The following is a 57,671-nucleotide window of genomic DNA, read 5'->3' as shown; positions in this document are numbered from 1 at the left end:
ACTCTTTCTCGATAAACGGGCTGTCGAGCCAGCGTTGCTGGAAGTAATCTCGGATCCGTAGTGTCGGCCGCAGCAGCTGGCAATACCCCTTGTCGGTAGAGACGATGGTCACCTGCTGGCCGCGATCGGCTACTTTGAGCGCCAGCGTTGCTACCAGGTCATCGGCTTCGTCGCCGTCGGATAGCAGCGAGTCAATGCCGATTGTCATAAAGGCATCCTGGATCTCGTCCATCCCCGTCAGCAGTTCAGGCGGCATCGGCTTGCGCCCCTCTTTGTAGTGTGGCAGCAGTTCGGCCCGCCAGCCGCGATCCTCGCCGTGATGATCGAATACTGCAACGATATGCGTGGGCTTGCTACTGTCGATGATCTTGCCCAGCGCCTGGCAGCACACCCGTGCCGTATTGCTAACATCGGGGTCGCCGGGTTGGGCGGCATGGACGCGTCGGATGAGGTTCAGGGCATCAATAACAACAAGATGGATTTGCATAATGGTGGTTAACGTTGATCAAAAAAGGGCCGATACAGGCCCTTTATTGTACGCACTGGATTGTCAGAGTGTAACCGCCGAGTGCCGATTAACGGATAATTTCAGCGAGTTATTTGCCATTGCCGTTCCCGGGAGCAGTGATGATTTCGTAACATGGTACGTAGCGACTTCCCGGCAGCTTCATCCGCTGCTGCTCGACGAAGTTTTTCAGCAGTTTGTCCATCCGCTTCATCAGGGCGATGTCACCGTCGATCTGGAACGGTCCCTTGCGCTCGATCTCCCGGATCCCTTCTTCCTTGACGTTCCCGGCGACGATGCCAGAAAACGCACGGCGTAAATGGGCTGCCAGATGCTCGGGACGTTGGTTCATGTGCAGATCGAGGCTGGCCATCGACTCGTGGGTCGGCTCGAACGGCAGCTGGAACTCCGGCGGGATCTTGAGCGACCAGTTATAGCTGTAGGCATCACCGGTTGCCAGGCGCTGCTCTTTGATCAGCGGCATTGCGGCCTTCATTACCCGGGCAACTTTTGCCGGATCATCAATGATGATTTCGTAATGTTTGGTTGCGGCTTCGCCGAGGGTGTCCTTGATGAAACTATCAAGGGTGCGGAAGTACGGTTCACTCTCTTTCGGACCGGTCAATACCAGCGGCATCGGCTGGCTGGCATTTTCCGGGTGCATCAGGATCCCCAGGATATAGAGCAGCTCTTCGGCAGTACCGGCGCCGCCCGGGAAAATGACAATACCGTGGCCGGCCCGGACAAAGGCCTCCAGACGTTTTTCGATATCCGGCAGGATCACCAGTTCGTTGACAATCGGGTTCGGTGGCTCGGCGGCAATGATGGACGGCTCGGTCAGACCAATAAAGCGGCTTTGCGAATAGCGCTGCTTGGCGTGGCCGATAGCGGCGCCTTTCATTGGCCCTTCCATGGCTCCCGGGCCGCAACCGGTACAGATATTAAGCTCGCGCAGTCCCAGTTCATGGCCGACTTCACGGGTGTACTGGTACTCGACCGGGTTGATCGAGTGGCCGCCCCAGCAGACGACGATATTAGGGTCTTCACCGGAGCGGACGGTCTGGGCGTTGCGCAGTACGCTGAAGACAAAGTTGGTGATGTGCGGTGCGCTGGTCAGGTTGATGTCGTTGCGCTGTTTGACGTGCATATTGACGTAGACGATATCCCGCAGTACCGCGAACATATGTTCCTGGATACCGCGAATGATCCGACCGTCGACAAAGGCATGCTCGGGTGGATTCATTAGTTCGAGTTTGATCCCGCGCTCCCTGCGCATGACGTTGACATCAAAGCTTTTGTGCTTCTCCAGAAGCTCCTTGGAGTTGTCGGTATGGCTGCCTGAGTTGAGCACGGCCAGCGAACAGTTGCGATACAAGCGGTACAACTCACTGGATGCCGTTGCCTTCAGGCGGTCTACTTCCAGCTGTGAGAGTAGATCCATGGCACCGACAGGACTGATATGAGTAATCATGGTTACCTCCCTGGTCACGATGAAACGGCTTTACTCACGCTGTTCTGATTTTTATGGAAGAGTAAGTAAGCAGAGCCGGAGAGAGAAAATCTCAGAGGTGTTTTTAAGGCACTCACATTGTTGCGTATGTTCCTTAAAAATCAGTCTGTTAATTCACCATACACAGGGATCCGTGATTTGACCAGAAATTGATGTGACAGATGTTGGGTGGATGTGAGTTTTTAGTTATAAAGGGCTAGGAGATCCATAGCATGCGGTTACGGCCGGTACTTTTGGCACTGAACATCGCCTTGTCGGTCCGCTCGATAATGTCGGTCGGGGTGTCATTGCCGTCGAACAGGGTGGCACCGATGGAGACGCTGATAGAGACATTTTGATCCCGGAAACGGAAAGGTAGCTGGACAATGGTCTCACGGATTTTGCTGAGACACTTGTTACGCTCTTCTTCGTTGGTATCAGGGAGAATGATCATAAACTCGTCGTCACCGAAGCGGGCGATAAAGTCGGTATCTGTCAGCGTCTGGCGGATGGTCCGCGCAATAATCTTCAGGACCTTATCGCCGGCAAGGTGGCCGTAGCTGTCATTGATCTCTTTAAAGTGGTCAATGTCGATCATCGCCACACAGACCGGGTGCTGATAGCGCAGCCAGCGGCGGTACTCATGCTCGAGGCGATCGTTAAGGGCGGCGCGGTTGTAGACCCGGGTGAGGTTATCAAGGAACATCTTCCGTTCCTGATCATTGAGCCGGCGACGGAAGTCCTGAGTCTGTTCAAAGAGGTTATTGATCTTATTTTCGTTAAAGCCCAGCTGTTCAATCAGCGCTCTTTCGCGCTTCTCGAGGGCCTTGTTGCGCTCGGCCAGTACCAGCAGCTCCTTGGTAAGCTCGGTAAGTGTTGGCCGCCAGTGCTCCAGGTTCTTCTGCTCGCTGAGTCCCTGGCGAATAGAGGTCGCTAAATCGGCCAGCTCGGAGGTCATTTCGCTGCGGTGTTCGTAGATCGCCTCGCTTTGGCCGACACTCTGGTTGGTGGTTTTCTGCAACGTTGCCAAGTCGCTGTTTACACTGTCGAGAAACTGCTGGGATGAACGGCGCTCCTGGCGTGTGCCGTCAAGGACCAGGCGCAAGACTTCCAGAGACAGTTCAATCAGGTTTTGTGGTGTTGCACCGATCAGAAGCTGGTTGCGAATACTCAGCAGCTTGTCACCGGCCTCGCCGTCAAAGTCGAGCTCGGTGATCAGACGCTGTAGCTCGCTGGTCAGTTGCAGCAGCAGGTCATGATCCAGGTTATCTTTCATCACCATGGCTTCACTGGACACGGCCATGAGCTTGAGCGCGCGCTCGTACAGCTCCAAAATACGGATGACCTGCTTGTGGGTCTGGGCCAGTGTCTCAGAAGGCTGGCCAAGCAAGTTACGCAGTTCCCTTTTTAGCTGGGCCGGCAAGCCGTGCACGCGTTTCAGGGTTTCGCCGCTTTGCCCAATCTGTTGTTCGAGTCGCTGGGTTTCTGTTTCGGTAAAGTTGGCCTGACGAGTGACAAGGCGCTCAATAATCGCTAAGCGGGGGATAAGTTTGCTGACATCCTTGTGTTGCTCCAGTTCGGAACGCAACTCGGCAAGCTTGTGGTCGAGCTCGCTATCGAGCCCGCGGCAGGCAACAGACAAACGACTGATCAAACGCTTGAGTATCACTATTTCGCGACGAGACTTCAGGGAAGCATCGCGATAGGATAATTGAGCTTGGTCCAAACGTAGTCTCAATTTACTCACTTCAGAGACTACGGCGTTTATATCAGTCACGTTGTAGAAAAATTACCTTTCAGATGGGGCCCTTTCTTATCAGCACGTTAGCTTTCGGGCGACGAAATATGCTAGCAAAAAAGGTCGAACAATTCATTGTTATCGGCGAATTGGCGGATAACTGCAGCAGTCTAAATGATATTTTTGTCAGAATCGTGATCATTATTCCAGATGATGTCATAGGTTGACGAGCTCTGTACTTTGACTAACCCATTGTCAATGCCCTGCAAACAGGCCTTGCGGATATTATCACTGGCAAAACTGGCTGCCGGCGCTGCATCGATTGCACTGAGATGAACCCATTGGCTGCCGGGCTCTTTTTTGCTGATCAGGCGGGCGGCATTGGCTGCCATGAGCAGGATATCCAGCAGTTCATGGTCGTTAATCGCCGTATAGGCTCTGGGCAGGAAGGGGTATTCCGCCATGCCGATACGTACCCGGTTGTCAATTTGGCGATTGTCCAGAAAGTTATCGATTAACTGCTGGATCGATCCTGCCAGCTGGTCCGGTGCGGTATCAAGACGTGAATTCGGCTCGATATACAAGAACATGGCATCGGAGAAGTGGTACAGGCGGGCGGGCTCGCAGACCTGCTCCTTGAGGTATTCACCGAACTGGCGCTCGATTTCCAGCCCTTTCTGGTAACCATGCTCGAGATAAATGTGCTTGAGGAAGGGCACCTCGAACAGGGCAAAACGTAGCCTGTCGCTAAGCGGCTCGTTGATGATTTCACCCAGGTGCCACTGCTCAAAGTTGGCACTGCTTTGCTGCAGGGAGTTAGGCAGGCGGGCGGTGAGCATGCGCAGGTTGCGCAATCCGCTTCTCGGGTGGGTGTAAAACTCGGTCCGCAGGCGCATCAGGCGTGTTTGCAGTTGCTTGGCAACGCGGTGGCGGCGCAGCAGAACAATCAGGATAACCAGAATAAAGCTGAGCAGGAAAATGGTGACGTTTTTCTGTTTGTACAGGGCTTTCTCGCTTTCGAACCGTTGCCGTTCCATTTCTTCCAGCTGTAACGATCGCTCCAGCATACGCTGCTGTTGCTTGAACACCTCGACATTGCTTTTGACCTGATCCTCCTGTTTGCTCGAAAACAGCTGTTCATAGCGTCGCTGGCTGAGCAGGGCATTGTAATAGTCATTTTGTTGCTCAAACGCTGCCGAGAGTACGATTTCGCCCATTAACTGCAAATCCAGATCGCCAAGTCTGCTGGCGGCGATCAATCCTGACTGCAGGGTTGAAACCGCTCTTTCGGTTCGGCCTTCTGCCAGTTCCAGCTTGCCTTGCAGGATCTGCGCCTCGGCCTGGATTGCCTCGTTGTTGCTCAAGGTGGCCAACTGGCGGGTATGTTGCAGGTACTGCTCGGCTTTGGGGTAGTTGTAGAGCTGCAGGTATACCCGGGCAATATTCAGGCGCAGACGAGCCGAGCGGATATCATGCTTGAGCTGGTTTTCCTGATCCAGGGCGTTGAAGTAGTGGACAAGGGCAAGGTTGAACCGTCCCTGCTGCTCGTAGATCGAAGCGATAAGAGCCAGTGTTTTTGCCAGCGGCAGTGTCTGGTTGAAGTGCTCGAAAAACTCGCCGGCCTGGGTGGCGTGCTCAAGAGCCTTGTCAAAGACCTTGCGCTGTTCAAAGAGGTTGGCGAGTTCGAAGTTGGCTCGGGCAACCTTGGCGCTATCTTCCTGTTCGACGGCCAGCCAGTAGCCTCCCAGCAGCCGGTCGAGGGCCAGATCGAAGTGGCGGTGCTCGAGGTAATGGTGTCCGATAGTGAGCTGGTAGTTAATGACCTCGCTGCTGTCATCAAGATTCATCAGGTAGCGTTTGGCCTTGATAAATAGCTTTTCGGCCTTGTTCTCGTCGTCGAGGTGGGATTCGATGATCGCCCGCTGCAACAGCGATTGGTACTGCAGTATCTTGACCTGTTTGGTGAGTTGAAGGGCTTTGGACTGTTCAATCTCTTTATCGACCTGATCCAGCATTCTCAGTGCCGTGGCACTGTTTTTCAGGTTATCCCAGTAAATCCGGGCGTGAATAAGCCGGGTTTCGAGGGTGGTAAAAGACAGATCGTTTTCGGCCGCTAGCTTTTCTGCTTTTTTGACGGTATTGATTGCCTCTTCCGGCAGGTTGAGCAGCGAGAAGGCCCTGGCCTGAATTTGCAAGGCGTTGATGGTGTTCAAAGGGGTCCGGACGGTATGATCGGTTTCGTCATTGACATGGACACGGGACAGCTCTTTGGGATCGCTGAGGCGGCGCTGGTCGAGATAGCGGGTGGTCATCTCAAGGGATTTGTCCGGGCTGGTTTGAAGCAGCTCATTGGCATCAGCCAAAATTGGCGTGGTATAAATTTTCGCATTTGCAGTAAAGGACGTCGCGAGGATCACCAGCAGTCCTACCAGCCAACGGCTTAGACACATACTTATTCTTAAACCCAAAAAAACAGTAGGTCTTAATATTACTGGCTTGGTGAATCAAGTCCAGCAAAGTACACGTTTTTGCTGGACTTATTCTATCTAGACGGGGTTACTGTCGAGCGAGACGGAAGTTGTTGCTCGGCGTTTTGCCCTGATTGGTACGGTACGGGTTGATATCCAGACCGCCGCGGCGGGTGTAGCGGGCATAAACCGTCAGCAGCTCCGGCTGGCAGTATTTCATCAGGTCGGTGAAGATACGCTCGACACACTGCTCGTGAAATTCGTTATGGTTACGGAAAGAGATCAGGTAACGAAGTAGCTTTTCGCGATTGATCTTTTTGCCCTTGTACGAAATTCTCACGCTGCCCCAGTCCGGCTGACTGGTGATCAGGCAGTTGGACTTGAGCAGGTGGCTGTTCAGCTCTTCGCTGACAATGTCGCCCTCGGCAGCGCCTTCCAGGTAGCCAGGCTTGAACTCATAGTCGGCAATCTCGATATCCTGGTTGTCGATACACTCGCCGGTAAAGTTGACAATCGGCTGGTTGTTGAAGTCTTCCAGCGGCTGGATCGTGACATCGACGTCGGCACCGGCGCAGGCGGTAAGATCTTTTTGCAAGGTATCTGCGATGTCTTGCCAGCTGGCAAAGCGGGTTTGGTTAAAGCTATTGAGGTAGAGCTTGAATGATTTGGACTCAATCAGGTTCGTGCTGGATGCCGGAAGGCGGACTTCACCGATAGCGACTTGCGGCAAGCCTTTGCTATTGAGCCAGGAGAGCTCATACAGTGTCCAGATATCATAGCCGGTAAACGGTAGGTCATCTCCCAGCGCTAAATCGTCACGGTTTAGGCTTCGTGGTACCGGCTGAAGTAACGATGGGTCATACTGATCTTTATACTCGGTGCTCTGACCGAGTGTTAAGCCGGCTAATTCTTTAGCGTCTTTATATTTGCTCATACTGTCCTGGACACACTTGGATTAGAATATGCGAAGTGTACTTAATCTTTAATGAGGTTGCGAATGAATCATCCTGTTGCGGTCGCTTTATCTGACTTTTCGTCCCGTTTTTTGCAGGCCTGGCGTGATGCCGGTCAAGGTTTTCCCCGGAGCGAGGATTTAGTTGGGCTGGAATCGCCATGTGTTGAAACCGATTCTGGTTATGAAGTGACCTGGAAGCCTGTCGCGCGCGAGCCGATGGGGGATCTCTCCGGGGTAGAAAAAGGGATCGAGCTTCGCCTCCATGAAGATATCAGTGTTTTTTACGGCGCACAGTTCAGTGGCGATATGGCCGCCCGGTTCCGTGAGCTGGAATTTGACCTGCTGCAGGTATTTAGTGAAGACGACAGCCTGCGCCTGCAGGAGAATATTCTGGGCCATCTGGTTATGCAGCGCCGCCTGAAGCTCAAGCCGACAGTCTTTATCGGGGCGCTGGAGGCGGAGGAACAGGTGATCTCTATCTGCAACCTGACCGGACAGGTGATTTTGGAAACCCTGGGCAAGACGACTCGCGATGTATTGGCGGCAGATGTCGAAACCTTCCTGCAGCAGTTAGAACCGGTTGTAAGAGAGTGCTGATTTATGTTTGTTGTTGAGTTGCAATTCGAGTGTTTTGACAATACGACCGTCTCTGCGGTTGATATGGCGGTGAATGGCCTGCTGGATGCCCTGCGCTACAACGGTCAGGTATTGGGACGTGAATTCCCTATTGTGATGGATGAGGGCGTGTTTCGGGTACGTGTTGTCTGCCCTGAGCAAGATAGCTTGCATCCTCAGTTCCACAGCGACCATGTGAAAGCCTGTATTAAGCGTCTGAGCCAGGCCAGCTTGCTTGCGCCCAAAGTCAAAGTACTGGGACGGGATATAAACTCCGAAGCCGCCGCTGAGAATTTCTCGCCGTCCTGGCAGGTTATTTATACCACCTATGTTCATACCTGTTCGCCGCTTCGGTGCGGTGAAACGCTGATGCCTATCCCGCTGTATCGGATAGCCCCGACGCTCAACGGCGATCATAAAGCCGTGGTGAAGTGGCAGACTGAGTGGCAGGCCTGCGACGAAATTCAAATGGCCGGTGGTTGCCAGGCTGAACATGCTGCGCTGCATGAGATCCGTGATGTTGACAGTGACTTGTTCCGACGCGGGTGGGATTTGCGTGGCCGTATTGAATATATCACCAAGATCCCGACTTACTACTACCAATATCAAGTTGGCGGACTGAGCCTGAATGACGAGAAAACGCGCCCGTGTCCGCAATGTGGCGGGGAATGGCATCTTGAAGAGCCCCTGCACGGGATTTTTCATTTTAAATGCGAAGAATGCCGAATCGTCTCCAACCTTTCCTGGGACTTTCAATAAGCGCGAAGGCGTATAACAAAGTCAGGGCATTGAATGTGCCCTGACTTTAGATTGATTCTTCTTGCAATGTTGAAAGAAGTAAGGCTAGTGCTGTTCCAGTTGCTCGATTCTTGTCGTCAGAGCCGCGACCTGCTCTTCCAACTGCTTGATACGTTCCTCCTGGCTTAAAGGGGGAGCGCTTTTTTCTATCTTGGGAACTTTGGCATTTTTCTTCCAGGCTTGCAGCGCCTTGATAATGAGCGGCATGGGTAACGGCTCGGCAAGGCGGGATTTGATCAGAGCCACTGACGGTTCTTTTCCTTCGGCGATCAGTGACTCGATAGCTTGTTCCAGGGCCTGGGTAATTTCTGACGACATAACGCTTCCTGACGTTGTTGAGACTGACGCTTATTTTCGTAGCAAAGCATCCAACTGATCAATCACTTCGCACCAGTCCGCATCTTGATCCTGGGATTCTTTGATAAAACGTTTCTGAGAGGGCTGCCAGAAGCTGGCTTCTGAGAGCTGCTCGTGTTGGTCGAGGTGGTGCTCGTTTAGAAAAGATTCAATAAACTCCTTGGAACTGTTCATACCCAGTTGGCTGAAGAGGCTAGACAGGTTGTGGTTAAAGGTTTCCATCGCTCACTCCGTCGAAAATAATGTTATTGATCGTTGACGTCCACTTACTTGAGATAAGTATAGAATTATATCTGCTGTGCTTGTGCGAGATCTCTTACAAAGGCGTAGGAGATACGTGAGATATGGTGGTGGTAATATTGTAGCGTGTTTTCTTAAGTTGTTGTTTTATTTAAGTTATTTGTTTTGTGGCTGTTTTAGGGCAAAGTTCGGGCATCGATCATTTCGCTGATACGGCGTTGTTCTGCGGTGAGGAAAGCGTAATATAAACCCTGTCGGAAGGAACTGACGGAACGGAACAGGAACAAAGCCAAGGAGTTTGGCAGTCTCAGGAAGAGACCGGTGTATCAGGATGATATATCGAACAAGGACTGTGAAGGGAACACCGAAGGAATCGGTAACAGCAGGCAGGATGTTTGCTGGTCAGGATGACACAAGGACCACTTCAGGATGAAGTCAGGGACACCTCCAGGATGGATGAAGAGAGTCGGGACAGGATGTGCTGACGGGTCAGGAGACCGAAGGACAACTTCAGGACGAAGAATACAAGGAATATGCTGACGGATTACAGCAATTCAACGGAATGATGCAGGGAGCACCATAGTAGCGGGACTGCTGCAAGTAAGACCTAAGGGCGCGACGCAAGTCGCGCCCGCTCTTTTTTGTGTGCTCTACACAGTCCATTTATATATCTTCTGCTCTAAACCACTGAACCATTTCTCTATCGAATAACGTTCATCCCTTATTGAGATATCTCGCAATATTCGTCTTATTTTTATCGTGAATGATAGATTCATAGATAATTAATTTGTTTATGGCTGGTTGGGTAAATTTTTCTACCAATGAAATCGTTTGCTGGATATGCCCTACTGTGCTTGTGAGAGATCTCTTACAACGGTGTGGGAAATGGTGGTTTTACGCTGTCCCATATGGCTATGTTAAATAAATTAAACTCAATAAATTCAGTTGCTTGTGATTGTTGCATATCTGTCTTGTTTTTTTCAGGTTGAAAGTGTGAATTCCGCCATATTGCTTGGCCGTATAAAGCGCGTAATATTGTCTGTGTCGAAGGGATACGACATAACGGATTGAAGAAGTTGCAGGATGTGACTTACCTCAGGATGAGGAGAGCCGGCGCGGATAGCCAGCTCACCAGGGTGGTACAGGATACGACAAGGATTGCGACAGTAGACGGGATGTCTGCTGGTCAGGATGACATAAGGACCCCTTCAGGACGAAGGCAAGGACACCTCCGGGACGGAGGCTTAAAGGATTCACTTCAGGACGAAGTTAGGGACACCTCCAGGTAAGGAAGAGAGAGTCGGAACAGGATGCTTCGACGGGTCAGGGAACTACCGAAGGACACCTCTGGGATAGAGGATAGGGATTACCGTTAAAGGACATAGCGTTTCCAGGATGGATGCAGGGAGCACCTCAGTAGCAGGACGGCTGCAAGTAAGACCTAAGGGCGTGACGAGAGTCACGCCCGTTCTTTTTTGGGCGCTATATACCCAGTACTATGGTTTCAATCAGCTTCGAGCAGAAGTATCCACGGCTTCTATTTCTGTTATCTCATACTCCATTTCTTGCCGCTTAATCGATTACCTCTATTCCCCCGTCACCGTGTGAGAGATCTCTTACAAAGCTGTGGGATAAAAAGGAGAAATCAGTAGGCTGATAACTCTGCTTTGCTCTTAAGTTTTTGATTTGTAACGATTGTTATGTGGGTGGGGCAAAATCTGATAGGGACGGCCAGAAATATTATTTTCAGCTGTGGTTCATTTCTTAGCGGGTTGGCGTAATCTTAATGGTGTCGGAAGGAACTGACGGAACGGAACAGGAAAAAGCCAAGGAGTTTGGCAGTCTCAGGAAGAGACCGGTGTATCAGGACGGTATATCGAACATGGACTGTGAAGGGAACGCCGAAGGAATCGGTTTTAGCAAGCAGGACGTTTGCTGGTCAGGATGACACAAGGACCACTTCAGGATGAAGTCAGGGACACCTCCAGGACGGATGAAGAGAGTCAGGACAGGATGTGCTGATGGGTCAGGAGACCGAAGGACAACTTCAGGACGAAGAATACAAGGAATATGCTGACGGATTACAGCAATTCAACGGAATGATGCAGGGAGCACCGTAGTAGCGGGAGTGCTGCAAGTAAGACCTAAGGGCGCGACGCAAGTCGCGCCCGTTCTTTTTTGGGGCATTTTATTCCGGCATATGGTGCGGCGGAACATGAAAATGCATCGCACGAAAGCCTTTCATCACCACATAGCCTTGGTAGGCATCCTGCCCGCTGGCTGAGAACTCAAACCAGTACACCGTATGCCAGTTCCATTTTCCTTTCTTATCCTTGAGCTTATGTGATCCCCTGGCAATAGTGAGTAACTGCAGCCCCAGGTTTTCGCACCGCTGTTCGATAAAACGCTGGGCGAATTCTGTCTGGCGACGTTGTTGCCAGTACAGGTATCCAAATAGAGCCAGCGTCAAAATACCCAGTAAGTTATCCATTTCCTACTTATTCCTGTTAGTGCATAGCTTGATCACGCTTGTCCACGGGCATGCTGTTGTAGCTTGGCAATGGCTGCGACCAAAGCGGGGTTTGCCTGACCGTGCAGTACCTGGAGCATGATCCCCCGCAGTACCGGCAGCATTACCAAGTCGGCAAACAACTGGTTAAACAAGGTTTGGTCCTCGGTTTCTGCCAGTCGCTGTAAAAATAGGCTGGCAATCTCAGTATCTGCGAGGCCATTCCAGCAGCGACCGGTGATGGCCACCAGGATCTCAGGGTGGCACAGCGCTGGTGCGGCAAGCAGATGTTTTAGCTGCTGGCTAAGCAGGGCATTGTCGCTGCCGGATAGCGCGCGGATCAGTGCGGCGATCAGAAACAGATCCGGCTCGGGCTGAGCGGCTTCGCCGTTGAGGCGCTCGATAATTCGCTGGCTGAGACTCTCAGGGAGATCACAATGCTCCAGACAGCCAAGCAAGGCGTAAAGAGGTGTCATTGGCAGGTTGGCCAGCGCCTTGCGTAGCAGGGTACTGTTATTTTCCTGTTTCATGCGGGCGCAAACGTCTGCCAGCCCCTGCAGGCCAACACCTTGCCATTGCTCCCAGCCGAGATCGCCGGTCAGGTAATGCTGGGCATGTTCGTAATACTGGCTGGCCGGCAAGGCAAGCTGGTGACGCAGATGCGCATGGAAGATGGCCATCTTGTCGTCATTGGGCTTGAAGGTGTATGGATTGGCCGCCAGTTTTTCCTGCTCTTCTTCGGTTGGCGTGCTGTTTAGTGTTGCCCCCATTGCCTCGATGACATATTTGATAAAGTCCCCTACGGCGGCCTGTTTCAGTAAGCCTCTTTCATCAAGCGGCAGGCGCAGGAACCAAATCCACGGCGGGTTGCCTTGCTGCCAGAACGAAATGGACAGATGAGCATGCTGTTGCAGTGGCCATGGATAGGGTTGGCGGTTATCTTCGACGGCCTTAAATTGATTGATATCGATTTCGCTGACGCGACGGCCAAGATCATAGATTTTATACTGGCAACCAGCATTATCCAGTAGTTGGGTCAGGGTATGAAATTTATCCATGGACATCATGTTTACTCCTCAATGGTGCCCTGATTATATACCGAAGCGCCCTCAAGATGCTTGGGTATATGGACTCCGAAATTTAGATGGTATCCTTGCCCGCTTCATTGTTCCGTTTGGGATAGGCAGTTTCTTCGAGGGAGGATAGCGATGGACAGATACCATCAGACCCAACAGTTGCTGGAGCGGCTTGAAAGCGTCATGCGGGAGGCGGAGATTTGGGAGAGCAAGTCTCCGAGCGCCGCGGCATTGGCCAGTACCGAACCTTTTGCCATTGATACGCTGAGCTGCGGCCAGTGGCTGCAGTGGATTTTTATTCCCAGAATGAAACAACTGGTGGCGCGCAACGCAGCACTACCGACACAGTTTGAAATTTCCCCTTATGTGGAAGAGGCCATGAAGGAGCAGCAGGGCAGCATGGCTGTACTGACTGTTACCCGTGAATTAGACCACCTGTTCAGAGCAAAATAACCGATGGAATTAGAAATACTTTATCAGGACCAGTACTTGGTTGCGGTCAACAAACCTGCCGGGATGCTGGTGCATCGCTCGTGGCTTGACCGCCATGAAACACGGTTTGTCATGCAGACATTGCGAGATCAGATTGGTCAGCATGTCTTCCCGCTCCATCGTCTGGACCGCCCGACATCGGGTGTACTGTTGTTTGCGCTGTCGAGCGAGATCGCCGCGCTGATGATGCCCAAATTTGCCGGACGGGATATTCACAAAACCTACCATGCGGTTGTACGCGGCTGGGTGAAGGAAGCTGCCGTGCTGGATTACCCGCTGAAGGAAGAGCTGGATAAAATTGCCGACAAGGATGCGGATCAGGACAAGGAAGCCCAGCCAGCTGTTACCGCCTATGCGCCCTTGGCGAAGGTTGAAACAGATATTCCTGTCGGCCGCTATGCGACCAGCCGTTATACCCTGGTTGAAATGAAGCCGGAGACTGGACGTAAGCACCAGCTGCGCCGCCACATGCATCACCTGAGCCATCATATCATCGGGGACGTTAATCATGGCGATGGCCGTCATAACCGGATGTTCCGTGAGAACTATGATTGTCGCCGGTTGATGCTGCACGCCTCGAGGTTGCAGCTTGAGCACCCTGTCACTGCTGAGTCGCTCGATATTCGGGCCGGTACCGATGAGGCCTGGAACCGGGTTATGACAGCATTTGAGTGGCCGGTGACCTTGATGGTCCCCAGCTCCTAGCGACTGGCATTTGATGGGTTAACTCGCGGAACGAGCACGATTTATTTGCATCTGGCCAGTCAAACAGCCACATTAGTTGAATGAAGTGCAAATGGCAGCGAGGCAGGAAGCGATGGCAAAAGTAGGTGTTTTTGTTGGATCGGTGTACGGAGGCGCAGAGGATGTCGCGCAGGAAGTTGTCGGGCAGTTAATCGCCAAGGGACATGCTGCCCAGTTGTTTCTTGATCCGCAGATCGAGGACTTTCTGGAGTATCAGAATGATGTGGCCTTGGTGATCACCTCTACGACCGGGCAGGGTGAAATACCGGACAACCTGTTGCCGCTCTATCTAGCCCTTAATGAGCAGTTTCCGCTGCTGCCGGGGCTGGCATACGGCGTTATTTCGATGGGGGACTCGAGCTACGGCGAGGAGCGCTATTGCGGTGCCGGGCGACAGTTTGATGAGTTGCTGGCTCAGCTTCAGGCCAAGTCTGTCAATGAGCGGCTGGATATTGATGCCTGCGTTAACTTTGATGCCCTTGAGGTTGCGATACCCTGGCTGACGCAGTTCGTCCAGCGAATCACTGAATGATAGTTATCTTTCTTTTGTGGCACTCCTGAACACCATCAGGAGTGCAGCTTCGGGTTATTTTAATTTTTCCAGATCAGCTTCGATTTCGGCGATCTTGTGGGTAACGACCTGTTCAAGATGACGTAAATCTTTCAGTATTTTCTTCTTAACATCCACATCCGTATGCTTTCGCTTGGTGAGTTGATCAAGCTCATCAATAACAAAAGTCAGGTTACGGTTGATTTCAGTAATTTCTTTATATTCCCGGTTACCGCTATTCACGACCACGGACTTGCGCTGGCGCGGGAACTTGAACTTGACGCTTTTGGCAAAGAGTTCGCCTTTCTGTTTGGCGAAGTACACTTTAAGAATGTCGTTAGTCGCTTCTTGGCGCAGGCTGTAACGCTCGATGGTTTCCGGATTCTCGATACCGATACTGGTGAGGTTTGGGTACATAGGGGCCTCATTCTGATGGACTGCTTCGGTATCAATGTAGCAACTACAGACGGCAGCGTCTTGATGTAGCACTTAATGTGTGGGCGAGATCGAGATTCCCCCGAGCCACTTGGTCAGTGGCTCGGGGGAGGATGGTATTATCGCTTATTTTGCCGCATCGAGGCGGGCGACAAGGGCTTCTTTCAGCTGCTGCTGTTGCTCTTCGGTCAGCTGGGCGCCGTCTTCGTTGACTAGGATAAAAAAGTCCTCGGCCCTCTCGCCGATGGTGGTGATTTTTGCAGCCTGCAAGCTGACTTTCTGCCGGGCAAAGACCGAGCCGACACGGGCAAGCAGCCCCGGCATGTCCAGAGCAACCAGCTCCATCATGGTTTTTTTGCCGGTTTTGGTCGGCAGGAAGTCGACTTTGGTTTTGACATTGAAATGAAGCAATTTACGCGGGGCCCGTTTCTTCTTGCGCTCCGACTTCATATGGGTCAAGGCGCTCACCAGTGCCCGGCGAACGGTATTATGGCGGTTCTCGCTTAGCGCCTTGCCGGTCGGATCGAGCACCATAAAGGTATCCAGCGCATAGCCATCTTTGCTGTTCATGATCTGGGCGTCGTGGACGCTGAGGTTCTTCTTGTCCAGCTCCGAGACGACAATCGCAAACAGCTTGGCCTTGTCTTTGCTGTAGACAAACACCTCGGTACCGCCACGGGTGGCTTTTTTGCTCAGCAAGATCAATGGCTTGTCATGATCTTCATGTTTGAGGATTGCCTCGGCGTGCCAGGCTATCTGTTTATGGGTATGGCGTAGGAAGTAGTCGGCCTTGAAGCGCTGCCACAAGACCTCGATCTCACGCGGGGTAAAACCGTGGCTGCGCAGAATAGCCGAGGCCATCTGCTGGTTATGGCGGATCCGCTCGCGGACATCCGGCGGGTTTTCCAGCCCACGGCGCAGGGCTTTTTGTGTCGAGTAATAGAGTTCGGCCAGCAGGGTGCGTTTCCAGCTATTCCACAGCTCCTGGTTGGTGGCGCAGATATCAGCGACGGTGAGGCAGATCAGGTAATCAAGCCGCTCTTCATCCCGCACCTGCATAGCGAAATCGGTAACCACCTCCGGATCGTAAATGTCCCGTCGCTGGGCCGTGACGGACATCAGCAGGTGTTTGTTGACCAGCCACTTGACCAAATTGGCCTCGGGGCGGGAAAGGCCGTGCTGGATACAGAACTCATACGCATCGACACCGCCCAGCTCAGAGTGGTCGCCGCCGCGTCCCTTGGCGATATCATGGAAGATAGCCGCCAGGATCAGAATTTCTTTCTTGGCGATCCGCGGGTAGACCTCGCAACAGATCGGATGGCGCTGGCGGTTGTCCGGATCGCTGAACTTGTTGAGATTCTTGAGCAGCCGGACACTGTGCTCGTCGACGGTATAGACATGGAACAGATCAAACTGCATCTGACCGACGATTTGGCTCCACTGGGGGAGGTAGGCCGATAATACCCCGTGTCGGTGCATCAGGCGGAATGCCCGCTGCAGGGCATTGGGCTCGCGGACCAGCTCCATGAATTTCTCCCGGGCTTCGGGGATATCAACCAGAAAGCGGTTTAGACGGCGACGGGCTGTTCGGAGCTGGCGCAGAGTGGGCGCGGCAATGCCCTCGATTTCAGAATTTCTTGCGACATGCAGACACATATCAAGGATAGTTTCGGGACGAGCCTGGAACAAAGCCGGTTTGGTTGCTTCGATAAGGTGGCCGCGTAACTGAAAGTCATCGTCCAGCGGGACGGCCTCGGTGACTTGCCCTTTGTTGAGAATAGCCTGATCAAAGAGCTGTAATAACATTTTGTTGAGTTCGGAGACCCGGCGCAGGGTGCGATAGAACTCTTTCATCATCATTTCGACCGGGCGGTTGCCCTCGCCGGTATAGCCGAGTTTTTCGGCTACCGAGGCCTGGTGTTCGAAAGTCAGGCGGTTGTCGTAACGACGGAGCTCGCTGTGCAGGGCGAAGCGAATACGCCACAGCGAGTCCTGGCATTCGACCAGTTCGCGATACTCGGCATCGGTCAGGAAACCAAAACGGCTCATTTCCAGCAGGCTGGTGGCACCAAAATGGCGTCGGGCGACCCAGCTCAGGGTGTGGATATCACGCAGCCCGCCGGGGCTGGACTTGATGTCCGGCTCGAGGTTATAGGTCGTATCGTGGTAGCGGGCATGGCGAACCTTTTGTTCCTCCAGCTTGGCCTGGTAAAACTTCTCGCTGGGCCAGAACTTCCCAGAGTTGACTTGTTCTTCCAGGCACTGGAACGTATCGGGGTTGCCGCATAGCAGGCGCGATTCCTGCAGATTGGTCGCCACGGTCAGATCTTCAAGGCCAATCTCGAGGCAGTCGTCAAGGGTGCGGACACTGTGGCCGACCTCGAGCTTCAGATCCCACAGAAAGGTGAGAAACTCACTGACCGTTTTGCCGGTCGGCTCATCCAGCGGCTGGTCGCTGAGCAGCAAGATATCCACGTCGGAAAGCGGGTGGAGTTCGCCGCGGCCATAGCCGCCCACGGCGATCAGTGCCAGTTCGCTGTGTTTATCGAGACCGAAGTGCTGCCACAAGCGCTGTAGCAGGGTATCGATAAAACCCGCACGGGTTTCGACCAGTTCGGTGACCGGTGTGCGGTTGGCAAATTGCTGCTTTTGCTGTTCGGTAAACTGTTCCAGTTCACTGCGCAGGGCTTCTTGTGAGAGAGGTTCGGGGGAGAGCTGCTCTGAGGCTGAGAAAGTATCTGTCATCGCATTCCGTGCCATGTTGTGAATTGGTATGGGTATTACTATAACTGTACAGGAATAAATAGGAAGGTATAAAAAAGCCGGCCTATTGGCCGGCTAGGAAGATTAGTTGCGCATTTGACGAGGAATGCTTTCCTCCTGGCGCAGGGTCAGTACCTCACACCCTGTCTCCGTGACGACGATAGTGTGTTCGTACTGAGCCGATTTCTTGCCGTCCCCGGTATAAACTGTCCAGTCATCAGCCCCATCGACCGTACAGCCAAACTTACCGGCATTGATCATCGGTTCGATAGTAAAGCACATGCCCGCTTTCAGCACCGTACGGTCGCCATTGCGGTAGTGGACCACTTGAGGCTCTTCGTGGAAATCACTGCCGATACCGTGCCCGCAGAAATCTTTAACAATTGAATACTTGTTTAGAGGATTCTTCTTGTTGTTGTCCTTGATGAACTTTTCAATCGCAGTTCCGATATCACCGACGCGAGCACCTGGCTTCACTTTTTTCATACCGACGTAAAGGGCTTCCTGGGTAACGCGACACAGGCGTTTATCGGCAGGTGTGACATCACCGACCAGGAACATCTTTGACGTGTCGCCGTGATAGCCTTTCGGGCGTACGCTCAGATCAGCATTTTCGTCATTCGGGACTATGACCGTGATATCGACATTGATGATATCGCCGTTTTTAAGCACGGCTGGTTTCACCTGGCCGTTGCTGCCGATCTCGTCCTGGCTGGCCGGGATGCCGTGGCAAACGATGTGGTTGATAGACGTACAGATAGATTTCGGAAAACCATGGTAATCAAGCGGGGCCGAGTAGGCACCTTTTTCCAACGCATAATCATGACAGATCTGGTTCAGTTCTTCTGTCGTCACACCTTCTTTGATGTGAGGTTCGATCATTTCCAGCACATCCGCAGCCAAACGGCCTGCGACGCGCATTTTTTCAATTTCATCAGCCGTTTTGATCTTGATGCTCATCCAATCTTCTCTACATTGACTGTTTTCTATTGAATATATGGTAACAGTGAGGACGCTGGATGAAAACCAAGTTTGACGCTCTCAACTATAATTAGGCTAGATTTTGGTGGATAAAATATGGTATAAAGCGCGCCGTAATTAGCTAACTTGTGTTTCGACCCTGCTGGTTAAATTACCACTAAACATTTATTAATCACTCACACATATCGGCACATTCTCCGGGGTGCTCATCAGTCTTTCGCGAGGCTGCAGGTTTGCAGTAATGCAAATCATGGGTCGGTAGAATGGGATATGTGGACGCCTAACCCCATAGAGGAATATTCAATGGCAACTGTATCAATGCGCGACATGCTTAAGGCTGGTGTTCACTTCGGTCACCAAACTCGTTACTGGAACCCAAAAATGAAGCCATTCATCTTTGGTGCTCGTAACAAGGTACATATCATCAACCTTGAGAAAACTGTACCAATGTTCAATGACGCTCTTGCTGAAATCAACAAGATTTCTGCTCGCAAGGGTAAAGTTCTTTTTGTTGGTACTAAGCGTGCAGCCAGCGAATCAATCAAAGAAGCTGCGATTAACTGTGACCAGTTCTACGTGAACAACCGCTGGTTGGGCGGTATGCTGACTAACTGGAAAACTGTTCGCCAGTCAATCAAGCGTCTAAAAGACCTAGAAGTTCAGTCTACTGACGGTACTTTCGACAAGCTAACCAAGAAAGAAGCGCTAATGCGTACTCGTGAAATGGAGAAGCTTGAGAAGTCACTTGGCGGTATCAAGAACATGGGCGGCCTACCAGACGCTATGTTCGTAATCGATGCTGATCACGAGCACATCGCTATTAAAGAAGCGAACAACCTGGGTATCCCAGTATTTGCAGTAGTAGATACTAACTCTAACCCAGACGGCGTTGACTTCGTTATCCCAGGTAACGATGACGCAATCCGTTCTATCCAGCTTTACACTGGTGCTGTAGCTCAAACTGTAACTGAAGGTCGTAACCAAGACATCGTTGCACAAGCTGAGCAAGACGGTTTCGTAGAAGCTGAGTAATAGCCAGCTCCTTTGAGCATCTTAAGTTACCTTGTGTAAACTAAGTATGGTTACCAGGGGCCGAATAGGGCCCCTGATTTTTATACCAAGTATTCAAAACTGAGGATATAACAATGGCAACAGTTACAGCTGCCCTAGTTAAAGAACTGCGTGAACGTACTGGCGCAGGCATGATGGAATGTAAAAAAGCGCTTGTTGAAGCGAACGCTGACATCGAACTAGCGATCGAAAACATGCGTAAGAGTGGTGCTGCTAAGGCTGCTAAAAAAGCTGGCCGTGTTGCTGCTGAAGGCGCAATCCTAGTTAAGGAAGCTGAAGGTCTTGCTGCAATCCTAGAAGTTAACTGTGAAACAGACTTCGTTGCTAAAGATGCAAACTTCCTGGCTTTCGCTAACGAAGCTCTAGACGCTGCAGTTGCTGAGAAGCTAGACACTGCTGCTCTACAGGCTAAATTCGAAGAAACGCGTGCAGCACTTGTTGCTAAGATCGGTGAGAACATCTCTATCCGTCGCGTAGAATTCATCGAAGGTGTTAAAGTTGGTTCTTACCGCCACGGCGACCGTATCGGTGTTGTTGTTGCTGCAGACGCTGAAGCTGAAGTAATCAAGCACGTTGCAATGCACGTTGCTGCTTCTAAGCCTGAGTACGTAACTCCTGAAGATGTACCAGCTGACGTTGTTGAGAAAGAAAAGCAAATTCAGATCGACATCGCTATGCAGTCTGGCAAGCCAGCTGAAATCGCAGAGAAGATGGTTGTTGGTCGTATGAAGAAGTTCACTGGCGAAGTTTCTCTAACTGGTCAGGCGTTCATCATGGACCCATCTCAGACTGTTGGTCAGATGCTGAAAGAAAAAGGCGCTTCTGTTTCTAACTTCATCCGTTTCGAAGTTGGTGAAGGTATCGAGAAAGCTCAAGAAATGAGCTTCGCTGAAGAAGTTGCAGCTGTTCAGAAGGGTTAATCCTTCTTGAAACGAACTCTAAAGACCGTAGCCAAGGCTGCGGTCTTTTTACAACTCCATATCTCTATTTGTAAGCCTGGAAGGTAAACCTAATGACCACAAATCCTAAACCGACTTATCAACGAATTTTGCTGAAACTCAGCGGTGAAGCACTGCAGGGCGACGAAGGTTTTGGTATTGACGCGCAAGTTCTTGACCGTATGGCTCAGGAAATCAAAGAACTTATTGAACTGGGTGTGCAAGTTGGCCTGGTTATCGGTGGTGGTAATCTCTTCCGTGGTGCTGGCCTTGCAGAAGCCGGTATGAACCGAGTTGTGGGCGATCACATGGGTATGTTGGCGACCGTGATGAATGGCTTGGCGATGCGTGATGCGTTGCACCGTGCCTATGTGAACGCTCGAGTGATGTCTGCTATTCCACTAAATGGTGTATGTGACAACTACAACTGGGCTGATGCGATCAGCCAGTTGCGTCAGGGTCGTGTAGTGATATTCTCTGCCGGTACGGGTAACCCGTTCTTTACCACTGACTCTGCTGCTTGTCTGCGCGGTATCGAAATCGAAGCCGACGTGGTACTGAAAGCAACAAAAGTTGACGGTGTATTCACAGATGATCCAGTTAAAAACCCAGAAGCTGTTCTTTATGATAAGCTTGGTTACAATGACGTTCTTGATAAAGAACTGAAAGTGATGGACTTAGCAGCATTTACACTTGCTCGTGACCATGGCATGCCAATTCGTGTCTTTAACATGAACAAGCCAGGTTCTCTGCGCCGTGTGGTAATGGGCGAGCAAGAAGGCACTTTGATTTCGAACGACTAAGCTTCTAGCGAGTAAGTTCTGTCGACACATTCTGAACGGGAGCGCCGGCGCTCCCGCTTTGACCGAATCATTAAGGGTATTAATCGTGATTGATGAAATTAAACAAGATGCGCAAGAGCGCATGGGCAAAAGCGTTGAAGCGCTGAAAAACCAACTGGCAAAAGTGCGTACTGGCCGTGCTCACCCAAGCCTGCTTGATACTATCTACGTAGAATATTACGGTGCCAACACGCCGCTTAAGCAACTGGCAAACGTTGTTGCTGAAGATTCCCGTACACTGGCAATCACTGTTTTCGATAAAGAGCTGACGCAGAAAGTTGAAAAAGCAATCATGATGTCTGACTTGGGTCTGAACCCTATGTCTGCGGGTACGGTTATCCGTGTTCCTCTTCCTCCGCTAACGGAAGAGCGTCGTCGTGACCTGGTTAAGATTGTGCGTGCCGAAGCCGAGCAGGGCCGTGTTGCCGTTCGTAACATCCGTCGTGATGCCAATGCTGATGTTAAAGCACTGCTGAAAGAGAAAGAAATCTCTGAAGATGATGACCGTCGTGCACAGGATGAGATCCAGAAAATCACAGATGCTGCGGTTAAGAACATTGATGCCGTGCTGGAAGTGAAAGAAAAAGAGCTAATGGAAGTATAAGGCCTGACGCGCCTTTATTAGCTTGATGAGACTTGAGGCGCTGTGCGTGCAGCACGGCGCTTTTCTTTTTTGAGGGAGATGTATGGCAGAGCATACAATCGAAAATGCACTTTCTGCTGATAATTTGCCAAAGCATATTGCTGTTATTATGGATGGCAATGGCCGCTGGGCAAAAGCGAAAGGCAAAGCTCGAGTGTTTGGCCATAAGGCCGGCGTAGAAGCCGTACGAAAAACCGTCTCGACGGCAAGTCGCCTCGGTATCAAGGTGGTAACGCTTTTTGCTTTCAGTAGCGAAAACTGGCGCCGTCCTGAAGACGAGGTGTCGTTGCTGATGGAGCTCTTCATGACAGTGCTTGGTCGTGAAGTGAAGCGTCTGCACAAAAACAATATCCGGTTACGGATCATCGGTGATAAGACCCGTTTCAGCCAGCGATTGCAGAAAAAAATCGCCGAGGCTGAGTTGTTGACTGCTGACAATACCGGGATGGTGCTGAATATCGCGGCCAACTACGGTGGTCAGTGGGATATCATGCAGGCGGCAAAGCGCTTGGTGAACCAAGTTGCCGAGAACGGGTTGACGGCGGAAGATATTACCGAGGATATGCTGGTACAAGGTTTGTCGACGTCAGGTTTGCCAGAGGTAGATCTGTTGATCCGTACGAGCGGTGAATGTCGCATCAGTAACTTTATGTTATGGCAGATGGCGTATGCCGAGCTGTACTTTACTGAGCAGCATTGGCCCGATTTTGACGAGCAAAGCCTGGCAGATGCCGTTGCGTGGTATGTGAACCGTGAGCGCCGTTTTGGATGTACCGGCGAGCAGGTGCAGGCTTTATTACAAAAATAGTAGCAATAGACAGACAGCAGCACAGAAATGCTGAGTCGTTACTAACATATGATGAATAACGAGAGGACGCAGCTTGCTTAAGCAACGTATCATTACCGCACTTATCCTCGCGCCGTTAGTAATAGCAGGGATTTTTCTTTTACCTTTCCCTGCTTTTGTTTTCGCTATAGCCGCGATTACCATGGTCGGTTTTTGGGAATGGACACAATTTGTTGATGCGAAATCGCGCTGGGGCGCGATGTTAGTACCCGCTATCGCCTTAGGCGCATCAATCTTCTTTATGCCGACGGATGTAGAAAGCCTGTCCTCCTTGGCTCTATCGCATCAGTATATGCTGTTGCTCGGTGGTGTTTGGTGGCTGGGTGCTTCCATGTTGGCCATCACTTACCCTTCTAGTTCTTCGCTCTGGTCTAAAGCTACCGCTTTGAAGTACCTTTTTGGCTTGCTGACCCTGCTCCCTTTCTTCTGGAGTATCTTGATGCTCCGTGCCGTAAACTACGCCGAATCACCTTACCACGGTGCCAAGCTGGTGATGCTGGTGTGCTTCCTGGTTTGGGCGGCGGATACCGGGGCTTACTTCTCGGGTAAACGTTTCGGTAAACGCAAGATGGCACCTGCCGTGAGCCCTAACAAGACAATCGAGGGTCTGGTTGGCGGTGCTGTACTGGCTGTGCTGGTGACTTGGAGTGGCGCAGCCGTGATGGATATTCCTTTTGTCAGCCTGGGCAGCCTGCTGGTGATTGCGGTGCTGACTGTGATTGCCTCTGTACTGGGTGATCTGGTCGAGAGCATGTTCAAGCGAGCCTCGGGCATTAAAGACAGCGGCAGTATCCTTCCCGGTCATGGTGGCGTGCTTGACCGAATTGATAGTCTGACAGCTGCCCTTCCTATTTTTGCTTTGCTTTACCTCTGGCTAGTATGATGTAGCTGGTTGTTGCTGTGTGGCTAACCGCACAGCAGACTTGTCCAACAGGGCAAACACAAGCTTAGCTGCCCCCTGTTTTACTGAGCAGCCTCCTGTAGGCTGCTTTTCACGGCTAAATAAAGTGATTTTATGCGTAAGTTAACGATTCTTGGTGCGACTGGTTCTATCGGAAGTAGTACGTTGGCGGTAGCGGCACAAAACCCGCATTTGTTTGAGGTAGTTGCACTGGCCGCTGGGTCTAATAGCCAGAAAATGTTTGGTCTATGCCAGCGGTGGAAGCCGAAGTATGCCGCAATGGCCTCGGAATCCGCGGCGTCTGAGCTCGCCGTGTTACTGAAACAGCATAATATTTCAACCACAGTACTCGCCGGTGTTGAGGGGATGTGCCAGGTGGCTGCCCTTGACGAGGTTGATACGGTAATGGCGGCCATTGTCGGTGCCGCCGGGCTGCTGCCGACGATGGCCGGTGTAAAGGCGGGCAAGCGTATTTTGCTGGCCAATAAGGAGGCCCTGGTTATGTCAGGGCAGATGTTTATTGACGCCTGCCAGCAATACGGCGCTGAGCTGTTGCCGGTCGACAGCGAGCATAACGCCATTTTTCAGAGCCTGCCCGCTGAGATCCAGCGTGCAATGGGGCATTGCGATCTGGCCAAACACGGGGTCAGTAAAATTTTGCTAACCGGCTCCGGAGGCCCTTTCCGCTATACTGATGTCTCTGAGCTTGCGGCGGTAACGCCAGCAATGGCTATCGCTCACCCTAACTGGTCGATGGGCCCTAAAATCTCTGTTGATTCGGCTACCATGATGAATAAGGGGCTGGAATATATTGAGGCTCGCTGGCTATTCAATGCCTCCCGAGAGCTGATGGACGTGATCATCCATCCGCAGTCTGTCATTCATTCTATGGTTCAGTACCAGGACGGGTCTGTGCTGGCGCAAATGGGGCTGCCTGATATGAGAACGCCTATCGCCTGTGCAATGTCCTATCCTGAAAGAGTAGAGGCAGGGGTGGCACCGCTGGACTTTAGCAAAGTCGGCGAATTTACCTTCCTGCAACCTGATTTTAAGCGCTATCCGTGCCTGAAACTGGCGATGGATGCGTGTTATGCCGGACAGGCAGCAACAACAGCGCTGAATGCCGCCAACGAAGAGGCTGTCGCGGCGTTTTTGAATAATCAGCTAAGGTTTACCGATATTGCCAGTGTGAACAGCCAGGTTCTCGATCTGGCGCAAATGCGCGAGCCGGCTGACTTGGAAAGCGTTATTGAGCTGGATAGAATGGCCCGGACATTAGCACAAGAAGTGATTGGTAAGGTATCTGTATGATGGGTATTTTGTGGAACCTGGGTGCCTTTTTGCTGGCACTGGGGATATTAATTGCGGTCCATGAGTTTGGTCACTTCTGGGTAGCCCGTCGCTGTGGCGTGTTCGTCGAGCGATTTTCGATTGGCTTTGGTAAGTCTCTATGGCGCAAGATCGGCAAGGACGGCACCGAGTATACACTGGCGATGATCCCGCTGGGTGGTTACGTCAAAATGCTGGACGGGCGTGTTGATGATGTGCCCGAAGAGAGAAAGCACCAGGCTTTTAACAACAAGGCGCTATGGCAACGTAGTGCGATTGTTGCGGCCGGTCCGCTGGCGAACTTTGTTTTTGCTATCTTTGCCTACTGGGTTGTCTACCTTATCGGTGTACCGGCTGTTCGCCCGGTAATTGGTGAAGTGGCTCCGCAATCTATTGCTGCAGAAGCAGGAATTAGTAATGGAATGGAACTAAAATCCATTTCAGGAATCAAAACCGCTGATTGGGAATCCGTTAACATGGCGATGATTTCCCATATTGGTGACCAAGAAATGGTTATTTCTGTCATCGAGCCCGGTACCGAGTATGAAGTGCAGCGTACCCTGGATCTGACTGACTGGTCGTTTGATCCGGAGCAAGAGCGGGTACTGACATCTTTGGGGATTGCACCTTACTCGCCGGCTATTACACTTGTTATTTCGCAGCTTGTTGATGATGGCGCAGCAATTACCGCTGGTTTAAGGTTAAATGACGAAATTGTTGCTATCAATGCTAAGCCGATAACGGAATGGCAGCAGGTTGTTGATGCGATACGCTCACATCCGTCACAGGCTCTTGATATCGAAGTGTTGCGAGATGGGGAGCCTGTCAAGTTAACGCTAACGCCAAATGCCAAAGAGCAGCGTGATGGTGAAGTGATAGGCTATGCCGGCTTTGCCCCCAAGGTTGAACCTTGGCCGGAGTCGTATCGGATTAATTTACAGTTCGGCCCTGTCGAAGCGGTCGGCAAGGCTGCAGAAAAAACCTGGCAACTGGTTACGCTTACCTTTGATATGGTAACCAAGTTGGTAACAGGTGATGTTGCAATAAAAAACCTGAGTGGCCCGATTTCTATCGCCAAGGGGGCCGGGATGACCGCCGATTATGGCGTGGTGTATTTCCTGGGGTTCCTGGCGTTGATCAGTGTGAACTTGGGTATTGTTAATTTGTTGCCGCTGCCAGTATTAGATGGTGGACACTTGATGTTCTTCGCCATTGAAGCGGTAACTCGTCGTCCTGTTTCTGAACGTGTTCAGGATATAGGCTACAGAGTGGGATCAGCCATTTTGGTTGCGTTAATGGCCGTAGCGCTATTCAATGATTTTACCCGCCTTTAATAAGTGCGTTTTTAGCAAGGAATAATCAGAACACTAATGGCGATGAAAAAACTGTTGGTCGCATCACTTTTACTCGGTAGTAGTGTTGCGCAGAGCGCGGAACAATTTGTAGTTGAAGATATTCGTTTCGAAGGCTTGCAGCGCGTGACGCTGGGTGCGGCATTGTTGACTATGCCGGTCCGAGTGGGTGACGATGTTGATGAGCGTGATGTCTCGGAAATGATTCAGGCGCTTTTTGCTTCTGGCAATTTTGAAGATATTAAAGTCTACCGTGATGGCAATGCACTGCTTGTGAAAGTCCTTGAGCGTCCGACGATTGCCAATATTACCTTCTCTGGCAATAAAGCGATCAAAGAAGAGCAGCTTAAAGAAAACCTTGATGCCTCGCGCATTATGGTAGGCGAAGCGCTGGACAGAACGACCCTGAGCAAGATTGAAAAAGGGTTGGAAGATTTTTACTACAGTGTCGGAAAGTACAATGCAACGGTAAAGGCGGTTGTTACCCCGTTGCCGCGTAATCGTGCTGATCTGAAGTTTGTCTTTACCGAAGGTGTGTCGGCGAAAATCCAGCAAATCAACTTTATTGGTAACGATGTTTTTACTGATCAGGAGCTGCAGGATAAGTTCAACCTCCAGGCCGAAGTGCCGTGGTGGAACTTCCTGGCCGATGAGAAATACCAGAAGCAGGTACTGGCCGGCGATTTGGAAACATTGCGCTCGCAATACCTGAACAGTGGTTACCTCAAGTACAAGCTTGATGCGACTCAGGTTGCAATCTCGCCGGACAAGAAAGGTGTGTATATCACCCTGAAAATTGACGAGGGCAAGCAGTACAGCGTGAAGGACGTGAAGTTCCGTGGTGATCTGGCCGGTAAAGTCGGTGATCTTGATAGTCTGGTGACTATCAGTGCCGGGGAAGTCTACAACGGGGCCAAAGTGACGGCATTGGAAGAAGCGGTCAAGCGTAAGCTGGGCGAGCTGGGCTATGCCTACCCGCAAGTAACGACAATCCCGGACTTTGACGATCTAAACCAGCAGGTTGCACTGACGGTCAATGTCGATCCGGGCAAGCGTATCTATGTCCGTAACATTACGTTCTCGGGCAATACTTCGACCAAGGACGAGGTACTTCGCCGTGAGATGCGCCAGATGGAAGGCAGTTGGCTGAACTCGAAGTCCGTTGAGCGCGGTAAAGAGCGTCTAAGCCGTACTGGCTTTTTTGAAAACGTTGATGTTCAGACGGTACGCGTTCCGGGTACCGATGATCAGGTCGATATCAAGTACAACGTCAAAGAGGCCAATGCCGGTAATATCAACTTTGGTGTGGGTTACGGTACCGAATCGGGCATCAGCTTCCAGGCGGGGATCCAGCAGGATAACTTCCTGGGTACCGGTAACCGTTTCGGCATCAATGCGATGATGAACGATTACCAGAAGAACATCAGCCTGGAATACCGCGATCCATATTTTACCCTCGATGGTATCAGCCTCGGCGGCAAGGTCTACTACAACGAGTTCGAGGCGTCGGATGCCAATATCTCTGACTATACCAACCAGAGCTATGGTACCAGCCTGACATGGGGCTTCCCGTACGATGAACTGAATTTCTTCGAATTTGGATTGGGTTACGATCACAACAAGATCTCCAATACCCAGGAATATGCCCAGATCGAGAAGTTCAAGGCCATTCACGGCTTTGACCGCGGCGACAATGTGATTGAACTGGACGATTTTGACTGGTCGGTGTCCTGGACCCGAAATAACCTTAACCGTGGTTATTTCCCGACGGCAGGTAACCATCAGCGTGCCTCGTTCCGGATGACAATACCAGGCTCCGATGCTCAGTATTTCAAGGCACAATATGACGTTCGTCAGTACTTCCCGCTGAACGAAGGGCATGACTTCAGCTTATTGCTACGCGGTAAGCTTGGATATGGTAATGGTTACGGTACGACCGACAACGGTAGTGATCAGCTATTGCCATTCTATGAAAACTTCTATGCCGGTGGCTTCTCTACCCTGCGTGGCTTCCGTTCCAATACGGTTGGTCCGAAAGCCGTTTATGTCGGTGGTTGTGATGCTGGCGGGATCAGCGGCGGTGGCAACAACAACTGTGCCACGGGTACAGATGATGCCGCCGGTGGTAACGCAACAGCCTTGGCCAGTGCCGAGCTGATTGTTCCGACGCCGTTTGCGTCGGAGGAAGTCCGTAACCAGATCCGAACCAGTATCTTTGTCGATGCCGGTACTGTTTGGGATACGGAATATGATGTAGCTAGCGGTGACGGCCGATATCTGAATGACTATTCCGATCCGTCATTGATCCGTGCTTCATACGGTGCCGCCCTGCAGTGGATGTCACCGATGGGACCGCTCGTATTCTCGATTGCTCGTCCGATCAAGAAATACGATGGTGATGATGAAGAGTTCTTTACCTTCACTATTGGACGAACATTCTAAAATTTGAGGAGATACTTTTGAAACAGTGGATTAAAGCGGCTGGTCTTAGCCTGGTAATTCTGTCTTCATCGATGTACGCACAGGCAGCTGAAGCGGCACAAAAAGTAGGCTATGTCGCAACTGGTCAGGCTATGGCTCAGCTGGCAAAACGGTATAATGTGGCGGAAAAGCTACGCGGTGAATTTAAAGATCGTATTGACGAGCTGCGCGGCATTGAAAGTCGCATGAAAACCAAAGTCGACAAGATGAAGCGTGACGGCGAGCTGATGAGTGCAAGCGATCGCACTAAGCTACAACGTGAAATGGCTTCACTTGAGTCTAACTATAAACTGAAAGCCAAGGCGTTGCAGGAAGACCAGCGTCGCCGTGGTGCGGAAGAAGAGCAGAAGCTGGTTCAGAAAATCCGTAAGGCCATCCAGGATGTTGCCAAGCGTGAAGGTTATGACATGGTTATCGATGCCAATGCAGTTCTTCACGCAAGTCCGAAAGATGACTTGTCTTCCAAGGTGATCTCTGCAGTTAAATAAACGGTAATTATTCAGCTCTGCTGATACCGTCCTGAGCCGAAAGTGTATGATTGAGTTATTGCGATCTGCACTTTCGTCTTGTTTTATCTGGCGGGTGTTCGGCGCTGAACAACTACAAAGAAATAAGGTAAATAATGGCTGGAATTACTCTTGCTGAAATAGCAGCGAAACTGGGTGCAGAGCTACGCGGCGATGGCACCGTAGTGATTGAATCTATCGCAGGTATGGATCAGGCCGGAGAAGGGCAGATCACGTTCTTGTCTAGCAGTAAATACCGCAAGCACCTTGCGCAGTGCAAGGCATCGGCGGTGATGCTTAAAGAAGGTGATCTTTCTTACTTTGAAGGCAATGCCCTGGTACTGAAAGACCCGTATTTGGGTTATGCCTTGATCGCTCAGCTATTAGATACCACCCCTGTAGCCGCTACTGATATTGCATCATCAGCATTTATCGCTGACGATGCCGTTATCGGCGAGGGCGTCGCTATCGGTCATAATGCGGTGATTGAGTCCGGTGCTCAGCTGGGCGATAACGTACAGATTGGTCCTGGTTGTTTTATCGGTAAAAATGCCGTTATCGGTGCCGATACCAAGCTGTGGGCCAATGTGACTATTTATCACAATGTTGTGCTGGGTGAGCAGTGCCTGGTGCAGTCCAGCACCGTGATTGGTGCTGACGGCTTCGGCTACGCAAATGACAAGGGCGAGTGGGTGAAGATCCCGCAGCTTGGTTCGGTCCGAATTGGTAACCGTGTCGAAATCGGTGCCTGTACTACCATTGATCGTGGTGCGCTGGATGACACCATTATCGAAGATAATGTGATCCTCGATAACCAGATGCAGATCGCCCATAACGTGCAGATCGGATATGGTACCGCGATGGCGGGTGGTACTATTGTCGCAGGCAGTACCAAAATTGGTAAATACTGTATTATCGGCGGCGCGTCTGTGCTCAATGGTCATATTGAAATAGCAGACGGCGTGACGATTACCGGTATGGGGATGGTGATGCGTAGTATCGAGGAGAAAGGTATGTTCTCGTCGGGTATCCCATTGCAGCCAAACCGCGAGTGGCGTAAAACAGCGGCTCGGGTAATGAAAATAGACGAGATGAACAAGCGTCTTAAAACCGTTGAAAAGAAATTGGAAGAAAACAGCTAATTGCTGCCGATTTCATCGCTGAAACAGGCCTGCACTCCGTGTAGGCCGTTTTGCGTTAAAATTATACAGTATTTTAAACTTACTTAGACAGGAATTCAGTTTTGACTAGCGAGAACAAAACGCTAAATATCACAGAGATTCAAGAGCTTCTTCCACACCGTTACCCGTTTCTGATGATTGATCGTGTAACAGATTACGAAGAAGGCAAAACGCTAACTGCGATTAAGAATGTATCTGTGAACGAGCCTCAGTTTACCGGTCATTTTCCAAAGATGCCGATTTTCCCTGGCGTGATGATCCTCGAAGCAATGGCCCAGGCAACAGGCCTGCTGGCATTTAAGACCTTTGGTGCACCGGCTGAAAATGAGCTGTACTACTTTGCCAGCATCGATAATGCGAAGTTTCGCAAACCGGTTGTACCGGGTGATCAGCTGGTGATTGAGGTTGAATTTCTGAAAGAGCGCCGCGGTATTGCTATGTTCAATGGTGTAGCAAAAGTTGACGGCGGTGTGGTGTGCTCTGCTGAGCTAAAATGCGCAAGACGAGAGTTCTGATGATTCACGAAACGGCACAAATTCACCCTTCGGCGATTATCGAAGAAGGCGTTAAGATTAGCGCCAATGTTAAAGTTGGTCCTTTCAGTTATATCGGTGCGGATGTCGAAATCGGCGAGGGCACTGAAGTCATGTCTCACGTCGTGATCAAAGGCCCGACGACAATTGGCCGCGAGAACCGAATTTTTCAGTTCGCGTCTATTGGCGAAGAGTGTCAGGATCTGAAATACGCCGGTGAGCCGACCCGCCTTGAGATTGGTGATCGCAATACTATCCGCGAGAGCGTGCAGATGCACCGTGGTACTGTTCAGGATAACGGCATCACCAAGGTGGGTAACGACAACCTGTTCATGGTAAATGTGCATGTTGCCCATGACTGTGTGATTGGCGATCGCTGTATTTTTGCCAACAACGCGACGCTGGCAGGTCATGTGACCATCGGTGACCACGCGATTATTGGCGGTATTACGGCAATCCACCAGTTCTGTACGATTGGTGCTCACTGTATGCTGGGCGGCGGTTCGATTGTGGTTCAGGACGTACCTCCATACGTGATGGCACAGGGTAACCACTGTGCACCGTTCGGCATTAATGTCGAAGGCCTGAAGCGTCGCGGTTTCGAGAAAGCCGAAATCCGTGCTATCCGCGCGGTGTACAAAGAGCTGTACCGTTCGGGCAAGACCCTGGCTGAAGTGAAGCCGGTTATTGAAGAGATGGCCAAGGAGCATAAGGCTGTCGAGCTGTTTACCGAGTTCTTCGAAAATTCAACACGCGGTATTATTCGCTAATTATGACGAAGCCACTTCGAATAGGAATTGTCGCCGGGGAAATCTCCGGCGATATTTTAGGTGCCGGTTTTATTCAGGCTGTCAGAGAGCAATACCCGGATGCCGAGTTTGTCGGCATTGCCGGCCCGCGTATGCAGGCCGAAGGGTGTGAAACGCTGTTTGACATGGAAGAGCTGGCGGTCATGGGGATTGTCGAGGTCTTGGGACGTCTGCCACGCCTGTTTAAGGTGAAGGCGGAGCTGGTGAAGTACTTTACCGACAACCCGCCGGACGTGTTTGTCGGCATCGATGCCCCGGATTTTAATTTACGCCTTGAGCTGGATCTTAAACAGCGCGGGATCAAGACGGTTCATTATGTCAGTCCGTCAGTATGGGCCTGGCGCCAGAAGCGAATTTTCAAAATCGAAGCGGCAACCAACCTGGTGTTGGCCTTCCTGCCGTTTGAGAAGGCCTTTTACGACAAGTTCAATGTCCCCTGCGAGTTTGTTGGTCATACGATGGCAGATGCTATTCCGTTGCAGACGGATCAGCAGGCAGCCAGGGAGCTGCTTAACCTCGATAGCAACAAACGCTGGCTGGCGGTATTGCCGGGTAGCCGTGGCAGTGAAATGGGGATGCTGGCGGCACCGTTTATTGAAACCTGCCGTTTGCTGAAGCAGAAGCACCCGGACTTGGGCTTTGTTGTTGCGCTGGTGAACCAGAAGCGCCGTGAGCAGTTCGAACAGGCGTGGCAGGAGACAGCACCGGAGCTGGATTTTGTGCTGGTTGATGATACGGCGCGAAATGTGATGACGGCTTCTGATGCGGTATTGCTGGCGTCGGGCACTGTGGCGCTAGAGTGTATGCTGGTCAAGCGTCCGATGGTCGTCGGTTACAAGGTCAAACCGCTGACAGCCTGGCTGGCAAAGCGGATGTTGAAAACCAAGTATGTCTCGCTGGCCAATATTCTGGCTGATCGCGAGCTGGTGCCGGAGCTGCTGCAGGATGACTGTACACCCGAGAAGCTCAGTGCTGAAGTCGAACGCTTCCTTGGCTCGGATAATAGCGAGCTGATGAATGAATTTACCCGTCTGCATCAACTTATCAAGTGTGATGCGGATAAGCAGGCAGCCACCGCTGTCCTGAAACTGATAGATAGATAAATGGCAACCATTTTAGAACCTTTTGAGTACCCGCAGGCCAACCTGATTGCCGGCGTTGATGAAGTCGGCCGAGGCCCGCTGGTCGGCGCCGTGGTCACCGCCGCGGTGATCCTGGATCCGAATAACCCGATACAAGGGCTGACGGACTCGAAAAAGCTGAGCGAAAAGAAGCGTAATCTCTTGTTCGACGAAATCAAAGAGAAGGCACTGGCGTGGTCGCTGGGTCGTTGCGAGCCAGAGGAAATTGACCAGCTGAATATTTTGCAGGCCACCATGGTGGCGATGCAGCGTGCGGTTGCCGGTCTTGCCACGCAGCCTGATTACGTGCTGGTTGATGGCAACAAAGTGCCGGAATTGCCGATGGCGGCGCAGGCGGTTGTGAAAGGCGATTTGCGGGTTGCTGAAATCAGTGCGGCTTCCATCCTGGCCAAGGTCACCCGGGATCGGGAAATGGAATCGCTGGATGCCCAGTACCCGGGCTATGGGTTTGCCAAACATAAGGGCTACCCGACCAAGGCACACTTTGAAGCGCTGGAGAAGCTGGGTGCAATCGAGCAACACCGTAAGAGCTTCAAGCCGGTAAAACGGATCCTGGGTATTGATTGATTTTATTCTAGGGTAGCTTCATGTTGCTGGCCTAATGAGCATAGCCTCAATCGTTAGGCCACATTCGGTGATGATTCTGGCTCTTTGAGCTATAATCCTCGCTTAATTATCAAGAACACATCAAATCTGGTTAGTCATGGCTGAACCTCGCTTTATTCATCTACGTGTCCACAGTGATTTCTCAATGGTGGACGGTCTGTCCAAGGTCCCACCGCTGGTAAAAAAAGTCGCGGCAATGGGGATGCCGGCAATGGCGTTGACCGACTTTACCAACCTGTGTGGTTTGGTGAAATTCTACTTTGCAGCCCATGGTGCAGGCGTGAAGCCGATTATCGGCGCAGACTTCAAGGTCCAGTCTGAGGAGATGGGCGAGGAGCTGGCGGATCTGACCATACTGGCAGCAGATAATGATGGCTACCAGAACCTGACGATGCTGATTTCCAAAGCCTATCAGCGTGGTCATGTCCAGCATTTACCCGTGATGGACAAAGAGTGGCTGATTGAGCACAAGAAAGGGCTGATCCTGCTCTCTGGCGGTAAAACTGGTGATGTCGGCAAGGCATTGCTCAAAGGCAACCAGCTGATGGTTGAGCGCTGCGTTGCGTTTTATCAGACCCACTTCCCGGATAGCTACTATCTTGAATTGGTCCGCACCGGTCGCCCCGATGAAGATGCTTACCTGCATTTCGCGGTAGAGTTGGCCGAGCAGGCAGAGTTGCCGGTCGTGGCAACCAACGATGTCAGGTTGCTGTCCGAAGATCAGTTTGATGCCCATGAAATTCGCGTTGCGATCCATGACGGCTATACCATGGCGGATCCTAACCGCCCTAAACTGTATAGTGCGCAGCAGTATCTGCGCAGCGAAGAGGAAATGTGCGAGCTGTTCTCGGACATTCCTGAAGCGCTTGAAAACAGCGTCGAAATTGCCAAGCGCTGTAATGTGACGGTACGTCTGGGCGAATACTTCCTGCCGAATTTCCCGACCGGTGAAATGACCATCGAGGACTTCCTGATCAAGGAATCGCAGGAAGGCCTGGAGCGCCGCCTGGCCTTCCTCTTCCCGGACGAGGAAGAGCGGGCCAAACGCCGCCCGGAATACGACGAGCGTCTGGATATCGAGCTGAAAGTGATCAACCAGATGGGATTCCCCGGCTACTTCCTGATCGTGATGGAGTTCATCCAGTGGTCGAAGGATAACGGGGTACCGGTAGGGCCGGGGCGGGGTTCCGGTGCCGGTTCGCTGGTGGCCTATGCCCTTGATATTACCGATCTGGATCCGCTGGAGTTCGACCTGCTGTTCGAACGATTCCTGAACCCGGAACGTGTCTCCATGCCCGATTTCGATATCGACTTCTGTATGGACAAGCGTGATCTGGTTATTGACCACGTGGCGGAAATGTACGGCCGCGATGCGGTATCGCAGATCATTACTTTCGGCACCATGGCGGCGAAGGCGGTTATCCGCGACGTCGGCCGTGTACTGGGGCACCCGTACGGTTTTGTCGACCGGATCTCCAAGCTGGTTCCGGCAGAGCCCGGAATGACGCTGGCAAAGGCCTTTGATGCCGAACCGCAGCTCGGCCAGGTCTACGAGGCCGACGAGGAAGTCAAAGATCTGATTGATATGTGCCGGATCCTCGAGGGGGTAACCCGAAACGCCGGTAAGCACGCCGGTGGGGTTGTGATATCGCCAACCACAATCACCGACTTTGCGCCGCTGTACTGCGATGCCGAAGGGGGCAACCCGGTTACCCAGTTCGATAAAAATGACGTCGAAACAGCCGGTCTGGTTAAGTTTGACTTCCTGGGACTGCGAACGCTGACCATTATTGACTGGGCTCTGGGGATGATTAACCCGCGGCTGAAGGCCAAGGGCGAGGAGGCGGTGAATATCGCGGCGATCCCGATGGACGATCCCAAGTCGTTTGCGATGCTGCAGCGCTCGGAGTCTACCGCGGTATTCCAGCTTGAATCCCGAGGGATGAAAGATCTGATCAAGCGTCTGCAGCCTGACTGCTTCGAAGATATGATCGCACTGGTAGCCCTGTTCCGTCCGGGACCGCTGCAATCGGGTATGGTAGATAACTTTATCGACCGTAAACATGGCCGCGAGGCCGTCTCTTACCCGGATGAAAAGTGGCAGCATGAGTCTCTGAAAGAGATTCTGGAACCGACCTACGGCATTATCCTGTACCAGGAACAGGTGATGCAGATCGCCCAGGTGCTGTCTGGCTATACCCTGGGTGGCGCGGATATGCTCCGTCGTGCGATGGGTAAGAAAAAGCCGGAAGAAATGGCCAAGCAGCGAGCCACCTTTGAAGAAGGGGCGGTGAAGAACGGCGTCGACGGCGAGTTGGCGATGAAGATCTTTGACCTGGTTGAAAAATTTGCCGGTTATGGTTTTAACAAATCCCACTCCGCAGCCTATGCATTGGTGTCGTATCAGACGCTGTGGCTAAAGGCGCATTACCCGGCAGAATTCATGGCGGCGGTAATGACCGCAGATATGGATAACACCGATAAAATCGTCGGCCTGGTGGATGAGTGTCACCGGATGAAGCTGAAGCTGTTGCCACCGGATGTCAACAAAGGCCTCTACCGTTTCAATGTCGATGAAAATGGCGCAATCGTCTACGGTATCGGTGCGGTGAAAGGGGTCGGTGAAGGCCCGATTGAGAATATCATCGAGGCACGAGAGAAAGACGGCCACTTCAAGGACCTGTTTGATTTTTGTGCCCGTATCGATACCAAGAAGGTCAACAAGCGGGTACTGGAGAAGCTGATTAAATCCGGCGCCATGGATCGACTAGGACCTAACCGTGCTGCCATGATGGCTACGCTGGATGATGCGATCAAGGCGGCCAGCCAGCATCACCAGGCCGAAGCCTTCGGCCAGACGGATATGTTCGGGGTGTTGACGGCGGCACCGGAAGAGGTAGAGCATGCCTATGCCAACATTCCTGAGTGGCCGGAAAAAGTCTGGCTGGAAGGGGAGCGTGATACCTTAGGCCTGTACCTGACGGGCCACCCAATTAACACCTATGTGCCGGAGCTGAAACACTATACAACCTGGCGTCTGAAAGATGCCCACCCGACAGGGCGTGACAAAGTCGTGACCGTGGCAGGCTTGGTGATCGCAGCTCGCGTTATGACCACCAAGCGAGGAACCCGGATTGGCCTGATGACATTGGACGATCGCAGCGGTCGGATGGAAGTGATGTTGTTCTCAGAGCCACTTGAAAAGTATATTGATCTGCTTGAAAAAGATAGAATCGTCGTGGTTTCCGGACAGGTCAGCTTTGATGATTTTAACGGTGGCCTTAAAATGTCGGGCCGAGAAGTGTTAGATATCTCAGAAGCAAGAGAAAAGCACTTGCGAGGACTTGCTATCTCTGTGACAGAGAGGCAAATTGATGAACAGTTTTTTGAACGCTTCAGCCAGGTGCTGGAGCCACACCGTGCAGGTACTGTACCGGTAAATGTGTACTATCAGCGCTCGAATGCACGTGCCAAGTTGACCCTCGGGACTGAGTGGCGTGTAACCCCGGCAGATCAGTTAATCACCGATCTCAAAGTATTGCTGGGTGATAAGCAAGTAGAGCTTGAGTTTAATTAATATAGCCCACAGTTATTAAAGAGATATTACTAATTGTGAGCAAAAGGATTGAAGTGGTATGAGCCTGAACTTCCTTGAGTTTGAACAGCCAGTTGCTGAACTTGAAGCGAAAATTGAAGCACTGCGTGATGTGTCGCGTCGTGATGAGTCAGAATCGGTTGATCTAGATAAAGAAATTGAACAGCTGGAAAAGAAAAGCCTGGAGCTGACCAAGAAAATCTTTGGTGATCTTGGTGCATGGCAGGTTGCTCAGTTAGCCCGTCACCCACAGCGTCCGTATACTTTTGATTACGTTGAACATATGTTCACAGAGTTCGACGAATTGGCGGGTGACCGTGCGTTTGCCGATGATAAGGCGTTGGTTGGCGGTATTGCCCGTCTTGATGGCCGTCCGGTAATGATCATTGGTCACCAGAAAGGTCGCGAAACCAAAGAAAAGGTGAAGCGTAACTTTGGTATGCCAAAACCAGAAGGCTACCGCAAGGCACTGCGTTTGATGAAGATGGCTGAGCGTTTCAAGATGCCTATCATCACCTTTATCGACACTGCAGGTGCTTATCCGGGCGTTGGCGCGGAAGAGCGCGGTCAGTCTGAAGCGATTGCAACCAACCTGAAAGAGATGGCCGGTCTGACGGTACCAGTTATCTGTAATGTTGTCGGTGAAGGCGGTTCAGGCGGCGCACTGGCTATCGGTGTTGGTGACTGCGTCAATATGCTGCAGTACTCGACTTACTCGGTGATTTCTCCGGAAGGGTGTGCCTCAATCCTGTGGCGTGATTCTGACAAGGCCCCTCAGGCCGCAGAAGCGATGGGTATGACAGCCGAGCGTCTGAAAGAGCTAGAGCTGATCGACAACATCATCGAAGAGCCATTGGGTGGCGCGCACCGTGATGTTGCTGAGATGGCGGCCACGCTGAAAGCACAGATTTTGGCAACCCTGAATGATCTGGAAGCCTTGGATACAGAAGCGCTGCTGGAGCGTCGTTACCAGCGCCTGATGAGCTACGGTTACTGCTAAGTACGTGCCGGGCACGATTTTAGAGCGGGTCAACGTCGGTTGGCCCGCTTTTTTATTGCCTATCAGAAAATTAACCGTCGCAGGCCTTTGGTATACTACGACCAGTTCATCGACTTCGATAAGAGATTGCCAGAGATGCTGTACTCCCGACTAGCCAATAGCCTGCAGGCTTACTGTGATAGCCCTCGACATTTTGTCTTGGCCCTGAGTGGTGGGCTGGATTCCCGCGTATTGCTTCGTCTGATGGGGCAGTATCTGCATCTGAACCCGCAACATGAGTGTCTGGCGGTGCATGTTCACCATGGTCTCAGCCAGAATGCCGATGTGTGGAGCCAGCGCTGTCTGGAGTGGGCACGCCAAGAGGGCATCGAGTGCTGTGTTGAGCGTGTTGAGCTGACGCTAGGCAGTCGGGTGAGTGTCGAGCAGCAAGCCAGAGAGCAGCGTTATCAGGCGCTGCGAAAGCATATACGTCCGGGGGGGATCCTGTTAACCGCCCAGCATGCCGATGATCAGCTTGAGACCGTATTGCTGGCACTCAAGCGCGGCAGTGGCCCGGCAGGGCTGGCGGCAATGGCTTCCGGCACGCCGTTTGCCGATGGATTGCACTTACGCCCGCTATTGTCCTCTAGCCGGGCTGAGATTGAGTGCTATGGGCAACAACATCAGCTGGAGTGGGTTGAAGACGAAAGCAACCAGGACACCCGCTATGACCGTAACTTTTTGCGTCACGAGGTGACACCGCAGTTGATCTGTCGTTGGCCGGGGATACGCAAGGCCGTTGCCCGGAGTGCGGAGCTTTGTGGTGAACAGGATGCCTTGTTGCAGGAGCTGCTGCACGAGAAGCTTCAGCTGGCACTAGGGGCTGACCAAAGTCTGTCGGTCGCCGCACTGGGATCCGAGCGTGTCGGCAAGCAGCTGATCCGGCAGTGGCTTGGGTTGTTTAATATCCTGATGCCCTCCAAGGCTCAGCTCGATCAGATCTGGCAGACGGTTGTACAGGCCAAAGCTGATGCCAATCCGCAGTTGTGCTGGCAGCAAGTGCAGGTAAGGCGCTTTCGGCAGCGATTATATCTGGTCGAGCAATGGCCGGATATTCAAGATTGGCAACAAGAATGCCAATTGGATCAGCCCTGCAGGCTACCGCAGAATTTAGGCTCATTGACGGTACGCAAAACTGCCGGGGGACAGTTGCGCTTGCCGAAAGAGGGAGAGGTGCTGTCTATCCGGTTTGATCCCGAGGGCATCGAGGTTAAGCCGGTCGGCAGAGTGGGCAAGCGAAAGCTGAAAAAGTTATTTCAGGAATACGGGGTCCCGAGTTGGAACCGTCGCCGAACACCGCTTATCTATTATGGTGACCAGCTTGCCGCTGTTGCCGGATTATTTGTCGTTGAGGCATTCAGCGGGCAGGACTGTGACCTGGAGTGGCACAATGATGCATCTGATGTGCAATGTTAGGCCAAACAGTGCACAATTCTCTAATACCCTGCTTTTCGCTTTTTTAGGACAGTTTGATCTGGGCCGGGTATTTGGATAATACAGAATTATAAGAGGACCCAATGAAGAAAGTTCTTGCAATTGCAATGTTAGCGACAGTGATGTCTGCCCCTTCAATGGCTGCTGGCGATGCCGCCGCCGGTAAAGCAAAGGCCGCCGTATGTGCTGCGTGTCATGGTGTTAACGGTGTCGCAATGATACCGGGTTACCCGAACCTGAAAGGCCAGAACGAGCAGTATCTGGTTAGTGCTCTTAAGGCTTATAAGAATAAGCAGCGCACAGGTGGAATGGCTGCGGTCATGCAGCCGCAGGCTTCGATGCTGAGTGATACCGACATTGCCAATGTTGCCGCTTATTTTGCGCAAATGAAGTAAGCTGCCCGGCTTTGTAATATAGGGTGCTGATTGCACCTGAATGGTTTGATATTAAAAACCGCTTGCTGTTTAAACAGTGAGCGGTTTTTTTATGAGAGCAACACTTCACTCCATGTGGTCTGTAAAGCAGTATTTCCATCTGTCTGTATAGTATTTGTCCAGTTGGTACCTCTGTGGTTGATAAAATTTCTGGTTGCCATTATTGTACTAGCACGCTGATACGTTAACCTTGTCTAGGAGTCATTATGAGTAAACCATCCACACTTGGGGGGGCGTGTATTATCGCCAGTGTTTGTGTTGGGGCAGGCATGCTTGGATTGCCAAGTGCAGGTGCGGGTGCGTGGACGTTATGGAGTGTGATCGCCATTTCATTCACTATGATCATGATGACGCTTTCCGGCTGGTTATTGTTAGAAGCACTTAAGCATTATGAGTTTAAAGCTTCGTTCAATACTGTTACCAAAGATGTATTAAGCAATAAAGTAAACTTTATCAATAATCTATCTCTGTATTTTGTGGGTGGGATTCTACTTTATGCGTATATTTCAACATCCGGCATGATTTTCAGTGAAATGCTAGGTGTCACGCGTGAATTGGCTTCCGTCTTGTTTGTTGCATTTTGCTCGGCCTTTGTCTTGCACTCTACCCGTGCAGTGGATCGTATTTCTATTGTGTTGATCCTCTTTATGATCATCAGTTTTGTGCTGGGTGTTTCAGGGCTGGCTTCGCATATCAGTATGCCGGTTTTGTTTGCACAAGCACAAGGTGAAACCCCTTACTCGGCCTATGCGTTAGCCCTATTGCCGGTCGCGTTAACGTCATTTGGTTACCATCATTCGGTGAGCACGATGCGTGATTACTACCAAGATGAGCGCCGTGCCAAAAAAGCGATTCTTGGCGGCACGCTAATTGCCCTCACGTTTTATCTGGGGTGGGTGATCTGTATTTTTGGTAATTTACCGCGTGAGGCGTTTGGCCCTGTTGTGGCTGCTGGTGGCGGCGTGGATGTCTTGATGTCTGCACTGACAGCTGCCATCGATTCAAATAGCATTAAACAAGCCCTGCATATCTTTTCTATTGCCGCGATTGTCTCATCTTTCATTGGTGTTGGGTTGGGTGTGTTCGATTACTTGGCTGACTTATTTGGCTTTGCCGATACCAAGCAAGGACGAGTAAAAACCTGGGGGGTGACGTTTATGCCGCCATTGGTGCTCTCGTTAGTGGCTCCGTTTGGTTTTGTCACCGCGATTGGTTTAGCCGGTGCTGCTGCCACGATTTGGACCTGTATTATCCCGGCGACGTTGGCAAAAACATTACGTCAAAAAGTGCCGGTACAAGATGGCTTTGTGGTACCAGGGGGAAATGTGACGATTTATGCGGTGATCGCATTCGGGGTACTGACAGCCGCCTTCCATTTACTGGCGATGGCGAATCTACTGCCTGTCTTTAAAGGCTAGTAAATAAAAAACGGAAGCCCTCAGGCTTCCGTTTTTGTTTGGGGACCTTGCCGGCGAATCGTTAGCGGAATTGCTTGGCATCTGGCAGGTAGTCAAAACCGGCAGTGGCCAGTCGGGCAACCAGTTTTTCTTTATCGATACCGTAGTATTTCGCCAGGTTATCCAGGTCGCCGAATTCGTCGCGGATCTTCATATTGACAATGCTCATCAGCATGACCGGATCCATCGTATCAAAGTTTTTGACGTCCATTATTTATCCTCATGATCACTCATCAGTAAGTTGGCGGCGGCAAAGGCTGCACGCTCCCTGACTTCCTGTGGCACTTCTTCGTTGGCGGCAACATAGTCCAGTGCTTTGATTGCACAGTGGATCGCATTGGGGATATAACCCAGTTCACCGCCACCAATTTGGGCATAGGTCATTCGGATTAGTTCACAGCATTCATAAACTTTCATGCTTTTTCCTTTAATTCGTTAACTCCCTATAGGCACTGGGCAAGTGCCTATAGGGAGTGAACGCCTTACAGCATTACTATATCAGAGTGTCGTATAAGGTGATGATAAAAATGGCCAGGCATCGTGGAGAGTGGTTATTTGTTACGCTTGTGACGGTATAGCTGACGGTCGGCACGATCGACAAGCGAGGTGGTCGTATCCCCTTTCTGGTATTCGGAAAATCCGCATGAGGAGCCAATTTTCAGCGTTCGCAGGGTGTGATCATCACTCATCAGTTGCTGGACTCGCTTGGCAACATGCAGGGCCGATTTATCGGTTGCAGGCTGGAGTAGCGCGGCAAATTCATCGCCACCAATACGATAGCAGCGATCGGATGCTCTCACCGCTTGCTTGAGAAGGGTCGCGAAACGTCGAATGACCTTATCGCCATCAAGGTGGCCAAAGCGGTCGTTGACCTGTTTGAAGTTATCCAGATCGAACATCACCAGTACCAGGCCGACATTTCTTCTCTCGCTCATGGCTAGCGCATGCTGGATATCCTGCTCGAAGCAGCTACGGTTGCCCAGGCCGGATAGGTAATCACGCAGCGCCATATTCTTGACTCGACGATATTCAATCGCATTCATTAATGGCCCGGCAAAAAGACGGTGATAGGTATGAAGCAGGTTAATTTCGTCTTTATCCAGCGGGTAGGGGGTCGAATATTGCAGCTTGCCAAGTTCGTTGTCACCGAATCGCAGGATAAAGGCTTGCCGATACTGGGTGGCTTCACCACGGCGGATCAGGGTGGAGGTTTCTTCCAGATCCCAGACCAGACGGCTGATATCGATTTGTTTCTCGATTTCCCTGGCAAATATTTCGAATAATAAGCCCAGGTCGAGTTTTCCCTGGAGCTTTTGCAGAATCAGCAGGCGCTGGTCAGCGCCAAGGGGTTTAGCCCTTGGTTTGCTATTTTCCGCAAAAATATTGTTCCAGAGATTCGGATCCATATAAGCGTCAAAAAAAAGGTAAGGGGTTAACTATAGGCAATTATTACGCCATTTCAACACCTGGAGCACTTTTTTATAAATAAAATACTGATTTTATTTTAAAAAGTTGCGAAGGATCGTTTCCTGTTCGAGGGCATCATGGTAGCCCAGCTCTATTAATGCATTAATATATGCGGGTTCGAACAAAATATAGCTGGTAATCGCAGCATCATCTCTCGGACTGAGTCCGGTAAGGCGCATTAATGCCCGGGTCATTGGTGGCATATGACAGTAGTATTTCTGCGCCAGAGGCTCGAAGGACTTGCTTGGGAAAAGGTGGACGTGATCGACGATTTTCATATTTATCTTCTGTTGCTCAGACGCTGGCAAGGCGTTTAGCAGCGCATTGGTACGAGACAGGTGCTCAAGATCGGCGGTGAGGGTATCGCTGAAAATCGTATCCATCAGGTGGCCGCCCAGAGCCGCCAAGCCGGGAGCTTTGGTGTGGTCTCTTTCATCAAGTTTCTGGTTGATCAAATCGATGATAAGAATCTTGTCGGCCCCCATCTTGAGAGAGGGGCGCAGCGGTGCAAGCTGGTGAATGGAGCCGTCACCATAGTAGGTCTGTCCGAGACGGGTAGCAGGAAAAACAAGCGGTATGGCCGAAGAAGCGAGCAAGTGCTCGGTATTGATTAGAGCACGGCGTCCTTTGGATTTTGCCCGGTCCCATTCTTCCAGCTCTTTTTGCCCCTGAAAAAAACTCACAGATTGACCGCTTTTGTAACTGGATACGGTGATGGAGATACCGTCGAGGTTACCGGCAAGAATTTGCTTTTCCAGTCGTCCGTAGTTGTTGACTTGGTTGAGCAACTGACGAAGAGGACGGTTGTTGAGCAGGCCAAAGGGCGGGCGTTCATGGTGGTCGGCCTGCAGACGGGCAAACCACTGACCGGCAAGGTAGCTGGTCATTCCGTACGGACTGGCTTTGAATATCCGGCGGCTATGAAGACGAGACCAGATCCATTCCAGTTTCTTGACGCCAAGGCGAAAACAAGAGGCGTAGCTGGCGATCGAGGTGACATTGATGGCCCCTGCAGAGGTACCGGAGTATATCGTGAACGGGCTGTGATGTACTCGTGGGTACCACTCGGAAATGGCCTTGAGTACGCCGACCTGGTAGGCAGCACGCGCGCCACCGCCGGATAATAGCAAACTGATTTTTGGCTTATCCTTTGCCATTCAAATGCTTCTCGGTTTCTTTTTATCTTATATTCAAACTATATACCCAAAGCTGTTGAAAAGGCGCGATACAGGGCGCTTTCCCGGAAATAAAAAAGCCTCCGCGAGGGAGGCTTTGGAGGACTGGTCGTCTCAAATTACGCAAGTTTTTGCTTAATGAACTCTACCATGTCGGTAATGGCAACACCTTCTTTGGTGCCGGCACGACGGTCTTTGTATTCCATCTCGCCGTTTTCCAGGCTGCGGTTACCGATAACGATAGTATGTGGGATACCAATCAGTTCATGATCGGCAAACATCACACCCGGACGCTCTTTACGGTCATCAAACAGCACATCGATGCCAGCTGCGGTCAGCTCTGCGTACAGCTTTTCAGCCGCATCTTTTACTTCAGCAGATTTAGCCATGTTCATCGGTACGATAGAGACCTGGAACGGTGCAATAGCATCTGGCCAGATAATACCGTTCTCGTCGTTGTTCTGCTCGATGGCTGCTGCCACGACACGGGTACAGCCGATACCGTAACAACCCATTTCCATGATAGTGTTTTTACCATCAGGACCAAGAACCGCCGCGTTCATTGACTTGGAGTAGTTATTACCAAGCTGGAAGATATGACCCACTTCGATACCGCGTTTTAGCAGCAGGGTGCCCTGGCCGCATGGGCTTGGATCACCTTCAACCACATTACGCAGGTCTTCAACCTGGCCCAGCTCAACATCACGACCCCAGTTGATACCAAAGTAGTGCTTGTCGTCGATGTTGGCACCGGCACCAAAGTCACTCATTACCGCAACCGCGCGGTCAACGATGAAAGGTACAGGCAGGTTAACTGGGCCCAGAGAGCCAGGACCGGCATTCACCAGGCCGCGAATCTCTTCTTCAGTGGCAAACTCAAGCGGAGCAGCAACGCAAGACAGGTTCTCGGCTTTGATTTCGTTCAGCTCGTGATCGCCGCGGATGATCAGTGCCACCAGGTCGGCATCCACTTCTTCCGAGGCTTTAACGAACAAGGTTTTCACTGTTTTTTCAATAGCGATACCGTGTTGCTCGACAAGCTCGGCGATCGTTTTCGCATCTGGTGTATCAACCAACGTCATCTCTGCTGTTGGTGCCGCACGCTCTGTTGTCGGCGCCAGCGCTTCAGCTTTTTCGATGTTAGCCGCATAGTCAGACTCAGTAGAGAAGGCAATTAAGTCTTCACCGCTTTCTGCCAGTACGTGGAACTCGTGAGAGCCAGAACCACCAATTGAACCTGTATCGGCCAATACCGGACGGAAATCCAGTCCCATACGGCTGAATACGTTGCAATAAGCCTGATGCATTGTCTCGTATGTTTCTACCAGGCTTTCTTTGTCCAGGTGGAAAGAGTAGGCGTCTTTCATGATGAACTCACGTGAGCGCATTACACCAAAACGCGGGCGAACTTCGTCACGGAATTTAGTCTGGATCTGGTACAGGTTCAGCGGAAGCTGCTTGTAAGATTTTACTTCGTTGCGAACCATGTCCGTGATCACTTCCTCGTGAGTCGGACCTAGTACAAACGGTCGGTCGTGACGGTCAGCGATACGTAGCAGCTCGGGACCGAATTTGTCCCAGCGACCTGTTTCTTCCCATAGTTCAGAGGGCTGAACCACGGGCATTAACGTTTCGACTGCACCGGCATTGTTCATTTCTTCACGAACAATATTTTCGACCTTACGCAGAACACGCAGACCTGTAGGTAGCCAGGTATAAAGACCTGAAGCCAGCTTACGGATCATACCTGCACGTAGCATCAGCTGGTGGCTGATAACTTCTGCGTCGTTTGGAGTCTCCTTCAGCGTTGAAAGAAGATATTTACTGGTACGCATTGATGGTATCCGTTGGTTGATATGAATTTGATAAGTAATGGGGACATCCCCGGCCGCCTACAGTGGCGGTAACCGCATATACTACCAGCCATTTGGCTGTTCGCCAAAAAGAACAGGCTGCCGTGCGCTTAATCTTTTCTATTTGCCACAGGCTTGTCCAGCGCGGTGACGGTGACTTTCTCGTCGTCAACGGTGAACTTAACATTGTAGTTGAATAAGTGGACACCATACTCTTTGCTGTCCGGTTTGCCCTTTTTGTAGGCCGGGCGAGGATCCTGCGCCAGCACTTCTTCAATCACGGCCCGTTGCCTTGCCAGCTGTTTTCCTGTTAGCTGTGATTCGGCCCGGGCGGTGAAAGTCACAGAGAGTGTGTCAGGCTCTTCGTCGGCAAACCCGCCGGTAGCCAGAGGCAAGCTGTCTGAGTAGGGGATATAGGGCTTGATATCGATAATTGGGGTGCCATCGACCAGATCGACCCCACCGAGCTCAATCACGATATCTTTGCCATCTTGGCGAATGCCCTTGAACTCAACGGCTGACATGCCAATTCCGTTAGGCCGGAAGGTTGCCCGGCTGGCAAAAACCCCGATACGTTCATTACCGCCAAGGCGGGGAGGGCGGACCGTCGGTCGCCAGCCAGCTTCCAGATTCTGATCAAACAAGAATAACAGCCAGAGATGGCTGAATTGTTCAAGGCCGCGTACCGCTTCGAGTGCATTGGCCTCCCCCTGTAGGACGATTTCCGAGCGTGCGCTCGGTACCAGGCCGGGCTGGCGCGGAACGGCAAACTTTTCTTTGTAAGGAGAGCGAATAATACCGATTGGCTCAATTTGATATGACATCTGAATAACGCCTTTTCTCTGATAGCGCAGAACATACCATAAAAAAGTACTTGACCTGAATATGAGAATTATTATCAAATGATATGTTATAACATATCGTAAGCTATGATTGATACAGTAACCGCCAGATGAGGATTGCAAAATGAAACCAGGTATCCACCCCGAGTATCGAACCGTTGTATTTCATGATACGAGCGTTGATAAGTACTTCCTGGTGGGGTCAACGCTAAAAACGGATAAGACAATTACTTGGAAAGATGGCCAGGAATATCCCTATTACACTCTGGACGTCTCTTCAGAGTCCCATCCGTTTTACACCGGCAAGCAGCGTGTGATCAGCACCGAAGGGCGAATGGCTAACTTTAGCCGCCGATTCGGGAGGTTTGGTGCGAAGAAGGATAAATAGGAAGGAAAGTACAATGAAAGTATTAAGCTCGCTGAAAAGTGCAAAGGCCCGTCATCGTGACTGCCAGATTGTAAAACGCCGGGGGCGTGTGTATGTGATCTGCAAGTCCAACCCAAGGTTTAAGGCCGTGCAGGGAAAAGTGAAGAAAAAATAGTGCCGACGGGGAAAATCAATGCTTCGATTGGGGCGCATATTCACAGTCGACATAAAGCAAAGAGGCTTCCCTAATTGGGAAGCCTCTTTTATTCATTTTGTTCCTGGTGTTTGGGAAGCGGGCTTACCAGCCTTTCACTACGCCACCCTGGAAGATTTCTTGTGCTGCGGTATATACCGCCTCTGACTGATAGGCTTTGACGAATGTCTGTACGTTCTCGGCACTGACATTATCTTCGCGGGCAACAATCAGGTTAACGTATGGTGATTCTTTGTCTTCAACAAATACACCGTCGCGTTCTGGAGTCAGATTGATGCTGCTGGCATAAGTCGTGTTAATGATTGCCAGTGCGACATCGTCAAGAGAGCGAGGCAGCTGCGCGGCTTCCAGCTCGACAATTTTCAGGTTCTTCGGGCTTTCAATGATATCCAGTACCGTTGCTGTCAGGCCGGCACCTTCTTTCAGTTTCAGCAGGCCTTGTTGCTCAAGCAGCAGCAGCGAACGGCCAAGGTTGGTTGGATCGTTTGGTACGGCAATCTGGTCGCCGTCTTTTAGCTCGTCAATCGATTTGATTTTGCTTGAGTAGGCGGCAATCGGGTAAACAAAGGTGTTGCCTGCAATGGCAAATTTATATCCCTGATCGGTGACTTGCTGATCTAGGTATGGTTTGTGCTGGAAGGCATTGATGTCGATAGAGCCGTCTTCCAGTGCCGCATTCGGTGAGATGTAATCGGTAAAGGTGATCAGTTCGACATCCAGGCCATATTTGTCCTTGGCTTCTTTGGCTGCCACTTCCGCTACCTGTGCTTCTGCACCTGCCATCACCCCAATTTTAATCTTGCTGTTATCGACTGCGGTTTCTTTCTCGCCACAACCGGTTAGTACAAGTGCTGATGCCAGGCCTGCGACGGCAAAAAGATTCTTAAGATTAAACGCCATGTAACTTCTCCTTAAAGCGGGGGTTTTCCGTAATACTAGATGGTAATTATTAGTTAATGTTTTTTTCTGTTTAGCGGTGGTCGACGCGCTTGACCAAATGGTCGCCAGCCGACTGAATGATTTGTACCAGGATCACCAGCATCACTACGGTGATCATCATGACGGTGCCATCGAAGCGTTGGTAGCCGTAACGGATACCGACATCGCCCAGACCACCGCCGCCGACGGTACCGGCCATCGCTGAGTAGCTGACTAGCGTAACCAGGGTAATGGTGACGGCATTGATGATGCCCGGCAGCGCTTCTGGCAGCAGGACTTTATTGATAATTTGGCGTGGTGTCGCACCCATAGCCTGAGCGGCTTCAACCAACCCTGTCGGTACTTCCAGCAGCGCGCCTTCGACCAGGCGGGCAATAAAAGGAATTGCACCAACAGTCAGCGGAACAATAGCCGCGGCGGTGCCGATAGAGCTGCCGACGACAAACCGGGTAAACGGGATGATGGCAACCAGCAGAATAATGAACGGGATAGAACGGCCAATATTGGTGATTGTTCCCAGGAGCTTGTTCAGCGCCTTGTTCTCCAGCAAGCCGCCATCTTTGGTCAGATGGAGGGCAACACCGGCAGGAATGCCGATCACAAAGCCAATCAGACCGGAAGCAAAAACCATTACCAGTGTTTCGCCCAGAGCATCAATCAGCAGGTAGGTCAGGCGTTCGTTGGCTTGCCACCAGGTAGTAATAGACTCAAGTAACATAACCCAATACCTCTACATTAACTTTGTGATCACGAAGGAAAGCAATGGCGTGTTCTGCGGCCAGCTCTGTTCCAAATAGCTCGGCCAGCATCAGGCCGAATTTCACACCGCCTGCATAGTCCATATCTGAACTTAGAATGCTGATATCAATATTGAACTCACGGGCAACCTGGCTGATCAGCGGGGCGTCAACCGATGCGCCGGTGAACTCAAGACGTACTAATGGGTAGCTGTTTTCGATGCGTGTATCGACCAGGCGTGCCTTGTAGTCTTCGGGGATCGATAAATCCAGTGTCGAGCGGATGAAGTTGCGTGCCAGCTCCGTTTTCGGATGGGCAAAAATTTCACCGACAGGACCTTTTTCAACCAGCTCGCCGTCGCCAATAATTGCCACTTCGGCACAGATGCTTTTGACCACATCCATTTCGTGGGTGATCAGCAAGATAGTGAGATTAAGCTTGCGATTGATTTCTTTTAGCAGTTCGAGAATAGATTGAGTGGTCGCCGGATCCAGGGCGCTGGTTGCTTCGTCGCAGAGCAGAACCTTGGGGTCGGACGCCAGTGCCCGGGCAATGGCCACTCGCTGCTTCTGGCCGCCACTTAAATTCGACGGGTAGGACTCGCTCTTGTCGGCCAGTCCAACCAGTTTCAGCAGCTCGTTGACCTTGGCTTTGATCTCGGCTTTTGTGCTACCGGCAAGTTCCAGCGGCAGAGCAATATTGTCAAAAACGGTACGGGAAGAAAGCAGGTTGAAATGCTGGAAGATCATCCCGATTTTTCGGCGGGCCAGTGTCAGTTCCTGATTGGAAAGCTGAGTGAGATCGATACCGTCAACGATAACATGGCCGTTAGTTGGCTTTTCCAGCAGATTGACGCAGCGGATCAGGGTACTTTTTCCTGCACCGGAAGACCCGATAACGCCGAAGATGGTGCCTTGCTCAATGGTAAGATTGATATCACGCAGCGCGTTGATTTCCTTCTCCCCCTGATAGAACACTTTATTTACTCTGTTTATTTCTATCATCGAACTTCCTAAACCGTATACCTGTTGCCTTGGCAATTTTTACAAGGGTAAAAGCTTGTAAACACTGGTATATCGTAATGCTATTTGTTGTATTTACTTTGTCATTGTTTTGTGCGAAAAGTGTTTATCAATCGCATCTGTTGTTGATGCTAGGGTGTCTAGACGGCTAAGTCAATAGATATTTTTACGTCTAGACGTCCAAACGGCTTTGTGGCTATAAGATAAACAGATGAATCCCAGTCGTAGCCATGCGATAATTTGCCTTAATATATATAGACAGAGGGCTGACTTTTGGCCAAACCAGCAGTTTTTATCGATCGTGACGGCGTGATTAATGTCGATCATGGTTATGTTCATACCGTTGATGATTTTGAATACGTTGAAGGCGTGTTCGAAGCATGTAAGAAATTCAAAGAAATGGGATATCTGCTTGTGCTGGTGACGAACCAGGCCGGCATTGCCCGTGGTATGTACACCGAAGATGAATTCCTGACTCTGACCGAATGGATGGACTGGAACTTCGTCGATAACGGTGTTGAGTTTGACGGCATCTATTACTGCCCTCATCACCCGACGGAAGGAAAGGGTGATTACCTGCAAGACTGTGAATGTCGCAAGCCAAAACCAGGTATGTTTATCTCTGCCCGTGATTTCTTGAAAATCGATATGGCAAATTCGGTCATGATTGGCGATAAAGCCGATGACATGAAAGCCGCGGGTGCTGCCGAGGTGGGAACCAAGATACTGGTTCGTTCCGGTAAGCCTGTGACCGAAGAAGGTGAAGCGCTGGCCAGTGTGGTACTGGACAGTGTGGCCGATGTACCGGCGTGGCTGGCCGCTCGGTAATGCCGAACTTTTGATAGTCTCCCTAAATTGAAGGTCGCAGTCGCGGCCTTTTTTAATGCCCGCAATATGGCCTCGCTTATGTTGCTGGTGACCGCCTGCCAACTCACATTACATTGATTGAAAAGCTGAAATCTCTCCTTGCTGCTATCTTTTAAATACTAGGAAGCATTACTCGCACGCAGTCAGACAAGGAGTTAGTCGATACATGCTGTCGTATTTCTTGCATCGTATGGCCTTGGTGATACCAACGTTTCTTGGCATCACCGTCCTGATTTTTGCCATTACTCGTCTGGTGCCCGGCGGGCCGGTCGAGCGAATGCTGGCCAATATGCAGTTCCAGGGCGACGGCGCTTCGGCAATGACTACGGCAGGTGGAAGCTCAGCGTTATCGGACGATCAACTGGCTCAGTTGAATGCGTTTTATGGTTTGGATAAACCGGTTCATCAGGCCTACTGGGAGTGGCTAAGCAAACTTGTGCAATTGGATCTTGGTGAATCAACTCGGTATTACGAGCCGGTCACCGAGATGATTGCCGAAAGACTGCCTGTCTCGCTGTTTTACGGCGGGATGACGTTTTTTATCAGCTATTTCATTTCCATCCCGCTGGGCTATTACAAGGCGGTGAAGCATGGTTCGGTTTTTGATTCCGGCTCTTCTATCTTAATTTTTATTGGCTATGCCTTACCGGGCTATGTGGTCGGCGTCCTGCTTATTACTCTTTTTAGCTATCACCTGGAATGGTTTCCGATGGGGGGCTTTGTAGGGGATGACTTTGAGGACTACGAGACGTTTGCGGAAAAAGCCTCGGATCTTCTCTGGCATGCCGTCCTGCCGCTGATCTGCTACCTAATCGGTGACTTCGCCACCCTGACGATGACGATGAAAAACAACCTGATGGAAAACTTATCGTCAGACTATATCCGTACGGCCATCGCCAAGGGACTGCCTTTTCGTACGGCGGTACGCCGCCATGCGCTTCGTAACAGCCTTATTCCGATTGCCAGCCATTTTGGCAACTCGTTGCTTTTCTTTATGACAGGATCGTTTTTGATTGAGGTGATCTTCAATATCGACGGGATCGGTCTGCTTGGCTATGAGTCAATCATGCAGCGTGATTATCCTGTTGTGATGGGGATTGTCGCGATTAATGCAGCGATGCTGATGGTCGGTAATATCTTGTCGGATATCTGTGTCGCTCTGGCTGATCCGCGAGTGCGGTTTGGAGCGTGAGCCGATGAGAATGAACCCCCTGACCCTCAAAAAAATACGTCGTTTTAAAGCAATAAAGCGCGGGTACTGGTCTTTTGTCGTATTGTCGTTGCTGCTGGTGATGTCCCTGTTTGCTGAACTGCTGATCAACAGCAAGGCATTAGTTGTCAGGTATAACGGCGTTTATAGCTTTCCGGTATTCAGCGATGTGAAATCGGGGACTGACTATGGTTTCGACTACAGCAACGAGCCGGATTATCAGGCGATGAGCCTGGCATTTTCAGCCCAGGGTAGCGATAACTTTGTCCTCATGCCGATTGTGCCATGGAACCCCTACGAGCAGGATTTCAGCGGCGATTATCCACCGACAGCACCGAGCTTTGATAATAGGCACTTTCTCGGCACGGATGTAATAGGGCGCGATATCCTTGCGCGTTTGGTTTATGGCTTCAGAACCGCAATGGGTTTTGCGCTGCTGACGATGACCGTTTCTTATGCCATCGGAACGTCAGTGGGCTGCGCCATGGGGTTCTGGGGCGGGAAATTTGATTTGTTTGTCCAGCGCCTGATTGAAGTGTGGTCAATGGTGCCGTTCCTGTACGTCATCATGATCCTGGTGTCGATCACACAGCCCACTTTTACGTTGTTTGTCGCCATCAATGTGCTGTTCGGCTGGATGGGTATGACCTGGTACATGAGGACGATGACCTACAAGGAGTCGGCGCGCGAATATGTGATGGCGGCCAAAGCGCTGGGCGCCTCAACGGCCCGGATCATCTTCCGTCATATTCTTCCTAATACCATGGTGATGATTGTGACGCTAGCCCCGTTTACGATTGCAGCCAATATCACGGCGTTAACGGCACTGGATTATTTGGGGCTCGGGCTGATGCCGCCCACGCCGAGTTGGGGAGAATTGCTGCAGCAGGGGAAATCAAACCTGGACTCGCCCTGGATTGTTATCTCGGTGGTGACGGCAATAGTGCTGGTATTGATCATGGTGACTTTTATCGGGGAGGCGATACGCGCGGCTTTCGATCCCAAGAAGTTCACTCGTTATATTTAATGACCGCTAACTCAGGATGTGAAAATGGATAAGAGTATAAAGCTTTACTTATTGTCAGTTCTCTTGGGGGTGAGTTGTGTTGCGAATGCAACGAACATGGCTGATGGCGTTAATGCCAGCGAGTTACCTGAAGGGTTGGTGTGGATATCAAATATGAACGAGCCGCTGTTTGCCTCGGAGCAGGCGAAACGAGGCGGTACGTTCCGAACGTTTATGGCGAGCTTTCCGCAAACTTTACGCAGTGTCGGTCCGGATGCCAATTCAGGGTTGAGACATTATTTTATGGACGGCATGCCCAAGCTGGCGGCCAGACACCCTAACACCGGAAAGTGGATTCCCCAACTCGCTGAGTCATGGGCATTCGGCAGCGATTACAAAACGGTCTATTTCAAACTCAACCCAGAGGCAAAGTGGTCTGATGGTGAGCCTGTTACTGCCGATGACTATTTGTTTATGCTGAAATACTATCGCTCGAAAGACATCATTGACCCCTGGTACAACGACTTCTTTACCAACACCATCGGTACCGTCATTAAATATGATGATCATACTATCGCCATCATTGCCAAGACGGCCAAGAGTAATGATGAGCAGATGGTCATGATTAACTTACCCAGCAATGGACTCCAGCCACGCCCCGAGCATTTCTTTAAGCCTGACAACGATAAAAACAAGGATGGCATCGACGATAATTTTGTTCGCAAGTATAACTTCAGGAGCGAGCCGACAACGGGGGCGTATTATCTCGACAGCGTCAAAAAGGGAAAAAGCGTGATCTTCAGGCATGTCGGCAAGGATTGGTGGGGGTACGGCAACCGCTATTATCAGAACCGGTACAATGTCGATAAGATCCGGCTTCGCGTGATCCGGGATAATGACATCGCCCGCAAGCATTTCGAAAAAGGTGATCTGGATACTTTTGGTCTGGTACTGCCGCATCTTTGGCATGATAAATCAGGCAGTCAGCCATATAAGAAAGGGTATATTCATAAATTCTGGGGCTATAACCAAGTTGCTCAAGGGGCTGGTGGTATATGGATAAATACGGCAAAGCCCTTGCTGGATAACATTGAAGTCCGTAAAGGGCTAACGTATGCGACTGACTTTGACGGGATGATCAAAAATGTGCTGCGAGGGGATTATGTTCGCAAGCCCCATGGGCTTGGTTTTGGCCATGGCGAATATGATCGCGGGGATAATAAGCCGCCGGCGTTTAATCCGCAGCTAGCTGCAGAGCTTTTTACCAAAGCCGGTTTTGAGACAATTGGCCCCGATGGTATTCGCGTCAATAGTCAGGGGCAGCGGCTGAGTTTTGCGGTGACCTATGGCTACCCTGTCTGGTCGCCGCGTATTGCCTATCTAAAAGAGCAAGCGAAGCAGGCGGGCCTGGAACTGACCCTGAACCTGGTCGACGGCTCCGCAGCGTTTAAATATATTCTGGAAAAGAAACACGATCTTGCCTTCTTGAATATGGCAGGAGGGGAGATCCCGGCATACTGGGAATATCTTCACTCCAAAAATGTGAAGCCCCAAACAAACAATCATACCAATTACAGCTCACCGGCACTTGATGAACAGATTGAAGCCTTCAAAGCTGAGTTTGATGTCAGTAAGCGGTATCAGATCTCTCATACGATCCAAAAAATGGTTACTGACGCCTTTATTATTGTTCCGGGTTATATGGTGCCCTATACCCGAGAAGCGCACTGGCGCTGGGTTCGATACCCGGTACCGGGAATGACCAAGAAAACGGAATCCATGTTTTATCCGGTCGAGCTCGGGACATTTTGGATTGATACGGACATCAAAAAAGAAACTAAGGCGGCAATGAAAAAAGGTCGCGCCTTCGAGCCCGTGACGGTGATTGACGATACCTACAAGCTGTAACAGGCCAAGCAAAAGCGATGAAAGGGGAGGCCATATGTCTTCAGATGCCATTTTAAGTGTCAGGGAGCTTGAAACAGAATTTATGACAGATGATGGAACATCGAAGATCCTGCACGGAGTCAGTTTTGATGTGTTCAAAGGGCAGACTCTTGGCTTGGTCGGCGAGTCGGGCTGTGGAAAAAGCGTAACCGCATTGTCTGTTCTGGGGTTGCTCCCCAAGCCCTATGGTTATGTAACTGGTGGTCAGGTGTTATATCGCGGCACTGATTTACTGCAGCTGCCGGCAACCGAAATGTATGCCATGCGGGGAAACCGGATTTCTATTATTTTTCAGGATCCGATGACAGCGTTAAACCCGGTGTATTCCGTTGGCAAGCAGCTTAACGAGGTGCTTGAGCTGCATCGCCCTGAGCTAAACAAGAAAGACAGAATGGCTTTTTCGCTGGAAATGCTGAATAAGGTGCGTATTCCGATGCCGGATAAAAGGCTGAAGGAGTACCCGCATAACTTATCTGGAGGGATGCGGCAGCGGGTAATGATAGCCATGGCGTTGGCCTGCAGGCCTGACATTCTTATTTGTGATGAGCCGACGACGGCGCTTGATGTGACGGTACAAGCCCAGATCCTTGATCTCATGATTGCATTGCAGGAAGAAACTGACATGGCCATGATCTTTATTACGCACGACTTGAGTGTCGTTGCTGAAATTTGCGATGACGTGGCGGTAATGTATGGCGGGCGCATTGTCGAACAAGCCAACGTTTATGACTTGTTTGACAGCCCTCAGCACCCCTATACCGAACGACTGCTGGGGCTGATGCCAAGTCTTAATAACGAGCCGAAGCAGCCGATAGAAATTAAACCGATCGATCCCGAACTGTTTCCGGAGTTCAAGGGGTAGGCAAAGGGTATTTATATGGATGAAATCCTCCGTATTGAAGGACTCAAGCAACATTTCGTCTCTGGAAAAGGGATCTTTAAATCTGGATATGTCGTTAAAGCTGTTGATGGTGTCTCTTTTTCAGTCGCAAGGGGAGAGACCCTTGGCTTAGTCGGTGAGTCTGGTTGTGGGAAAAGCACATTGGGGCGAACCATCCTCAAGCTGTATGAGCCGACAGAAGGCAAGATCTACTTTGAGGGGCTGGATATCACGGCCTATTCGGTTAAAAAGATGCGCCCACTTCGCAAAGACATGCAAATTGTCTTTCAAGATCCTATGGAGTCACTTAACCAGCGTCATACTGTTGGTATGATTTTGGAAGAGCCCTTTATCATTCATAACATCGGCACACCAAAACAACGTAAGGAATGGGTAAAAGAGCTACTGGTAAAAGTTGAATTACCTGAAAGTGCAGTTCTGCGTTATCCGCATGAGTTTTCCGGAGGCCAGCGCCAGCGTATTGGTATCGCACGTGCGATTGCATTGAAACCCAAATTATTAATCTGCGATGAGTCTGTGTCTGCCTTGGATGTATCGGTACAGGCACAGATCCTGAATTTGTTGCTCCAGCTACAACAAGAGATGGATTTAGCCATGATTTTCATCTCCCATGATTTGTCAGTGGTCAAGAATCTCTCTGACCGCGTTGCAGTGATGTATCGAGGAAAAATTGTTGAGCTTGGCGGGGTAAAAGAGATCTATGAATCTCCTCAGGCGGATTACACCAAGACTTTATTAGCTGCAATTCCTGTTACCCACCCAAGAGAACGCACCCGAAAAAAGCCTGCCAGAGTGAATGAACACGTAGCCTGAAGATGAAAAGTGCCCGGGGTGTTGTTTTTTCTGTGCTTAAAGTGGCCTGCTTTTCCTCTTTTGGCTAAAGTTTGTACGGTTAGTCGCTTGTGTGTTATTTTTTTTTAAATCGCGCTTGCCAACACGATCGAACTCTCTATAATGCGTCTCCGTTGTCACGACAAAGCACTGATTCAGAGCGGTCGTAATTAACATTGTTCTTTAACAATTTGACCATGCAATCTGTGTGGGCACTCGTGAAATGATTAGTCAAAAGATTTATCAGTGAACTGAGTGACCAATACAAATAACTTCGGTTATTTGGCACAGTCAATTCGTTCTAACTTAGTTAGAACAATCAGTATTCATTGAGCCGGTCGAGAGACCAACAAAACTTTAATTGAAGAGTTTGATCATGGCTCAGATTGAACGCTGGCGGCAGGCCTAACACATGCAAGTCGAGCGGCAGCGAC

General features: G+C 51.0%; 54 protein-coding genes and 1 rRNA gene (1 of these 55 running past the window's edge). 34 read left to right on the top strand and 21 right to left on the bottom strand.

From position 1 onward, the window contains the following. The 5 genes from xni to queF all read right to left on the bottom strand — a co-directional run. On the bottom strand, nt 1-487 hold the 5' portion of the coding sequence (xni, locus tag EIZ48_RS22265; protein ID WP_160656482.1) for a flap endonuclease Xni. Its footprint begins 287 nt before the window's first position; the window shows 487 of its 774 coding nt (coding positions 1-487); its start codon is at nt 485-487; its stop codon lies off the left edge, out of view. Between the two features lie 109 nt (nt 488-596). Beyond that, nucleotides 597-1,976: a nucleotide 5'-monophosphate nucleosidase PpnN gene (ppnN, locus tag EIZ48_RS22260; protein WP_075762698.1), complete on the bottom strand. Its 1,380-nt coding sequence runs from the start codon at nt 1,974-1,976 to the stop codon at nt 597-599. Between the two features lie 235 nt (nt 1,977-2,211). After that, complete coding sequence (locus EIZ48_RS22255) at nt 2,212-3,771, bottom strand: diguanylate cyclase (protein WP_160656479.1); 1,560 nt, start codon at nt 3,769-3,771, stop codon at nt 2,212-2,214. 131 nt (nt 3,772-3,902) lie between these two features. Beyond that, entirely contained in the window at nt 3,903-6,182 is a 2,280-nt protein-coding gene (locus EIZ48_RS22250) for a tetratricopeptide repeat-containing diguanylate cyclase (protein WP_160656476.1), read from the bottom strand. Between the two features lie 106 nt (nt 6,183-6,288). Next, nucleotides 6,289-7,134, bottom strand: coding sequence for an NADPH-dependent 7-cyano-7-deazaguanine reductase QueF (queF, locus tag EIZ48_RS22245; RefSeq protein WP_160656473.1), 846 nt, complete (start codon nt 7,132-7,134; stop codon nt 6,289-6,291). A 63-nt stretch (nt 7,135-7,197) separates the two neighbouring features. Between queF and syd the strand changes: the two genes are divergently transcribed. Both syd and EIZ48_RS22235 read left to right on the top strand, forming a co-directional pair. Further along, nucleotides 7,198-7,752: a SecY-interacting protein gene (gene syd, locus EIZ48_RS22240; protein ID WP_075762702.1), complete on the top strand. Its 555-nt coding sequence runs from the start codon at nt 7,198-7,200 to the stop codon at nt 7,750-7,752. A gap of 3 nt (nt 7,753-7,755) precedes the next feature. Beyond that, nucleotides 7,756-8,529: a Zn-ribbon-containing protein gene (locus EIZ48_RS22235; RefSeq protein WP_160656470.1), complete on the top strand. Its 774-nt coding sequence runs from the start codon at nt 7,756-7,758 to the stop codon at nt 8,527-8,529. Between the two features lie 84 nt (nt 8,530-8,613). Here the strand turns inward: EIZ48_RS22235 and EIZ48_RS22230 are convergent, their stop codons facing one another. The 4 genes from EIZ48_RS22230 to EIZ48_RS22215 form a co-directional block, all read right to left on the bottom strand. Next, nucleotides 8,614-8,886 (bottom strand): hypothetical protein, encoded by a 273-nt coding sequence (locus tag EIZ48_RS22230; protein ID WP_160656467.1) that lies wholly within the window; start codon nt 8,884-8,886, stop codon nt 8,614-8,616. A gap of 30 nt (nt 8,887-8,916) precedes the next feature. After that, nucleotides 8,917-9,147, bottom strand: coding sequence for a DUF2789 domain-containing protein (locus EIZ48_RS22225; protein WP_075762705.1), 231 nt, complete (start codon nt 9,145-9,147; stop codon nt 8,917-8,919). 2,206 nt (nt 9,148-11,353) lie between these two features. Beyond that, entirely contained in the window at nt 11,354-11,656 is a 303-nt protein-coding gene (locus EIZ48_RS22220; RefSeq protein WP_075762706.1) for a DUF3301 domain-containing protein, read from the bottom strand. Between the two features lie 32 nt (nt 11,657-11,688). Beyond that, nucleotides 11,689-12,738 carry a DUF3549 family protein gene (locus EIZ48_RS22215; protein WP_160656549.1) on the bottom strand — a complete coding sequence of 350 codons (1,050 nt, stop codon included), beginning with the start codon at nt 12,736-12,738 and terminating at the stop codon, nt 11,689-11,691. Nucleotides 12,739-12,882: 144 nt separating this feature from the next. Between EIZ48_RS22215 and EIZ48_RS22210 the strand changes: the two genes are divergently transcribed. From EIZ48_RS22210 to EIZ48_RS22200, 3 genes are all read left to right on the top strand, one after another. Then, on the top strand, nt 12,883-13,203 hold the full coding sequence (locus EIZ48_RS22210) for a YqcC family protein (RefSeq protein WP_160656464.1): 321 nt from the start codon (nt 12,883-12,885) through the stop codon (nt 13,201-13,203). A gap of 3 nt (nt 13,204-13,206) precedes the next feature. After that, nucleotides 13,207-13,947 carry a tRNA pseudouridine(65) synthase TruC gene (gene truC / locus EIZ48_RS22205; RefSeq protein ID WP_160656461.1) on the top strand — a complete coding sequence of 247 codons (741 nt, stop codon included), beginning with the start codon at nt 13,207-13,209 and terminating at the stop codon, nt 13,945-13,947. 91 nt (nt 13,948-14,038) lie between these two features. Beyond that, nucleotides 14,039-14,518: a flavodoxin gene (locus EIZ48_RS22200; RefSeq protein WP_240153061.1), complete on the top strand. Its 480-nt coding sequence runs from the start codon at nt 14,039-14,041 to the stop codon at nt 14,516-14,518. A gap of 54 nt (nt 14,519-14,572) precedes the next feature. On the opposite strand, the gene EIZ48_RS22195 is transcribed toward EIZ48_RS22200, so the two are convergent. The 3 genes from EIZ48_RS22195 to map all read right to left on the bottom strand — a co-directional run bounded on the left by EIZ48_RS22195 (nt 14,573) and on the right by map (nt 18,697). After that, a complete protein-coding gene (locus EIZ48_RS22195; protein ID WP_160656459.1) occupies nt 14,573-14,953 on the bottom strand; it encodes a DUF3461 family protein in 381 nt (126 codons plus the stop codon). Nucleotides 14,954-15,097: 144 nt separating this feature from the next. Next, complete coding sequence (gene glnD / locus EIZ48_RS22190) at nt 15,098-17,719, bottom strand: bifunctional uridylyltransferase/uridylyl-removing protein GlnD (RefSeq protein WP_160656456.1); 2,622 nt, start codon at nt 17,717-17,719, stop codon at nt 15,098-15,100. A gap of 102 nt (nt 17,720-17,821) precedes the next feature. Further along, complete coding sequence (map, locus tag EIZ48_RS22185) at nt 17,822-18,697, bottom strand: type I methionyl aminopeptidase (RefSeq protein WP_160656453.1); 876 nt, start codon at nt 18,695-18,697, stop codon at nt 17,822-17,824. 324 nt (nt 18,698-19,021) lie between these two features. Between map and rpsB the strand changes: the two genes are divergently transcribed. From rpsB to EIZ48_RS22085, 20 genes are all read left to right on the top strand, one after another. Then, on the top strand, nt 19,022-19,750 hold the full coding sequence (gene rpsB, locus EIZ48_RS22180) for a 30S ribosomal protein S2 (protein ID WP_139310444.1): 729 nt from the start codon (nt 19,022-19,024) through the stop codon (nt 19,748-19,750). A gap of 113 nt (nt 19,751-19,863) precedes the next feature. Beyond that, entirely contained in the window at nt 19,864-20,709 is an 846-nt protein-coding gene (tsf, locus tag EIZ48_RS22175; RefSeq protein WP_160656450.1) for a translation elongation factor Ts, read from the top strand. A 92-nt stretch (nt 20,710-20,801) separates the two neighbouring features. Next, nucleotides 20,802-21,530, top strand: coding sequence for a UMP kinase (pyrH, locus tag EIZ48_RS22170; RefSeq protein WP_075762714.1), 729 nt, complete (start codon nt 20,802-20,804; stop codon nt 21,528-21,530). 85 nt (nt 21,531-21,615) lie between these two features. Then, nucleotides 21,616-22,173, top strand: a complete 558-nt coding sequence (gene frr, locus EIZ48_RS22165) for a ribosome recycling factor (protein ID WP_160656447.1) — start codon at nt 21,616-21,618, stop codon at nt 22,171-22,173. A gap of 82 nt (nt 22,174-22,255) precedes the next feature. After that, nucleotides 22,256-23,020: an undecaprenyl pyrophosphate synthase gene (uppS, locus tag EIZ48_RS22160; protein WP_160656444.1), complete on the top strand. Its 765-nt coding sequence runs from the start codon at nt 22,256-22,258 to the stop codon at nt 23,018-23,020. A gap of 73 nt (nt 23,021-23,093) precedes the next feature. Continuing rightward, a complete protein-coding gene (locus EIZ48_RS22155) occupies nt 23,094-23,942 on the top strand; it encodes a phosphatidate cytidylyltransferase (protein WP_160656441.1) in 849 nt (282 codons plus the stop codon). A 132-nt stretch (nt 23,943-24,074) separates the two neighbouring features. After that, nucleotides 24,075-25,271, top strand: coding sequence for a 1-deoxy-D-xylulose-5-phosphate reductoisomerase (gene ispC / locus EIZ48_RS22150; RefSeq protein ID WP_160656438.1), 1,197 nt, complete (start codon nt 24,075-24,077; stop codon nt 25,269-25,271). Next, on the top strand, nt 25,268-26,623 hold the full coding sequence (gene rseP, locus EIZ48_RS22145; protein WP_160656435.1) for a sigma E protease regulator RseP: 1,356 nt from the start codon (nt 25,268-25,270) through the stop codon (nt 26,621-26,623). The genes ispC and rseP overlap by 4 nt, the downstream gene beginning before the upstream one ends. Before the next feature lie 36 nt (nt 26,624-26,659). Next, nucleotides 26,660-29,083 (top strand): outer membrane protein assembly factor BamA, encoded by a 2,424-nt coding sequence (gene bamA / locus EIZ48_RS22140; protein WP_160656432.1) that lies wholly within the window; start codon nt 26,660-26,662, stop codon nt 29,081-29,083. Nucleotides 29,084-29,100: 17 nt separating this feature from the next. After that, nucleotides 29,101-29,610, top strand: coding sequence for an OmpH family outer membrane protein (locus EIZ48_RS22135; RefSeq protein ID WP_160656429.1), 510 nt, complete (start codon nt 29,101-29,103; stop codon nt 29,608-29,610). Between the two features lie 134 nt (nt 29,611-29,744). Next, complete coding sequence (lpxD, locus tag EIZ48_RS22130) at nt 29,745-30,770, top strand: UDP-3-O-(3-hydroxymyristoyl)glucosamine N-acyltransferase (protein ID WP_160656427.1); 1,026 nt, start codon at nt 29,745-29,747, stop codon at nt 30,768-30,770. Between the two features lie 101 nt (nt 30,771-30,871). After that, entirely contained in the window at nt 30,872-31,324 is a 453-nt protein-coding gene (gene fabZ, locus EIZ48_RS22125) for a 3-hydroxyacyl-ACP dehydratase FabZ (protein WP_160656424.1), read from the top strand. Next, complete coding sequence (lpxA, locus tag EIZ48_RS22120) at nt 31,324-32,112, top strand: acyl-ACP--UDP-N-acetylglucosamine O-acyltransferase (protein ID WP_160656544.1); 789 nt, start codon at nt 31,324-31,326, stop codon at nt 32,110-32,112. The genes fabZ and lpxA overlap by 1 nt, the downstream gene beginning before the upstream one ends. A 2-nt stretch (nt 32,113-32,114) precedes the next feature. Continuing rightward, entirely contained in the window at nt 32,115-33,254 is a 1,140-nt protein-coding gene (gene lpxB, locus EIZ48_RS22115) for a lipid-A-disaccharide synthase (protein WP_160656421.1), read from the top strand. Continuing rightward, the gene (gene rnhB / locus EIZ48_RS22110) at nt 33,255-33,860 is read left to right on the top strand and encodes a ribonuclease HII (RefSeq protein WP_160656419.1); all 606 of its coding nucleotides are present in this window, start codon (nt 33,255-33,257) and stop codon (nt 33,858-33,860) included. It begins immediately after the preceding gene. Nucleotides 33,861-33,996: 136 nt separating this feature from the next. After that, nucleotides 33,997-37,476: a DNA polymerase III subunit alpha gene (dnaE, locus tag EIZ48_RS22105; RefSeq protein ID WP_160656417.1), complete on the top strand. Its 3,480-nt coding sequence runs from the start codon at nt 33,997-33,999 to the stop codon at nt 37,474-37,476. A gap of 58 nt (nt 37,477-37,534) precedes the next feature. Continuing rightward, nucleotides 37,535-38,494, top strand: coding sequence for an acetyl-CoA carboxylase carboxyl transferase subunit alpha (gene accA / locus EIZ48_RS22100; protein ID WP_160656414.1), 960 nt, complete (start codon nt 37,535-37,537; stop codon nt 38,492-38,494). Nucleotides 38,495-38,629: 135 nt separating this feature from the next. Next, entirely contained in the window at nt 38,630-39,949 is a 1,320-nt protein-coding gene (tilS, locus tag EIZ48_RS22095) for a tRNA lysidine(34) synthetase TilS (protein WP_160656541.1), read from the top strand. Nucleotides 39,950-40,050: 101 nt separating this feature from the next. Beyond that, entirely contained in the window at nt 40,051-40,362 is a 312-nt protein-coding gene (locus tag EIZ48_RS22090) for a c-type cytochrome (protein WP_075762730.1), read from the top strand. A gap of 245 nt (nt 40,363-40,607) precedes the next feature. Continuing rightward, on the top strand, nt 40,608-41,819 hold the full coding sequence (locus EIZ48_RS22085) for an aromatic amino acid transporter (RefSeq protein WP_160656411.1): 1,212 nt from the start codon (nt 40,608-40,610) through the stop codon (nt 41,817-41,819). Nucleotides 41,820-41,880: 61 nt separating this feature from the next. Here the strand turns inward: EIZ48_RS22085 and EIZ48_RS22080 are convergent, their stop codons facing one another. The 6 genes from EIZ48_RS22080 to tsaA form a co-directional block, all read right to left on the bottom strand. After that, entirely contained in the window at nt 41,881-42,069 is a 189-nt protein-coding gene (locus EIZ48_RS22080; RefSeq protein WP_160656408.1) for a DUF4250 domain-containing protein, read from the bottom strand. Further along, on the bottom strand, nt 42,069-42,275 hold the full coding sequence (locus tag EIZ48_RS22075) for a YaeP family protein (protein WP_075762736.1): 207 nt from the start codon (nt 42,273-42,275) through the stop codon (nt 42,069-42,071). Before EIZ48_RS22075 ends, EIZ48_RS22080 begins: the two co-directional genes overlap by 1 nt. 134 nt (nt 42,276-42,409) lie before the next feature. Continuing rightward, on the bottom strand, nt 42,410-43,264 hold the full coding sequence (locus tag EIZ48_RS22070) for a GGDEF domain-containing protein (RefSeq protein WP_160656406.1): 855 nt from the start codon (nt 43,262-43,264) through the stop codon (nt 42,410-42,412). A gap of 93 nt (nt 43,265-43,357) precedes the next feature. Then, nucleotides 43,358-44,482 carry a patatin-like phospholipase family protein gene (locus EIZ48_RS22065; protein WP_160656403.1) on the bottom strand — a complete coding sequence of 375 codons (1,125 nt, stop codon included), beginning with the start codon at nt 44,480-44,482 and terminating at the stop codon, nt 43,358-43,360. A 137-nt stretch (nt 44,483-44,619) separates the two neighbouring features. Next, a complete protein-coding gene (locus EIZ48_RS22060) occupies nt 44,620-46,335 on the bottom strand; it encodes a proline--tRNA ligase (protein ID WP_160656401.1) in 1,716 nt (571 codons plus the stop codon). 128 nt (nt 46,336-46,463) lie between these two features. Then, complete coding sequence (gene tsaA / locus EIZ48_RS22055; protein ID WP_160656399.1) at nt 46,464-47,177, bottom strand: tRNA (N6-threonylcarbamoyladenosine(37)-N6)-methyltransferase TrmO; 714 nt, start codon at nt 47,175-47,177, stop codon at nt 46,464-46,466. A 142-nt stretch (nt 47,178-47,319) separates the two neighbouring features. Between tsaA and EIZ48_RS22050 the strand changes: the two genes are divergently transcribed. Continuing rightward, complete coding sequence (locus EIZ48_RS22050) at nt 47,320-47,583, top strand: type B 50S ribosomal protein L31 (RefSeq protein WP_160656396.1); 264 nt, start codon at nt 47,320-47,322, stop codon at nt 47,581-47,583. 13 nt (nt 47,584-47,596) lie between these two features. Then, a complete protein-coding gene (gene ykgO, locus EIZ48_RS22045; protein ID WP_075762742.1) occupies nt 47,597-47,737 on the top strand; it encodes a type B 50S ribosomal protein L36 in 141 nt (46 codons plus the stop codon). Between the two features lie 123 nt (nt 47,738-47,860). Here ykgO and EIZ48_RS22040 read toward each other — a convergent pair whose 3' ends face one another. The 3 genes from EIZ48_RS22040 to metN form a co-directional block, all read right to left on the bottom strand. Next, nucleotides 47,861-48,676 carry a MetQ/NlpA family lipoprotein gene (locus tag EIZ48_RS22040; protein WP_075762743.1) on the bottom strand — a complete coding sequence of 272 codons (816 nt, stop codon included), beginning with the start codon at nt 48,674-48,676 and terminating at the stop codon, nt 47,861-47,863. 70 nt (nt 48,677-48,746) lie between these two features. Next, nucleotides 48,747-49,433, bottom strand: coding sequence for a methionine ABC transporter permease (locus EIZ48_RS22035; protein ID WP_160656393.1), 687 nt, complete (start codon nt 49,431-49,433; stop codon nt 48,747-48,749). Then, nucleotides 49,423-50,457 (bottom strand): methionine ABC transporter ATP-binding protein MetN, encoded by a 1,035-nt coding sequence (gene metN / locus EIZ48_RS22030; protein ID WP_160656390.1) that lies wholly within the window; start codon nt 50,455-50,457, stop codon nt 49,423-49,425. The genes EIZ48_RS22035 and metN overlap by 11 nt, the downstream gene beginning before the upstream one ends. A 291-nt stretch (nt 50,458-50,748) precedes the next feature. Here metN and gmhB point away from each other — a divergent pair, with 291 nt between their 5' ends. The 7 genes from gmhB to EIZ48_RS21995 all read left to right on the top strand — a co-directional run. Further along, nucleotides 50,749-51,303: a D-glycero-beta-D-manno-heptose 1,7-bisphosphate 7-phosphatase gene (gmhB, locus tag EIZ48_RS22025; protein WP_160656387.1), complete on the top strand. Its 555-nt coding sequence runs from the start codon at nt 50,749-50,751 to the stop codon at nt 51,301-51,303. Between the two features lie 205 nt (nt 51,304-51,508). Continuing rightward, nucleotides 51,509-52,534 carry an ABC transporter permease subunit gene (locus EIZ48_RS22020; RefSeq protein ID WP_160656384.1) on the top strand — a complete coding sequence of 342 codons (1,026 nt, stop codon included), beginning with the start codon at nt 51,509-51,511 and terminating at the stop codon, nt 52,532-52,534. A 4-nt stretch (nt 52,535-52,538) separates the two neighbouring features. Next, a complete protein-coding gene (locus EIZ48_RS22015; RefSeq protein ID WP_160656381.1) occupies nt 52,539-53,579 on the top strand; it encodes an ABC transporter permease in 1,041 nt (346 codons plus the stop codon). A 96-nt stretch (nt 53,580-53,675) separates the two neighbouring features. Continuing rightward, nucleotides 53,676-55,466 (top strand): extracellular solute-binding protein, encoded by a 1,791-nt coding sequence (locus tag EIZ48_RS22010; RefSeq protein ID WP_240153063.1) that lies wholly within the window; start codon nt 53,676-53,678, stop codon nt 55,464-55,466. A 34-nt stretch (nt 55,467-55,500) separates the two neighbouring features. Further along, nucleotides 55,501-56,367, top strand: a complete 867-nt coding sequence (locus EIZ48_RS22005) for an ABC transporter ATP-binding protein (protein WP_160656375.1) — start codon at nt 55,501-55,503, stop codon at nt 56,365-56,367. Nucleotides 56,368-56,382: 15 nt separating this feature from the next. Then, nucleotides 56,383-57,219, top strand: coding sequence for an ATP-binding cassette domain-containing protein (locus EIZ48_RS22000; RefSeq protein ID WP_160656372.1), 837 nt, complete (start codon nt 56,383-56,385; stop codon nt 57,217-57,219). Between the two features lie 376 nt (nt 57,220-57,595). After that, nucleotides 57,596-57,671, top strand: a 16S ribosomal RNA gene (locus EIZ48_RS21995); the annotation flags it as partial.

It is taken from the genome of Photobacterium alginatilyticum, from assembly GCF_009910675.1.
GTDB classification, from domain to species: domain Bacteria; phylum Pseudomonadota; class Gammaproteobacteria; order Enterobacterales; family Vibrionaceae; genus Photobacterium; species Photobacterium alginatilyticum.
Note: the sequence above shows the minus strand (reverse complement) of the source record. Positions and strands in the feature narration are given on the sequence as shown.

What these genes read in the sequence shown, in the direction of transcription:
- bamA (WP_160656432.1), top strand. Translation starts at nt 26,660, where the DNA reads ATGGCGATGAAAAAACTGTTGGTCGCATCACTTTTACTCGGTAGTAGT.
- tilS (WP_160656541.1), top strand. Translation starts at nt 38,630, where the DNA reads ATGCTGTACTCCCGACTAGCCAATAGCCTGCAGGCTTACTGTGATAGC.
- map (WP_160656453.1), bottom strand. Translation starts at nt 18,697, where the DNA reads ATGAGCATCAAGATCAAAACGGCTGATGAAATTGAAAAAATGCGCGTC.
- EIZ48_RS22070 (WP_160656406.1), bottom strand. Translation starts at nt 43,264, where the DNA reads ATGGATCCGAATCTCTGGAACAATATTTTTGCGGAAAATAGCAAACCA.
- truC (WP_160656461.1), top strand. Translation starts at nt 13,207, where the DNA reads ATGGAATTAGAAATACTTTATCAGGACCAGTACTTGGTTGCGGTCAAC.
- EIZ48_RS22065 (WP_160656403.1), bottom strand. Translation starts at nt 44,482, where the DNA reads ATGGCAAAGGATAAGCCAAAAATCAGTTTGCTATTATCCGGCGGTGGC.
- EIZ48_RS22215 (WP_160656549.1), bottom strand. Translation starts at nt 12,738, where the DNA reads ATGTCCATGGATAAATTTCATACCCTGACCCAACTACTGGATAATGCT.
- EIZ48_RS22195 (WP_160656459.1), bottom strand. Translation starts at nt 14,953, where the DNA reads ATGTACCCAAACCTCACCAGTATCGGTATCGAGAATCCGGAAACCATC.
- EIZ48_RS22005 (WP_160656375.1), top strand. Translation starts at nt 55,501, where the DNA reads ATGTCTTCAGATGCCATTTTAAGTGTCAGGGAGCTTGAAACAGAATTT.
- accA (WP_160656414.1), top strand. Translation starts at nt 37,535, where the DNA reads ATGAGCCTGAACTTCCTTGAGTTTGAACAGCCAGTTGCTGAACTTGAA.
- EIZ48_RS22060 (WP_160656401.1), bottom strand. Translation starts at nt 46,335, where the DNA reads ATGCGTACCAGTAAATATCTTCTTTCAACGCTGAAGGAGACTCCAAAC.
- EIZ48_RS22235 (WP_160656470.1), top strand. Translation starts at nt 7,756, where the DNA reads ATGTTTGTTGTTGAGTTGCAATTCGAGTGTTTTGACAATACGACCGTC.
- EIZ48_RS22050 (WP_160656396.1), top strand. Translation starts at nt 47,320, where the DNA reads ATGAAACCAGGTATCCACCCCGAGTATCGAACCGTTGTATTTCATGAT.
- tsf (WP_160656450.1), top strand. Translation starts at nt 19,864, where the DNA reads ATGGCAACAGTTACAGCTGCCCTAGTTAAAGAACTGCGTGAACGTACT.
- EIZ48_RS22210 (WP_160656464.1), top strand. Translation starts at nt 12,883, where the DNA reads ATGGACAGATACCATCAGACCCAACAGTTGCTGGAGCGGCTTGAAAGC.
- pyrH (WP_075762714.1), top strand. Translation starts at nt 20,802, where the DNA reads ATGACCACAAATCCTAAACCGACTTATCAACGAATTTTGCTGAAACTC.
- EIZ48_RS22225 (WP_075762705.1), bottom strand. Translation starts at nt 9,147, where the DNA reads ATGGAAACCTTTAACCACAACCTGTCTAGCCTCTTCAGCCAACTGGGT.
- EIZ48_RS22250 (WP_160656476.1), bottom strand. Translation starts at nt 6,182, where the DNA reads ATGTGTCTAAGCCGTTGGCTGGTAGGACTGCTGGTGATCCTCGCGACG.
- queF (WP_160656473.1), bottom strand. Translation starts at nt 7,134, where the DNA reads ATGAGCAAATATAAAGACGCTAAAGAATTAGCCGGCTTAACACTCGGT.
- EIZ48_RS22010 (WP_240153063.1), top strand. Translation starts at nt 53,676, where the DNA reads ATGGCTGATGGCGTTAATGCCAGCGAGTTACCTGAAGGGTTGGTGTGG.
- EIZ48_RS22200 (WP_240153061.1), top strand. Translation starts at nt 14,039, where the DNA reads ATGGCAGCGAGGCAGGAAGCGATGGCAAAAGTAGGTGTTTTTGTTGGA.
- rseP (WP_160656435.1), top strand. Translation starts at nt 25,268, where the DNA reads ATGATGGGTATTTTGTGGAACCTGGGTGCCTTTTTGCTGGCACTGGGG.
- rnhB (WP_160656419.1), top strand. Translation starts at nt 33,255, where the DNA reads ATGGCAACCATTTTAGAACCTTTTGAGTACCCGCAGGCCAACCTGATT.
- glnD (WP_160656456.1), bottom strand. Translation starts at nt 17,719, where the DNA reads ATGACAGATACTTTCTCAGCCTCAGAGCAGCTCTCCCCCGAACCTCTC.
- lpxD (WP_160656427.1), top strand. Translation starts at nt 29,745, where the DNA reads ATGGCTGGAATTACTCTTGCTGAAATAGCAGCGAAACTGGGTGCAGAG.
- rpsB (WP_139310444.1), top strand. Translation starts at nt 19,022, where the DNA reads ATGGCAACTGTATCAATGCGCGACATGCTTAAGGCTGGTGTTCACTTC.
- EIZ48_RS22080 (WP_160656408.1), bottom strand. Translation starts at nt 42,069, where the DNA reads ATGGACGTCAAAAACTTTGATACGATGGATCCGGTCATGCTGATGAGC.
- lpxA (WP_160656544.1), top strand. Translation starts at nt 31,324, where the DNA reads ATGATTCACGAAACGGCACAAATTCACCCTTCGGCGATTATCGAAGAA.
- ispC (WP_160656438.1), top strand. Translation starts at nt 24,075, where the DNA reads ATGCGTAAGTTAACGATTCTTGGTGCGACTGGTTCTATCGGAAGTAGT.
- EIZ48_RS22020 (WP_160656384.1), top strand. Translation starts at nt 51,509, where the DNA reads ATGCTGTCGTATTTCTTGCATCGTATGGCCTTGGTGATACCAACGTTT.
- lpxB (WP_160656421.1), top strand. Translation starts at nt 32,115, where the DNA reads ATGACGAAGCCACTTCGAATAGGAATTGTCGCCGGGGAAATCTCCGGC.
- EIZ48_RS22090 (WP_075762730.1), top strand. Translation starts at nt 40,051, where the DNA reads ATGAAGAAAGTTCTTGCAATTGCAATGTTAGCGACAGTGATGTCTGCC.
- uppS (WP_160656444.1), top strand. Translation starts at nt 22,256, where the DNA reads ATGGCAGAGCATACAATCGAAAATGCACTTTCTGCTGATAATTTGCCA.
- syd (WP_075762702.1), top strand. Translation starts at nt 7,198, where the DNA reads ATGAATCATCCTGTTGCGGTCGCTTTATCTGACTTTTCGTCCCGTTTT.
- metN (WP_160656390.1), bottom strand. Translation starts at nt 50,457, where the DNA reads ATGATAGAAATAAACAGAGTAAATAAAGTGTTCTATCAGGGGGAGAAG.
- EIZ48_RS22015 (WP_160656381.1), top strand. Translation starts at nt 52,539, where the DNA reads ATGAGAATGAACCCCCTGACCCTCAAAAAAATACGTCGTTTTAAAGCA.
- EIZ48_RS22035 (WP_160656393.1), bottom strand. Translation starts at nt 49,433, where the DNA reads ATGTTACTTGAGTCTATTACTACCTGGTGGCAAGCCAACGAACGCCTG.
- EIZ48_RS22085 (WP_160656411.1), top strand. Translation starts at nt 40,608, where the DNA reads ATGAGTAAACCATCCACACTTGGGGGGGCGTGTATTATCGCCAGTGTT.
- tsaA (WP_160656399.1), bottom strand. Translation starts at nt 47,177, where the DNA reads ATGTCATATCAAATTGAGCCAATCGGTATTATTCGCTCTCCTTACAAA.
- EIZ48_RS22040 (WP_075762743.1), bottom strand. Translation starts at nt 48,676, where the DNA reads ATGGCGTTTAATCTTAAGAATCTTTTTGCCGTCGCAGGCCTGGCATCA.
- ykgO (WP_075762742.1), top strand. Translation starts at nt 47,597, where the DNA reads ATGAAAGTATTAAGCTCGCTGAAAAGTGCAAAGGCCCGTCATCGTGAC.
- EIZ48_RS22230 (WP_160656467.1), bottom strand. Translation starts at nt 8,886, where the DNA reads ATGTCGTCAGAAATTACCCAGGCCCTGGAACAAGCTATCGAGTCACTG.
- ppnN (WP_075762698.1), bottom strand. Translation starts at nt 1,976, where the DNA reads ATGATTACTCATATCAGTCCTGTCGGTGCCATGGATCTACTCTCACAG.
- EIZ48_RS22075 (WP_075762736.1), bottom strand. Translation starts at nt 42,275, where the DNA reads ATGAAAGTTTATGAATGCTGTGAACTAATCCGAATGACCTATGCCCAA.
- dnaE (WP_160656417.1), top strand. Translation starts at nt 33,997, where the DNA reads ATGGCTGAACCTCGCTTTATTCATCTACGTGTCCACAGTGATTTCTCA.
- EIZ48_RS22000 (WP_160656372.1), top strand. Translation starts at nt 56,383, where the DNA reads ATGGATGAAATCCTCCGTATTGAAGGACTCAAGCAACATTTCGTCTCT.
- EIZ48_RS22220 (WP_075762706.1), bottom strand. Translation starts at nt 11,656, where the DNA reads ATGGATAACTTACTGGGTATTTTGACGCTGGCTCTATTTGGATACCTG.